General features: G+C 67.7%; 51 protein-coding genes (2 of these 51 running past the window's edge). 18 read left to right on the forward strand and 33 right to left on the reverse strand.

All coding sequences use genetic code 11. The annotated features are described in order from the left end of the window. The 10 genes from ASD55_RS01420 to ASD55_RS01465 all read right to left on the reverse strand — a co-directional run. On the reverse strand, positions 1-246 hold the 5' end (the start) of the coding sequence (locus tag ASD55_RS01420; RefSeq protein ID WP_056763190.1) for a catalase family peroxidase. Its footprint begins 864 nt before the window's first position; only the first 246 of its 1,110 coding nucleotides appear in the window; the start codon lies at positions 244-246; its stop codon lies off the left edge, out of view. Between the two features lie 149 nt (positions 247-395). After that, positions 396-947, reverse strand: a complete 552-nt coding sequence (locus tag ASD55_RS01425; RefSeq protein ID WP_056763192.1) for a lipocalin family protein — start codon at positions 945-947, stop codon at positions 396-398. Then, positions 944-1,999 (reverse strand): cyclopropane-fatty-acyl-phospholipid synthase family protein, encoded by a 1,056-nt coding sequence (locus ASD55_RS01430; protein ID WP_200946061.1) that lies wholly within the window; start codon positions 1,997-1,999, stop codon positions 944-946. Before ASD55_RS01430 ends, ASD55_RS01425 begins: the two co-directional genes overlap by 4 nt. Before the next feature lie 56 nt (positions 2,000-2,055). Then, positions 2,056-2,838, reverse strand: coding sequence for a DUF1295 domain-containing protein (locus ASD55_RS01435; protein ID WP_056763196.1), 783 nt, complete (start codon positions 2,836-2,838; stop codon positions 2,056-2,058). Next, positions 2,835-3,386: a DUF2878 domain-containing protein gene (locus ASD55_RS01440; RefSeq protein WP_056763198.1), complete on the reverse strand. Its 552-nt coding sequence runs from the start codon at positions 3,384-3,386 to the stop codon at positions 2,835-2,837. Before ASD55_RS01440 ends, ASD55_RS01435 begins: the two co-directional genes overlap by 4 nt. Next, the gene (locus tag ASD55_RS01445; RefSeq protein ID WP_056763200.1) at positions 3,383-4,660 is read right to left on the reverse strand and encodes a cyclopropane-fatty-acyl-phospholipid synthase family protein; all 1,278 of its coding nucleotides are present in this window, start codon (positions 4,658-4,660) and stop codon (positions 3,383-3,385) included. The genes ASD55_RS01440 and ASD55_RS01445 overlap by 4 nt, the downstream gene beginning before the upstream one ends. A 22-nt stretch (positions 4,661-4,682) precedes the next feature. Further along, on the reverse strand, positions 4,683-5,483 hold the full coding sequence (locus tag ASD55_RS01450; protein ID WP_157598736.1) for a DUF1365 domain-containing protein: 801 nt from the start codon (positions 5,481-5,483) through the stop codon (positions 4,683-4,685). Next, a complete protein-coding gene (locus ASD55_RS01455; protein WP_056763202.1) occupies positions 5,480-6,778 on the reverse strand; it encodes an FAD-dependent oxidoreductase in 1,299 nt (432 codons plus the stop codon). Before ASD55_RS01455 ends, ASD55_RS01450 begins: the two co-directional genes overlap by 4 nt. 3 nt (positions 6,779-6,781) lie before the next feature. Next, positions 6,782-7,720, reverse strand: a complete 939-nt coding sequence (locus ASD55_RS01460; protein WP_200946062.1) for a fatty acid desaturase — start codon at positions 7,718-7,720, stop codon at positions 6,782-6,784. A 239-nt stretch (positions 7,721-7,959) separates the two neighbouring features. Continuing rightward, positions 7,960-8,715: a M90 family metallopeptidase gene (locus tag ASD55_RS01465; RefSeq protein WP_056763204.1), complete on the reverse strand. Its 756-nt coding sequence runs from the start codon at positions 8,713-8,715 to the stop codon at positions 7,960-7,962. Positions 8,716-8,946: 231 nt separating this feature from the next. Here ASD55_RS01465 and ASD55_RS01470 point away from each other — a divergent pair, with 231 nt between their 5' ends. Beyond that, positions 8,947-9,435 (forward strand): TspO/MBR family protein, encoded by a 489-nt coding sequence (locus ASD55_RS01470; RefSeq protein ID WP_056763206.1) that lies wholly within the window; start codon positions 8,947-8,949, stop codon positions 9,433-9,435. 20 nt (positions 9,436-9,455) lie between these two features. On the opposite strand, the gene ASD55_RS01475 is transcribed toward ASD55_RS01470, so the two are convergent. Genes ASD55_RS01475 through ASD55_RS01485 form a run of 3 tightly spaced genes read right to left on the reverse strand, consistent with a single transcriptional unit; the run spans position 9,456 to position 12,119 of the window. Further along, the gene (locus ASD55_RS01475) at positions 9,456-10,865 is read right to left on the reverse strand and encodes a deoxyribodipyrimidine photo-lyase (protein ID WP_056763208.1); all 1,410 of its coding nucleotides are present in this window, start codon (positions 10,863-10,865) and stop codon (positions 9,456-9,458) included. Positions 10,866-10,893: 28 nt separating this feature from the next. Next, the gene (locus ASD55_RS01480; protein WP_056715095.1) at positions 10,894-11,556 is read right to left on the reverse strand and encodes a ChrR family anti-sigma-E factor; all 663 of its coding nucleotides are present in this window, start codon (positions 11,554-11,556) and stop codon (positions 10,894-10,896) included. Then, entirely contained in the window at positions 11,553-12,119 is a 567-nt protein-coding gene (locus ASD55_RS01485) for a sigma-70 family RNA polymerase sigma factor (RefSeq protein ID WP_007808632.1), read from the reverse strand. The genes ASD55_RS01480 and ASD55_RS01485 overlap by 4 nt, the downstream gene beginning before the upstream one ends. Before the next feature lie 597 nt (positions 12,120-12,716). On the opposite strand from ASD55_RS01485, the gene ASD55_RS18245 reads away from it, so the two are divergent. After that, complete coding sequence (locus tag ASD55_RS18245) at positions 12,717-13,136, forward strand: hypothetical protein (RefSeq protein ID WP_157598738.1); 420 nt, start codon at positions 12,717-12,719, stop codon at positions 13,134-13,136. 26 nt (positions 13,137-13,162) lie between these two features. Here ASD55_RS18245 and rpoD read toward each other — a convergent pair whose 3' ends face one another. Continuing rightward, positions 13,163-15,043 (reverse strand): RNA polymerase sigma factor RpoD, encoded by a 1,881-nt coding sequence (gene rpoD / locus ASD55_RS01490; RefSeq protein WP_056715098.1) that lies wholly within the window; start codon positions 15,041-15,043, stop codon positions 13,163-13,165. Positions 15,044-15,212: 169 nt separating this feature from the next. After that, the gene (dtd, locus tag ASD55_RS01495; RefSeq protein ID WP_056763210.1) at positions 15,213-15,653 is read right to left on the reverse strand and encodes a D-aminoacyl-tRNA deacylase; all 441 of its coding nucleotides are present in this window, start codon (positions 15,651-15,653) and stop codon (positions 15,213-15,215) included. A gap of 85 nt (positions 15,654-15,738) precedes the next feature. Between dtd and ASD55_RS01500 the strand changes: the two genes are divergently transcribed. Beyond that, entirely contained in the window at positions 15,739-16,632 is an 894-nt protein-coding gene (locus tag ASD55_RS01500; RefSeq protein WP_056763212.1) for a lipid A biosynthesis acyltransferase, read from the forward strand. A gap of 33 nt (positions 16,633-16,665) precedes the next feature. On the opposite strand, the gene ASD55_RS01505 is transcribed toward ASD55_RS01500, so the two are convergent. From ASD55_RS01505 to ASD55_RS18630, 5 genes are all read right to left on the reverse strand, one after another. Further along, positions 16,666-16,980, reverse strand: coding sequence for a tetratricopeptide repeat protein (locus tag ASD55_RS01505; protein ID WP_056715106.1), 315 nt, complete (start codon positions 16,978-16,980; stop codon positions 16,666-16,668). Further along, positions 16,977-18,719: a glycosyltransferase family 39 protein gene (locus ASD55_RS01510; RefSeq protein ID WP_056763213.1), complete on the reverse strand. Its 1,743-nt coding sequence runs from the start codon at positions 18,717-18,719 to the stop codon at positions 16,977-16,979. Before ASD55_RS01510 ends, ASD55_RS01505 begins: the two co-directional genes overlap by 4 nt. 76 nt (positions 18,720-18,795) lie before the next feature. Beyond that, positions 18,796-19,827, reverse strand: a complete 1,032-nt coding sequence (locus ASD55_RS01515; RefSeq protein WP_056763215.1) for a CDP-glycerol glycerophosphotransferase family protein — start codon at positions 19,825-19,827, stop codon at positions 18,796-18,798. Next, complete coding sequence (locus ASD55_RS01520; protein ID WP_056715114.1) at positions 19,827-20,642, reverse strand: glycosyltransferase family 2 protein; 816 nt, start codon at positions 20,640-20,642, stop codon at positions 19,827-19,829. The genes ASD55_RS01515 and ASD55_RS01520 overlap by 1 nt, the downstream gene beginning before the upstream one ends. A 56-nt stretch (positions 20,643-20,698) precedes the next feature. Further along, positions 20,699-20,899: a hypothetical protein gene (locus tag ASD55_RS18630; protein WP_162248767.1), complete on the reverse strand. Its 201-nt coding sequence runs from the start codon at positions 20,897-20,899 to the stop codon at positions 20,699-20,701. On the opposite strand from ASD55_RS18630, the gene ASD55_RS01525 reads away from it, so the two are divergent. The 3 genes from ASD55_RS01525 to ASD55_RS01535 are packed head-to-tail and all read left to right on the forward strand — an operon-like array spanning position 20,822 to position 23,543. Continuing rightward, a complete protein-coding gene (locus tag ASD55_RS01525) occupies positions 20,822-21,772 on the forward strand; it encodes a UDP-glucuronic acid decarboxylase family protein (RefSeq protein WP_056715117.1) in 951 nt (316 codons plus the stop codon). The genes ASD55_RS18630 and ASD55_RS01525 overlap by 78 nt on opposite strands. Beyond that, a complete protein-coding gene (locus tag ASD55_RS01530; protein ID WP_056763217.1) occupies positions 21,769-22,707 on the forward strand; it encodes a glycosyltransferase family A protein in 939 nt (312 codons plus the stop codon). The genes ASD55_RS01525 and ASD55_RS01530 overlap by 4 nt, the downstream gene beginning before the upstream one ends. Before the next feature lie 11 nt (positions 22,708-22,718). Beyond that, positions 22,719-23,543, forward strand: a complete 825-nt coding sequence (locus ASD55_RS01535) for a glycosyltransferase (protein ID WP_056764417.1) — start codon at positions 22,719-22,721, stop codon at positions 23,541-23,543. Between the two features lie 26 nt (positions 23,544-23,569). Here the strand turns inward: ASD55_RS01535 and ASD55_RS01540 are convergent, their stop codons facing one another. From ASD55_RS01540 to def, 6 genes are all read right to left on the reverse strand, one after another. Then, the gene (locus ASD55_RS01540; RefSeq protein ID WP_056715122.1) at positions 23,570-24,571 is read right to left on the reverse strand and encodes a glycosyltransferase family 4 protein; all 1,002 of its coding nucleotides are present in this window, start codon (positions 24,569-24,571) and stop codon (positions 23,570-23,572) included. 11 nt (positions 24,572-24,582) lie between these two features. Continuing rightward, positions 24,583-25,731, reverse strand: a complete 1,149-nt coding sequence (locus ASD55_RS01545; protein WP_235577696.1) for an O-antigen ligase family protein — start codon at positions 25,729-25,731, stop codon at positions 24,583-24,585. A gap of 257 nt (positions 25,732-25,988) precedes the next feature. Beyond that, positions 25,989-27,707: a glycosyltransferase family 39 protein gene (locus ASD55_RS01550; RefSeq protein WP_056763219.1), complete on the reverse strand. Its 1,719-nt coding sequence runs from the start codon at positions 27,705-27,707 to the stop codon at positions 25,989-25,991. Positions 27,708-27,784: 77 nt separating this feature from the next. Further along, positions 27,785-29,086, reverse strand: a complete 1,302-nt coding sequence (gene rsmB, locus ASD55_RS01555) for a 16S rRNA (cytosine(967)-C(5))-methyltransferase RsmB (RefSeq protein ID WP_056763221.1) — start codon at positions 29,084-29,086, stop codon at positions 27,785-27,787. Further along, positions 29,083-30,009 (reverse strand): methionyl-tRNA formyltransferase, encoded by a 927-nt coding sequence (gene fmt, locus ASD55_RS01560; RefSeq protein WP_157598819.1) that lies wholly within the window; start codon positions 30,007-30,009, stop codon positions 29,083-29,085. Before fmt ends, rsmB begins: the two co-directional genes overlap by 4 nt. A 26-nt stretch (positions 30,010-30,035) precedes the next feature. Then, the gene (def, locus tag ASD55_RS01565; RefSeq protein ID WP_056715155.1) at positions 30,036-30,545 is read right to left on the reverse strand and encodes a peptide deformylase; all 510 of its coding nucleotides are present in this window, start codon (positions 30,543-30,545) and stop codon (positions 30,036-30,038) included. 189 nt (positions 30,546-30,734) lie between these two features. Here def and ASD55_RS01570 point away from each other — a divergent pair, with 189 nt between their 5' ends. The 7 genes from ASD55_RS01570 to ASD55_RS01600 all read left to right on the forward strand — a co-directional run bounded on the left by ASD55_RS01570 (position 30,735) and on the right by ASD55_RS01600 (position 40,206). Next, complete coding sequence (locus ASD55_RS01570) at positions 30,735-31,856, forward strand: LysM domain-containing protein (RefSeq protein WP_056763224.1); 1,122 nt, start codon at positions 30,735-30,737, stop codon at positions 31,854-31,856. Between the two features lie 80 nt (positions 31,857-31,936). Further along, entirely contained in the window at positions 31,937-33,103 is a 1,167-nt protein-coding gene (gene dprA / locus ASD55_RS01575) for a DNA-processing protein DprA (protein WP_056763226.1), read from the forward strand. Between the two features lie 120 nt (positions 33,104-33,223). Then, positions 33,224-35,722 (forward strand): DNA topoisomerase I, encoded by a 2,499-nt coding sequence (locus tag ASD55_RS01580; protein WP_056763228.1) that lies wholly within the window; start codon positions 33,224-33,226, stop codon positions 35,720-35,722. Then, the gene (locus ASD55_RS01585; protein ID WP_056763229.1) at positions 35,723-36,295 is read left to right on the forward strand and encodes a Sua5/YciO/YrdC/YwlC family protein; all 573 of its coding nucleotides are present in this window, start codon (positions 35,723-35,725) and stop codon (positions 36,293-36,295) included. A 133-nt stretch (positions 36,296-36,428) separates the two neighbouring features. Continuing rightward, entirely contained in the window at positions 36,429-37,802 is a 1,374-nt protein-coding gene (locus ASD55_RS01590) for an AMP-binding protein (RefSeq protein ID WP_056763231.1), read from the forward strand. A 77-nt stretch (positions 37,803-37,879) separates the two neighbouring features. Beyond that, the gene (gene purD, locus ASD55_RS01595; protein ID WP_056715147.1) at positions 37,880-39,163 is read left to right on the forward strand and encodes a phosphoribosylamine--glycine ligase; all 1,284 of its coding nucleotides are present in this window, start codon (positions 37,880-37,882) and stop codon (positions 39,161-39,163) included. A 161-nt stretch (positions 39,164-39,324) separates the two neighbouring features. Next, positions 39,325-40,206, forward strand: a complete 882-nt coding sequence (locus tag ASD55_RS01600; protein ID WP_056715150.1) for a YbaY family lipoprotein — start codon at positions 39,325-39,327, stop codon at positions 40,204-40,206. A gap of 234 nt (positions 40,207-40,440) precedes the next feature. Here the strand turns inward: ASD55_RS01600 and ASD55_RS01605 are convergent, their stop codons facing one another. From ASD55_RS01605 to mnmG, 4 genes are all read right to left on the reverse strand, one after another. Next, positions 40,441-42,294: an autotransporter domain-containing protein gene (locus ASD55_RS01605; RefSeq protein WP_056763233.1), complete on the reverse strand. Its 1,854-nt coding sequence runs from the start codon at positions 42,292-42,294 to the stop codon at positions 40,441-40,443. 86 nt (positions 42,295-42,380) lie between these two features. Further along, entirely contained in the window at positions 42,381-44,711 is a 2,331-nt protein-coding gene (locus ASD55_RS01610) for a Tex family protein (protein WP_056763236.1), read from the reverse strand. Between the two features lie 153 nt (positions 44,712-44,864). Beyond that, positions 44,865-45,641 (reverse strand): RDD family protein, encoded by a 777-nt coding sequence (locus ASD55_RS01615; RefSeq protein ID WP_056716569.1) that lies wholly within the window; start codon positions 45,639-45,641, stop codon positions 44,865-44,867. 63 nt (positions 45,642-45,704) lie between these two features. After that, a complete protein-coding gene (mnmG, locus tag ASD55_RS01620; protein WP_056763239.1) occupies positions 45,705-47,582 on the reverse strand; it encodes a tRNA uridine-5-carboxymethylaminomethyl(34) synthesis enzyme MnmG in 1,878 nt (625 codons plus the stop codon). Positions 47,583-48,195: 613 nt separating this feature from the next. On the opposite strand from mnmG, the gene ASD55_RS01625 reads away from it, so the two are divergent. After that, positions 48,196-48,375 (forward strand): hypothetical protein, encoded by a 180-nt coding sequence (locus ASD55_RS01625; RefSeq protein WP_235577698.1) that lies wholly within the window; start codon positions 48,196-48,198, stop codon positions 48,373-48,375. Between the two features lie 92 nt (positions 48,376-48,467). On the opposite strand, the gene pepN is transcribed toward ASD55_RS01625, so the two are convergent. After that, positions 48,468-51,122 carry an aminopeptidase N gene (pepN, locus tag ASD55_RS01630; protein ID WP_056763241.1) on the reverse strand — a complete coding sequence of 885 codons (2,655 nt, stop codon included), beginning with the start codon at positions 51,120-51,122 and terminating at the stop codon, positions 48,468-48,470. 66 nt (positions 51,123-51,188) lie between these two features. Between pepN and ASD55_RS01635 the strand changes: the two genes are divergently transcribed. Beyond that, the gene (locus tag ASD55_RS01635) at positions 51,189-52,190 is read left to right on the forward strand and encodes an aldose epimerase (protein ID WP_056763242.1); all 1,002 of its coding nucleotides are present in this window, start codon (positions 51,189-51,191) and stop codon (positions 52,188-52,190) included. Continuing rightward, positions 52,184-53,137 (forward strand): pyridoxal-phosphate dependent enzyme, encoded by a 954-nt coding sequence (locus ASD55_RS01640; RefSeq protein WP_200946063.1) that lies wholly within the window; start codon positions 52,184-52,186, stop codon positions 53,135-53,137. The genes ASD55_RS01635 and ASD55_RS01640 overlap by 7 nt, the downstream gene beginning before the upstream one ends. Here ASD55_RS01640 and ASD55_RS01645 read toward each other — a convergent pair whose 3' ends face one another. Then, positions 53,138-54,019 (reverse strand): DMT family transporter, encoded by an 882-nt coding sequence (locus tag ASD55_RS01645; protein ID WP_056763246.1) that lies wholly within the window; start codon positions 54,017-54,019, stop codon positions 53,138-53,140. A gap of 79 nt (positions 54,020-54,098) precedes the next feature. On the opposite strand from ASD55_RS01645, the gene ASD55_RS01650 reads away from it, so the two are divergent. Then, on the forward strand, positions 54,099-54,689 hold the full coding sequence (locus ASD55_RS01650; RefSeq protein ID WP_056763248.1) for a DNA-3-methyladenine glycosylase I: 591 nt from the start codon (positions 54,099-54,101) through the stop codon (positions 54,687-54,689). 45 nt (positions 54,690-54,734) lie between these two features. On the opposite strand, the gene ASD55_RS01655 is transcribed toward ASD55_RS01650, so the two are convergent. Beyond that, complete coding sequence (locus tag ASD55_RS01655) at positions 54,735-55,355, reverse strand: NAD(P)H-dependent oxidoreductase (RefSeq protein ID WP_056763249.1); 621 nt, start codon at positions 55,353-55,355, stop codon at positions 54,735-54,737. Between the two features lie 159 nt (positions 55,356-55,514). On the opposite strand from ASD55_RS01655, the gene ASD55_RS01660 reads away from it, so the two are divergent. Next, positions 55,515-56,520, forward strand: the 5' portion of a protein-coding gene (locus tag ASD55_RS01660; protein WP_056763252.1) for a PLP-dependent aminotransferase family protein. The gene runs 416 nt beyond the window's last position; only the first 1,006 of its 1,422 coding nucleotides appear in the window; its start codon is at positions 55,515-55,517; its stop codon lies off the right edge, out of view.

The raw sequence follows: 56,520 nt of genomic DNA on the forward strand, positions 1-56,520 counted from the left end.
GTTGCCTTCGAAATAGCCGGCCACGCAGATGCCCTTGGCATGCGCGCGACGATAGCCCCGGTAGATCTGCCCGTTGCCGCTTTCGATGGCGTTGGTGAAACGTTGCGGAGTCAGCCGGTTCGGCGTCAGCCAACCGGCGATCCAGCCGAAGGCCAGCGCGACGCCGCCCACGATCAGGGCGATTGCCAGCACGGCTGGCCAGCGATGGCGGGTCATTGGAGCGTCGGCGGGATCGATGTCGGGCATGGCGGCTGCTGTCCTGGCGAGTGTGTCAGTCACTCCATTCGCTGCCGCAGGCGCATCGGTTACATCGCCCGCACGGATCCACTCCGGGTCCGCTTGCCGCGACCCCCGTCGAGCCGCCGTGCTGCATGGCCTGCGCAAGTCCGGCGCGGCTAACGGCCGGATCTGGCTGCCGGTTCCTGCTGCGGCACCTTGCGCACCTTGTCCATCGGATAGCCGAGCGCCCGCACCCTCGCCAGCAGGGCGTCGTAGTCGGCTTGGGCGATGGTCGGCGTGCGCGCCATCACCCACATGTAATCACGGGCGTCGCGGGCCACGATGACCTGGCTGTAGTCGTCCTTCAGCCAGGCCACGATGTACTGCGCCTTCAGCGGCCAGAACACCTGCACGCCCCACACCGCGTTGCCGGTGTCGGGCCTGACGAAGCCGGTGGAGTGGATCTCCTTGCGCTCGCCGTCGAAGCTGCCGTTGCGGAAGTGGAACGAGGTGGCGACGTTGCCGTCGGGCTTCAGCGCGTAGACCTCGACCGCGTCGTACGCGTTCTTCTCGAAGCGGGTGGGGATGGTGGCGATCACGTACCAGTCGCCCATGAAGCGGGGCAGGTCGACGCGGGCCACCGGCGTGATCGGCGGCAGTTCGCTGGCACCGGCGTTGAGGTTGAACAGCATGGTGCAGGCCAGCAGCAGGGTCGCCGGGAGTTTCATGGCGTCTCCGGGGCGAAGGATGGCCGGGCGTCGACCGCGGGGCGCACGAAGCGGTAATGCGCGACCAGCCACTGCTGCCCGTCGGCGTAGCCGAACAGCTCGGCGCACGACATCCAGAACATGCGCCAGCGCTGGAACCACAATGGCGCCGCCTTGTCGCCGTAGGCTTGCGCCAGCACCTTCATCACCTCGTCGTGGTGCGCATCCTGGTTGGCCAGCCAGTGGTTGGCGGTGCGCTGGTAGTGCGTGCCGTCGACATGCCAGCGCTGCTCGATGTGCAGCGCGGACTGGAACCACAGCAAGGTGTCGGACGCCGGCATCAGCCCGCCGGTGAAGAAGTGGCGGCCCATCCAGTTGTCGTCGCCCTCGGTCTCGAACGGATACATCGCGGTGCGGTGCGCGAAGATGTGCACGAACAGTTTGCCGCCGGGTTTCAGCCAGCCGGCGATGCGGTCCAGCAGCGTCTCGTAGTTGCGCATGTGCTCGAACATCTCGATCGACACGCAGCGATCGAACTGCGCCGGATCGAGTTGCAGCGCGTTGACGTCGCAGGTGATCACGCGCACGTTGGTCAGCCCGCGCCGGCGGCATTGCGCTTCGATGTGCCGGCGCTGCGGGGCGGAGTTGGATACGGCGGTGATCCGCGCACTCGGAAAGTGCTCGGCCATCCACAGGGTCAGCGAACCCCAGCCGCAGCCGAGTTCGAGTATCGACTGACCATCGGCGAGCTGGGCGCGCTCGCCGTACAGCCTGAGCATCGCCTCCTCGGCCTGGTCCAGCGACTCGTCGCCGCAAGGGTAGTAGCAGGCCGAATACTTCAGGCGCTTGCCCAGGCAGAGCTCGAAGAACGCCGGCGGCAATTCGTAGTGCTGCGCGTTGGCCGCGTCGGTATGGATCGCCACCGGACTGTGGCGCAGCATGTCGATGCGCTGCGCATACCGCGCGGCCTGTGCGTCGAGGCCGCCGGCCTGTTCCTCGCGCAGGCGTTGCGCGCACAGTCGCCGGATACCCTGGCGCAACAGCGTGTCGGGAATGCGGCCGCGTTCGGCCATGCCCAGCAGGCCTGGCGCCGGGCGTTCGCTGGCCAGCTCGGTGGAAGCGGGGGTGGTCATCGTGAGGTCCTCCTGGGAAACCATGGAATCAGCAGCGCCGTGGTGCGCTGGTAGTCGCGGTAGTCCGCTCCGCGCGTGCGCAGCGCCTGTGCCTCGGTGTACGGCACGCCGCTGATCCAGCGCAGGAACACGTACATGACTGCCGGCCCGGACCACGCCAGCCAGCCGATCGGCGAACCGACCGCCAGGCAGACGTAGGCGAACCAGTGCAGCCATTCGAAGAAGTAATTCGGATGGCGCGAATACCGCCACAGGCCGTCGCGGCAGGTCGTGCCGCGGTGGGCCGGATCGGCGCGGAAGCGCGCCAGCTGCGCGTCGGCGATCGACTCGCCGAGCACGCCCAGCAGCCAGAGGGCAACGGCCGCGGCCAGCCACGGCACGGACGCCTGCGGGTTGCGCGCCACCGCCACGAACGGTAGCGCGAACAGCACGATCAGGAAGGCCTGGAACTGGAAGAAGGCAAAGAACTTCCACTGCGCGCCCTGCCAGTGCGCGCGCAGGTTGCGGTAGCGGCCATCCTCCGCTTCGCCGCGCACGCGACGCCAGAGATGTGCAGACAAACGCAAACCCCACGCGCCACCGAGCAGCGCCAACACCACCCGCGTCCACGCTGCGCCGCTGCCGGTGGTCGCCAGCAGTACGGCGCTGCCGCCCACGCCTGCTGCCCACAGCACGTCGACGATGCCCGCGTTGCTGTGCCGGCGCTGCCGTTGCCAGCCCAGCGTCATCATCAGCGCGGCCAGCAGCCACACGATCAGCAGTTGCCACCACGGGTTCATGCGCAGGCTCCTCGCGTTGTCGATCGCGGTGGCGACGAGTCGCTGCCGATGCGCGCCAGCCACGCCAGCGCCGGTGTCGCCAGCGCCCAGCCGAGCGCCAGCGCCAGCACGGCGCGCCATGCCGGCTCGGCGAACATGACTACGTGCCAGCCGCGCGCCGCACCCAGATAGGCCAGCGGACCGCCGACCAATCCCAGTAGCGCCGCCAGCCACAGCCGCGTCTGCAGGTAGCGCAGGGACTGGCTGAAGGTCAGCGCGAAGGTCACCCACAGCGCAAGAATCCAGCCCGGCGCCAGCGCCGGGTTCGGCCAGCCGGCCGCGTAGCGGGCCAGCCCGCTACGGCTCAGCGTGCCGTCGAGCAGCAAACCGAACACCAGCCCGGCGGCGATCAGGGCGAGATCGACGCGCACATTGCGGGCGCAAGCCAGCTGCACCAGCGCGTAGACGAGCATGCCGAGCACGCCCGGCCACGCCAGCCCGTGGCCCGCGCCGATCACCGCGACAAACCACACGGCCTGGTAGCCGATCAGGCTGAGCCAGAAGCTCATGCCGGCCGGCCCGGCAGCCACGCGGCGCGGCGATGGCCCGGCTTGGCCATCAACAGGTGCGCCACGCCGATCGAGCGCTCGCGAAAGCCGCCTTCGCAGTACGCCAGGTAGAACTCCCACAGGCGCACGAAACGCTCGTCGAAGCCCTGCGCACGCACTTGCGCCAAATGGGCCATGAAGCGCTCGCGCCATGCCTTGAGCGTCTGCGCGTACGAACTGCCGAAGTCTTCCAGCTGGATCAGGCTCAGGTCGCTGGTGCGGGTCTTGGCCGCGATCAGCGCGCTGATCGACGGGATGAAGCTGCCGGGAAACACGTGGCGCTTGATGAAGTCGACCGACTTCAACGCCTGCGCGTAGCGATGGTCCTCGATGGTGATCGCCTGCACCAGCGCCAGGCCGTCCGGCTTCAGCAGGCGGCCGAGCTTGCCGAAATAGACGTCCAGATACGGTGCGCCGATCGCCTCGACCATCTCGATCGAGACCAGCTTGTCGTACTGGCCGTCGAGGTCGCGGTAGTCCTCCAGCAGCAGGGTGACGTGCTCCTGCATGCCCGCTTCGGCGACGCGCTGGCTGGCCAGCGCATGCTGCTCGCGCGAGATCGTGGTGGTGGTGACATGGCAGCCGTAGTGCTGCGCCGCATGCAGCGCGAAGCCGCCCCAGCCGGTGCCGATCTCGATCACCCGGTCGGTGGGCTGGAGATCGAGCTGGCGGCAGATGCGCTCCAGCTTGCGTGCGGAGGCGGTTTCCAGCGTGTCGGTTGGGTCGCTCCAGATCGCCGACGAATACATAAGGTCCGTCGAGAGGAACAGGCTGAAGAAGTCGTTGCCCAGGTCATAGTGCGCGGCGATGTTGCGGCGGCTGCCGTCGCGGGTGTTTCGACGCAACGCGTGCCACAGCCGCATCGCCATGCCGCCGAGACGGGCCACGCCGCTCTCCATGCCATCGAGCAGGTCGCGGTTGCGCACCAGCAACTGGATCAGGCCGACCAGGTTGTCGCAGCGCCATTGACCGTCCATGTACGACTCGCCGGCGCCCACGCTGCCGTGGCGCGCCACCGCGCGGTAGAAGCCGGCGTCCAGCACCTGCAGGTGGATCTGCAGCGTGGGTTGCGCACTGGCGGGTTCGCCCAGCTCGGCCGTGCCGCAGGCGTCGCTCAGCACCAGCCGGCCGTGGCGCAGGCCGCGCATCCGCTCGAGCAGTTGCCGGCGCAGGAAGCGATCGAGCCCGTCGAATGCGGCGTCGTCGCGGGTGCGGGTGCTGGCGATATCGTTCATGGCAAACCTCGGGGCGTTCGTTTCAGTCGGCAGGGCGCGCAGGCGGCGCCGGATGGTCGTGCACCGGATTGCGCTTCAGCCACAGCCGCAGCGCATGCCAGTGGATCGCGCCGACCACTTGGGCGGTCATCAGCGGATAACGCCACAGCACGCGCGCCAGCGAGGCGCCGGTGAGCGGCAGGCGCTGCAGGTTCAGCGTGGCGTCGAACGTGCGCCGGCCTTCGCGCATCACGTTCATGTGCACGCGCAGGTCTTCGCCGGGCACGGTGAATCGCCAGTCGTAGGTGCAGTCCATCGGCATGAAGGGCGACACGTGGAAGCGCTTGGCAAAGCTCCAGTGCAGCGCGCGGCCATGCACCTGCGCGTCCTCGACCGGCAGCACATAGGCGTGGCGCTGCTTCCACGGCGTGTTGGTGATTTCTGCCAGCACCGCCAGCAGGGTCTCGCCATCCTCGGCGTAGCAGTAGTAGAAGCTGACCGGGTTGAACACCATGCCGGCGTAGCGCAGGTGGGTGAGCAGGCGGATCGGTCCGGTCGGCCGCATGCCGGTGGCTTGCTCCACGCGCTGGCGCACTGCATCGGCCAGCGACAGGGTCGCCGGCGCCAGGTAGTCGCTGCGGCGGAACTGTGCCAGGTTGCGATGCGTGGTCGACCACAGCCAGCGGTCGGCGAATACCCGCTCGACCTCGTCCAGATCCAGATACAACTGGGCCATGCGATAGCTGAACGCGTGCGCGTGTGGCTCGTGCCGTCGGTGGCGTACCACGCCCTCGTACACGGCGCTGGCCAATCGCAGCTTCGAGCTGGCCGGCTTCGTCGTCACGCGACCAGCTCCGCCTGGTGCGATGGGTTCGCCGCCACCGACGCGGAGCCCAGCGGCCAGTGCACGCCCAGCGCCGCAGCGACCTCGACCGCGCTGCGCATGCCGTCCTCATGGAAGCCCCAGCCCCAGTACGCCCCGGCAAACCAGGTGCGGCGCCAGCCCTGGATTTCGGCCTTGCGTGCCTGCGCCTGCACCGAGGCCCTGGTGTAGACCGGATGGTGGTAGCGCATGCGCGCCAGGATTCTGGACGGGTCGATCGCCTCGCTGCGATTCAGGGTGACCACGAACGGCTCGGGCGAGGCGATGCCCTGTAGCAGGTTCATGCAGTAGCTGACCGTGCACGGCGCGGCGGAATCGCGCGGCAGCCACGCATTCCAGGCCGCCCATGCCTTGCGCCGGCGCGGCAGCACGCTGGCGTCGGTGTGCAGCACGGTGTCGTTGGCCTGGTAGGTCATCGCGCCCAGGATCGAATGCTCGCGCTCGTTAGCGTCGCCCAGCAGGCGCAGCGCCTGATCGCTGTGGCAGGCCAGCACCAGCTGGTCGAAATGCTCCACGCCCGCCGCGCTGCACACCTCGACGCCGCCGGCGTGGCGCAGGATCGAATGCACCGGGCAGCTCAGCCGTTCGCGCACCGGCCAGTGCGCGCGCAGCGCCGCCACGTAGGTCGACGAGCCGCCCTTCACCACCCGCCACTGCGGCCGGTCGCCGAGCTGCAGCATCTGGTGGTTGGCCATGAACTGCACCAGGTAGCGCGCGGGAAACTGCAGGATCTGCGTGGGCGGCGACGACCACAGCGCGGAGGCCATCGGGATCAGGTGCTCGTCGCGGAACGCGGCGCCGTAACCGTGCTGCAGCAGGTAATCGCCGAGGCTGGTGGTGTCCTCGCTCGTCAGCAACAGCGCGGGCGCTTCGCGATAAAAGCGGGTGAGGTCGCGCACCATGCCGAGGAAGCGCGGCGACAGCAGGTTGCGGCGCTGGCAGAACAGCGTGTCCAGCGTGGTGGCGTTGTACTCCAGCCCGCTGGCCTCGCTGTGCACCGAAAAGCTCATCGTGGTCGGCTGCGACGCCACGCCAAGCTGCGCGAACATCCGCGTCAGCAGCGGATAGTGCGCCGGGTTGTGCACGATGAAGCCGCTGTCGATGCGGTAAGTTTTTCCGGCCTGCTCCACCTCGTGCGTGTGGGTGTGGCCGCCGAAATAGTCGTTCGCCTCGAACAGCGTCACCTCATGCTGGCGCGACAGCAACCACGCCGACGCCAGCCCCGCGATGCCCGATCCGACCACGGCAATGCGCATCGCTCAGCTCCCCGCCCTGACCAGCACCCACGCCGGCACCGGTTTCAGTCCGCGCACCAGGCCCAGCATGGCCATCAGCTTCAGCCCGTACCACGTCACGTCCACTTCCCACCAGCGGAAACCCTGGCGACTGGAACCGGGAAAGAAGTGATGGTTGTTGTGCCAGCCTTCGCCGAACGTCAGCAGCGCCAGCCACAGGTTGTTGCGGCTGTCGTCCTTCGTGGCGTAACGGCGGCTGCCGAAGCGGTGCGCCAGCGAATTGATCGTCACCGTGGCGTGGAACAGCACGATGGTGGAGACGAAGAAACCCCACACCAGCATCTGCCCGCCGCTGGTGCCCAGCTGCGGCGCCACCTGTTGCAGCAATGCGCCCAGTCCGTACATCGCCACGGCCAGCAGCAGCGGCACCGCGATGTCGAAGCGGTCCAGCCAGCGCAGCTCCGGATACTTCGCCAGGTCCGGCACGCGCGTCAGGTCGGTGCGGAAATTGCGTGGGGTCAGGAACCAGCCGACGTGGCTCCACAGGAAACCGTGCACGCGCGGCGAATGCGGGTCGGCCGATGTATCCGTAACCCGGTGGTGCTGCCGGTGATGCGCCGCCCACCACAGCGGTCCGCGCTGCACGCAGGACGCGCCGATCAGCGCGAACACGAACTGCACCGCGCGCGAGGTCTGGAAGGTGCGGTGCGAGAAGTAGCGGTGATAGAACCCGGTCAGCGCGAACATCCGCACCGCGTAAAGCGCGCCCGCCACGCCCAACGCCACCGGCGACACGCCAACCCCGATCACCGCGAGACAGGCCAGGTGCATCGCCACGAACGGTGCGGCGCGCAGCCAGTCGATCCGGTCCTCGCGACCCTCGTCCACCTGCACGGTGGCGCTGGTATCAAACCAGCGACGCAGGGTGCGGCCCAGCCAGGAGCGGCCATGGCCGGCCGGCATGCCGGGCGGGCTGGCGGGTGCGCTGGAAGGGGCGGGTGAACGGAGCATGCGGCGTACCTGTGGGCGAGCGGCAAGTAGGGCTCGATGACAGATACGGGGGAAACGGCGGAGTGGATGCGTGGGATGGCTCGCAACGTGGCTCTTGCCGGGCATGGCCGTTGCGGGGGCCGCTCAGCCCGGTTGCGACGGGTTCGCGGCCGTTCGACGTCTGGCACGCGGATGGCGACGGGAACGTTCGTTCACAGCGGATGCTGGCGATAGAACAGCTCGAGTTGCCGATAAACCGCCGGCAGGTGTTCGCGCAAGGCGGCGGGCGCTTCGAAGAACTGCTCGCTGAGGACGGCGAAGAATTCGGCGTGGCTTTCCAGCCCGTACGGATCGATCGGCAGCTCAATGCCATGGCGCCGGGCTTCGGTCAGCTGCTCCCACGCGCTGGTGAAAGCCTGCGCCCATGCGCGGCGATCCATGCGCCGGTGCAGCGGCGGGAAGCCGTCGGCGTCGCCGTTCAACATGTCGAGCTTGTGCGCCATTTCGTGGACGACCACGTTGTGCCCGGATTGCCGCCCGATCGCCTGCACGTCATCCCACGACAGGATCACCGGCCCGCGGTTCCAGGCTTCGCCGGCCAGGATGTCGCGGCTGCGGTGCACCACGCCCGCGTCGTCCACTCGTTCGCGCTGCGGGCTGAAGGCGCGCGGGTAGACGATGATGCTGTGCCAGCCGTCGTACCAGTCGAGCCCGAGTTTCAGGATCGGCAGGCAGGCGTGGGTCGCCAGCAGGACGCGGTCGGCGTCGTCCAGATGCAGGCCCTCGACCGGCTCCAGCGACTTGCGTTCCAGGAACAGGGTGACCAGCACGCGCAGGTTGGCCTGGTCCGAGGCACCCAGCCGGCGCGCGGCGGCGCAGCGTCGCAGCGCGTCGCGCCAGAGTCCTTCGGCGATCGGTCGTCGCGCGACGAGGCGTCGTATGCGCCAGTTTCTGATTCTGTCGAACATGAGCACATCCCGAAGAGTCGTACGAACGCGAATCGGCGGCGTCGGCGGCGAGTCCTGTTCCGATGCCTGGCGGGCACGTGCTGGCGAAGCGTTGCCACGGCCTTTGGCCACGAACCCAGGAGATGGGGCGGACGCGGGCTCTTCACAATGCGCAGGCGGGAGCTTCCGCACAGTTGCCACAAACACGCTCCGCTACGGGAGCCCCGCACGCACGCATATCCGGAGCCAGGCATGACGCACGCGAAGCAGTTCCTCGGTCTGGTCGGCTGGCTGTTGCTGAGCTTCGTGGCCGCCGCCATCGGTGCGGTGGCTTCGGTACAGGCGGCCGATTTCTATCAGCAGCTGGCCCAGCCCTCGTGGGCCCCGCCGTCCTCGGTGTTCGGCCCGGTATGGTCGGTGCTGTATGCGCTGATGGGCATCGCTGCGTGGCTGGCCTGGCGCGAAGGCGGCTGGCACCGGCAGCGTGGCGTGCTCACGCTGTTCGTGATCCAGCTGGCGCTGAACGCGTTGTGGAGCTGGCTGTTTTTCGGCTGGCATCGCGGTGCGCTGGCCTTTGTCGACATCGTGATGCTGTGGCTGCTGATCGTGGCCACCGTGCTCGGCTTCTGGCGCGTGCGAGCGCTGGCCGGCGCCTTGCTGCTGCCGTACTTGGGCTGGGTGAGTTTCGCCTCGGCGCTGAACTTCGCGGTGTGGCATCTGAATCCGCAGATGCTGGGCTGATGCTGCGGCGGGTTTCGATGTCAGCGGGCCAATGCCGTGTAGGCATCCAGCGCCTGCTGGCGTGACTGGCCGAGGTCGACCATCGGCGCCGGGTAACCGCTACGCCTGAGCAGGGCCGCGTCCTTCCACGGTTCGTGCAGCAATGCCACGGGTGCGTCAGCCAGTTCCGGCAGCCAGCGGCGCAGGTAAGCGCCGTCGGGATCGAACTTCTTCGCCTGGGTGAGTGGATTGAACACGCGGAAATACGGCGCGGCATCCGCGCCGCAGCCGGCCACCCATTGCCAGCCCAAGGTGTTGTTGGCCAGGTCGGCGTCGACCAGGGTGTCGTGGAACCAGCGCGCGCCGTGCAGCCAGTGCTGGCGAAGGTTCTTGGTCAGGAAGCTGGCCACGATCATCCGCACGCGGTTGTGCATCCAGCCGGTGTGCCACAACTCGCGCATGCCGGCATCGACCAGCGGAATGCCGGTGCGGCCGCGTTGCCAGCGTTCGATCACGACTTCGTCGGCAGCGGCCCAGGCGAAATCGTCGAAGCGCGGGTTGAAGTTTTCCGTGGGCGTGTGCGGAAAGTGGAACAGCAGGTGATGGGCGAACTCGCGCCAGCCCAGTTCGCGCAGGAACGGTTCGAGGTCGGGTCGGCGTCTGGTGTCGATGGCGCGGGCGCGGCGGTCCAGCTCGAAGTGGATCTGCCGTGGCGAGATCTCGCCGAAATGCAGATGCGGCGACAGCCGCGAGGTGCCGTGCCGCGCGGGCAGGTCGCGGGCCTGGGCGTAGTCGCTGATGGCGTCGTCGGCGAAAATTTCCAGCAGGTCGCGCGCGCCGGTTTCGCCCGGCTGCCAGTGCGCGTGCAGGCCGCCGGCCCAATCGATGCGCGGCAGCAGTTCCAGTGCATCGAGCGGAACGCCGCCGGGCAGTTCGCGCCAGCCCGGAACGCGCGGCGCGGGCAACGGTTCGACCGATTGCAGTTCCGGCCGCAGCTTGCGCCAGTAAGGCGTGAACACCTTGTATGGCTGGCCTTGCCCGGTGGCGATCCGCCATGGCTCGCACCACAACGCCGCGTTGTGGCTGTGCACCGCGATGCCGTCCTGCCGCAGGGCGCTCTTGAGCTGCGTGTCGCGCTCGATCGCGGCCGGCTCGTACAGGCGGTTCCAGTACACCGCGCCGGCACCGCTGCGACGGATCAGTTCGCGCAGGACGGCCAACAGCTCGCCACGACGCAGGTGCAGGGCGGCGCCGGCATCGCGCAGATCCCGGTCCAGCGCGCGCAGCGCATGATGCAGCCACCAGCGGCTGGCGGAACCGGCCGGGCAGGCTTCGTCATCGGCATGGATGAACACCGGCAGCACGTGGGCGTGCTCGGCGCAGGCCGCGCTCCACGCGGGGTTGTCCGCCAGGCGCAGGTCGCGCCGGAACAGCACCAGCGCCGTGCTCATCGAGGCAGGCTCCGCGGCGGCACCGCGCTCAGAACCCGAACAGTGGCTGCAGCGTGCGCGCCATCCAGCTGGAAAACACCAGCGGGGCATCGGTGGCTGCCACGCAGATGCACGGCACGCCGGGTGAGGTCACCGGCTGGTGCAGGGTCTCGCCGTCCAGGTCGGCCACGTCGCCGGGGCCGAAGTGGCCGAGCAGGTCGTCGTAGGCGCCATCCAGGATCATCGTCAGTTCGCTGCCGCCGTGGCTGTGCAGCGGCAGTTTGCTGCCCGGCGCGATGCGCAGCAGCATCAGGTCGCCGCCGGCGATGCCGCTGGCGCGGATGCGCTGCACGCCCGGCGCCACGCGGCGCCAGCGCAACGCCCGCATGGACGGGCCGAACCACGGGTGCAGCGCGCTGGGCAGCCGGTCCGGGTTCCGCTCCTCGATGACCTCGGCGGGCGCCGTCGGCAGCGCCTCGGCCGGTTCGGCGTCGAGCAGGGCCAGCATCGCGGCGCGCGCATCGTCGGCCGGTACGTCGACGCGTTGCTGCTGCATCAGCACGCCACCGATCCGGTCGGCGTCGAGCAGGCGCTCGCGACAGGTGGTGCAGCGCTCCAGGTGGGCGGAGGCGACCACCGCCAGCGCGGCCGGCAAGGCGCCGGCGGAATAGCTGAGCAGGGTGGCGTCGTCGAGGTGGCGATTCGGCTTCATCGCGGGGCCCTCATGCTGCCCTGCAGTTTGGCAAACGAGCGCCGCAGCGAGGACTTGACCGAGCCCAGCGGCATGTCCAGCTCGCGGGCGATCTCGCTGTGACTTTTGCTTTCGAGGTAACACATGCGAACAAGCTTGGCCTGCACGGGTGGAAGGTGATCGATGGCCTGCTTCAGCAGATCCTGGTCGAAGGAGGATTCGGGTTGCGAGTCGAGCCGACCGGATTCGAGATGGTCGAGCCGGTCAAGACCTTCCTGGATCGGCAGCCAGTGCGGCTCCCTGCGCACGTGGTCGATGTAGAGGTTGCGTGCCACGCGATACAGCCAGGTGGCGAGGCTGGCGCGCGCCGGATCGAACATCGCGGCCTTGCGCCACAGCGTCAGCAGTGCCTCCTGCACCAGCTCGTCGGCGATCGACTCGGCCACGCCCAGGTTGCGCAGGTAGCGCTGCAGGCGCGGCGCGAAGTGATCGTAGATGCGCATGAAACTCGCACGGTCGCGCTGTACCGACACGGCCGCCATCTGTGCCGACCAGTACGATGCATCAGGCGCGCTGTGGTTCATGGGAGCGGACACGGATCGTTTGGCCCCGGCGGGCGTCATCCCGGTGACAGAGTGGTTCCGAACCATCATACGCAACTTCCCGCCCACGGCTGCGGCGCACCCCGACGCGAGGGTGTGCTCCATGCCGGTGCATACGGAGAAGCTGCGGATTCGGATTCATCGCAACCGGGGCGATGGTCGGAGATGCCGCATCACGAGTGGTGGGCCCACGAGGACTCGAACCTCGAACCAAGGGATTCGCGTGTTCCGGAGGTTTCCCTTCGGCGCGGACTATCTCTTCACCCTTCACACGTTGCATGGCTTCGTGCGGTTGGGGTGCGGGACGCTCTAGCCTGTCATCAAGGGCGCTGAAGCCCTCAGGTAGTCTCTGCACCTTCCGCCGGTGTACCGGCGGCTTGGCTCAGGGTTGCCACCGGCCGCGTCTGCGCCGCTGAGGTTTCCCTGAATTCATCCCGTTCCCGTCCATGCATTCCTGCACGGCGGCACCTTTCGATGAGTCCCCTGCTCTAACCATTGAGCTATAGGCCCGTATGCCTATGGTAGCAACGCCCGCAGGCAAAGCCACGCCTTGCGCGCGCTTTGGATTATGCTAATAGGATGAAATCCGAACTTGCCTGCATGGTGTGCGGTGCCATCCTGACAGGCAGGCAGCGCCGATTCTGTTCCCGGGTCTGCAAGAACCGGGATACCAATCATCGACACCAAAGCTACTCCAGCCAGCAGTTACGCGGCCTGTTACGCAAACGGCAACTGGTTGAGTCAGCAGGCGGATGCTGCGTGCGGTGTGGCTATCGCGCGAATCTTGCAGCGTTGACCTGGCACCATGGCAAACACGCACGCAAATCATTCAACCTCGACCTGCGCGCGCTCTCGAATCGGAGCATGGCTGAAGTCGAGCGCGAGCTGACCAAATGCATCTTGTTGTGCGCCAATTGCCATGCGGAAGAGCATCACCCCGAAATGGCCACGACAAATCGTGGTTCCAGAAAAGACAACGGCCGCATGCGCGACCGTTGAAAAGAAGCATCGCGGGCGAGCAGCTGTTACTCGACGTCGAGGAACGAGCGCAGCTGTTCGGAGCGGCTGGGATGACGCAGCTTGCGCAACGCCTTGGCTTCGATCTGGCGGATGCGCTCGCGGGTGACGTCGAACTGCTTGCCGACTTCTTCCAGCGTGTGGTCGGTGTTCATGTCGATGCCGAAGCGCATGCGCAGCACCTTCGCTTCCCGCGGGGTGAGGCCGGCGAGCACGTCGCGCACGGTTTCCATCAGGCCGGTTTCCGTCGCCGAGTCGATCGGCGAGCTGGCGTTGCCGTCCTCGATGAAGTCGCCCAGGTGGGAATCCTCGTCGTCGCCGATCGGGGTTTCCATCGAGATCGGTTCCTTGGCGATCTTCAGCACCTTGCGGATCTTGTCCTCGGGCATCTCCATTTCCTTGGCCAGTTCTTCCGGCGTGGCCTCGCGGCCGAACTGCTGCAGCATCTGGCGGGAAATGCGGTTCAACTTGTTGATCGTCTCGATCATGTGCACCGGGATGCGGATGGTGCGCGCCTGGTCGGCGATCGAGCGGGTGATCGCCTGGCGGATCCACCAGGTGGCGTAGGTCGAGAACTTGTAGCCGCGGCGGTATTCGAACTTGTCGACCGCCTTCATCAGGCCGATGTTGCCTTCCTGGATCAGGTCGAGGAACTGCAGGCCGCGGTTGGTGTACTTCTTGGCGATCGAGATCACCAGGCGCAGGTTGGCCTCGACCATTTCCTTCTTGGCGCGACGGGCCTTCGCCTCGCCACTGGCCATGGCGCGGTTGATGTCCTTGATGTCGATCAGCGGCAGGAACAGCTTGCGCTCGATAGCGGCGAGCTTCTCCTGCTCGGCGTCGATCGCTTCGCGATGGGTCTTGATGTTCGGCGACCACTTCTGGCGCTTGCGGCCCAGTTCGGCCGCCCACTCGAGGTTGCCCTCGTTGCTGGGGAAGGTCTTGATGAACTCGGCCTTGGGCATCTTCACCTGCTTGACGAAGATGTCCAGCAGCACGCGCTCGTGATGGCGGATGTCGCCCACCACTTCGCGCAGCTTGCGCACGAAGCCGTCGATCAGCGCGGACGGCAGCTTGAGCTTGAGGAATTCCTCGGCCATCTGGTCGCGCAACTTGACGATCTTCTTGTCGGTGATGCTGGCGGCTTTCGGGGCGGCCTTCTGGAACTTGCCGTAGTAGTCGCGCAGCAGCTCCATGCGGCGCTTGACCTCTTCCGGGTCGGGACCGCTGGGGCCGGCCTCTTCCTCGTCCTCGGCGGACTCGTCCTCGTCCTCGTCGCCTTCCTCGCCTTCCTCGACTTCGGGCGCGAGCAGGGCGGCGGCTTCCTTTTCCTTGCGGGCGAGGTCGGCGGCTTCTTCCAGGTCGAGGAAGCCGGCCAGGATTTCGCTGAGGCGGCGCTTGCCGTCCAGGTGCTGGTCGTATTCCTCCAGCAGCAGTTCGATGGTCAGCGGGAAGCTGGCCAGCGCGGTCTGCACCTGGCCCAGGCCTTCCTCGATGCGCTTGGCGATGGCGATCTCGCCTTCGCGGGTCAGCAGCTCGACCGTGCCCATCTCGCGCATGTACATACGCACCGGGTCGGTGGTGCGGCCCACTTCGGCATCCACGGCGGAGAGCAGGGCCACCGCTTCTTCGGCGGCCGAGTCGTCGTCGCCGGAGCCGCCACCGGGGGCGGCGCCATCGGAGATGGTGTCGGTGTCCGGCGCGGCGTCGTGCACTTCGATGCCGACGCCCTTGAGCACCGCCATGATGTCTTCGATCTGCTCCGGATCGACGATGTCGTCGGGCAGGTGGTCGTTGATCTCGGCGTAGGTCAGGTAGCCCTGCTCCAAGCCCTTGGCGATGAGCGCCTTGATTTCAGACTGTTGCTCGTGGGGAGCTTTGCTATTCATTCACCGACCGCCGCAAGGTTCAAGAACCGGACATTATAGCGATGTGCTGCTTTTTTGACCAGTTTTCAAGTAGGAAAGGGTTGCGATCAGGCACGCAAAAATCGCGCCAAATCACGGAATTGCCGTGCATCGGCCGGCATCGAGCCGGGCCTCGCACGCGTCGATCCGTTCAGCCGGTGTCGAGCCAGAAAGTTACCGGGCCGTCGTTCACCAGCTGCACCACCATATGGGCACCGAAGCGGCCGGTTTCCACCCCCGGGTGCGCCGACCGCGCGGCGGCCAGCAGGTGCTCGAACCAGCGCCGCCCATGCTCGGGTGGCGCGGCGCGGGTGAAGCTGGGGCGCATGCCGGAGCGGGTGTCGGCGACCAGGGTGAACTGGCTGACCAGCAGCAGGCCGCCGCCGGTGTCGCTGAGCGAGCGGTTCATCTTGCCGTTGTGGTCGGCGAACACGCGGTAGCCGAGCAGGCGTTCCAGCATGCGCCGGGATTGCGCTTCGCCGTCGTCCGGCTGCACCGCCACCAGCGCCAGCAGGCCGGGGCCGATGGCGCCGACCATTTCGTCGTCCACGCTGACGCTGGCTGAAAGGACTCGCTGGATCAGGGCAATCATGGCGGTGCGGTGGCGAGGGAGTGCCCAGCTTACGGTGCCGACCGTCGCGGTGAAAGATCGGCGGAGCGTCGCTTACACTGCGCGGATGCGTATCGACATGTTTCTCGTCTATCTCCTGCTGCGCCTGCTCGCGTTGCTGCCACTGCGTGCGCTGCATGGCGTCGGTGCCGGCTTCGGCCGCCTGCGGCTGCGACTCGGCGGCCGCACGGTGCGCAACACCGCGGTCAACCTGCGCATCGCGCGACCGCAGCTGGACGCGGCGGCACAATCGCGCCTGCTGCGTCAGGTCATGACGGAGAACGGCAAGTCGGGCAGCGAGATCGTCAAGGTATGGGGTGCCGGTGCCGAGCGTGCGCTGGCGCTGGTGCGCGAGGTGCGCGGCGAGGCGCTGCTGGATGCCGCACTGGCGGCGGGCAAGGGCGTGATCATCGCCGCGCCGCACCTGGGTTGCTGGGAACTGCTGAATTACTGGCTGTGCCGCAAGACGCCGATGGCGATTCTGTACCGGCCGCCGCGCTTCGCCGCGATCGAGGGGCTGCTGCGCAAGGTGCGCGGAGCGCTGGCGCCGGAGCAGGTCCGGGCCGATGGCGCCGGCGTGCGCACCTTGTACAAGCGACTGGCGGCGGGTGGCACGGTCGGCATCCTGCCGGACCAGAAGCCGCGCGCCGGCGAGGGCGAGTTCGCGCCGTTCTTCGGTCGCGATGCGCTGACCATGGTGCTGCTGCCGCGGCTGGCCGCCCGCACCGGCGCCAGCGTGCTCTACGCGTTTGCCGAACGGTTGCCGCACGGGGCGGGTTTCCGCATCCATCTGCTGCCGGCGCCCGCGGAGCTCACCGATGCGGACCCGGCGATCGCCTGCCGCGCGCTCAACCAGGGCGTGCAGGATTGCGTGGAGCTCGCGTTCGCGCAGTACCAGTGGCAGTACCGGCGCTATTCCGCGGTGGGGCTGGTCAATCCCTATGACGGGAAAAACGGCTAGGACGCCGCCACACGTGCCGGAGTTCCCCGGCGCTCAGCCGAGCCGGCGCAGGAACACGGTCATTTCCTTTTCGGCCTGCTTGTCGCCGCGCGCGGTGGCCGCGCCGATGCCGCTGCGCCACGCCGCGGCCGCCGCTTCGTTGTCACCGCTGGCCAGGCAGGCCTTGCCCAGCAGCTTCCACGCGGCCGAGTAGCCCGGGTCGAAATCCGTGGCGCGCTGCAGCTCCCCGATCGCCGCCGCGTGGTCGCCCTCGGCGAGCAGGGCGCTGCCCAGCGAGAAGCGCAGCAGTGCGCCGTCACGAGGACCGCCGCATTGCCGGCGCAGGTTGGCGATCTGTTCGGCGCTCATGGCCGTGGCGAGTAGCGGCGGTCGTCCGACGGGTAGACGCGGGTGGGCTGCGCCGGTTCGGGCGGCGTTTGCCCCGCGCGCAGGTCGGCGAGTGCAACGGCTGGCCAGACTTCCAGCCACGACGAGCGAAACGGCTGCACCAGCAGGGCATAGCGCAGTGCCGTGGCATCCGGCTGGTCCACGCGGCGCACCACCACGCCATCCGGGTGGGCGCGGGAGAAATCCTGGATCGCCTGGTCCTGCACCGTCTGATTGCCGAACAGTTCCTGGATCGGCCGGGTCAGCCGGCCTTCGAAATGGAACTGGCCCTCGTAGTTGCCGAGGAAGGCGATCGGCCGCCCGGCCTGCTCGGCGGCGCCCAGCATCTGCGAGATCGGCCGCAGGTCGAAACGGTTCCACAGGGTCAGGGTGAACAAGGTGTTGAGGGCCAGCACGCCGATCAGCCCGGCCACCGCCAGGCGGCGCAGTTCGCCACGGCCGCGCAGCAACACCAGGGCGCCCAGCAGCAGGAACACCACGCTGAAGTAACGGCTGTAGGGCGCCGCGGCATCCGGCCATTCGCCATGCAGGTGGTTGCCGGCGACCAGCAGCGGCAACGCGAACAGGAGCAGGGCGAACACCATGCTGCCCAGCGCCAGTGGCCAGGTGCCCAGCCAGCCGCTGGCCGCCACGACCGGGCGGCGCTCGCGCAGCACGGCGATCGCACCGGCCATCAGTAAGGCCATGCCACCCAGTTCCGGCAGCGGGTAGTAGACCTGCTTGCCGCTGATCAGCGAGAACACCACGAAGCCCGGCACCAGCCAGCACAGTGCGAAGCGCAGGCCCGACTCCAGCGGCTGACGCAGGCTGGCCACGGCCACCCACATGCGCGGCCAGCCGCTGAACGGGAACAGCATCACCGGCAGCCACAGCAGGTAGAACCAGAACGGTTCGGCGTGATTCTGCAGGTCCTTGCCCTGGGCCAGCTTGTCGACCACGCGACCGGCGGTCTGGGTGAAGAACAGCCGCTGCCGGTACGCCTCGCCGCCGGAGAATCCGGCCGGCAGCGCCCAGGCCAGCAACATGGCGCCGCCGAGCAGGAAGGACAGCAGGCCGCGACCGTACCAGCGCGCGCGATGCTCGCTGGCCCAGTCGCTCCACAGCGGGCCGAGCAGCCACGGGAACACCACGTGGAGCAGCATCACCGGGCCCTTGGTCAGCAGGCCGAGGCCCAGGCACAGGCCGAACAGCAGCCAGCGCGGCTCGGCGCGTTGCGACTTCGGGGTCAGGCACAGCAGCGCCGCCAGCGTCCATGTCGCCAGCAGCACGTCGTACATGATCTGCAGGCCGAACAGGAAGGCGTAGCCGAAGGCCAGCAGCATCCACGGCGTCGCCCTGGCCATCCACGGCCGGTGCGGGAAGAGTCGGCGTGCCAGCAGCGAGACCAGCACCAGCTGGGCGCCGCCGACCAGCACCTCGAGGATCCGCGGCCACACGTCGCTGACGCCGAACACGAACCAGCCGCCCTGGATCAGCCAGAACAGCAGCGGCGCCTTCTCGCTATAGGGCTGGCCGTTGATGTGCGGCACCAGCCAGTGACCCTGGTTCCACATTTCCCACGCCACCGCGAGGGTGCGGGTGGAATACAGCGGCATCGGCCCGTGCGAGAAGATCGCCGCCAACGCCACCACGGCCCACAGCGGCAGCCACGGCCAGACGGCGCGAAGATGTTCGGAACGGCTATACGGGCTCAGTGACACGGGCAGGCTCTTGGCGGGCAGGGGATGATTCTAGCCTGCGCGGCGCGGCGGCAAGTGGCGCAGGTGCACGCATCGGTCAGGCCGGGCCCCAATAACCGATGCGCCGGCGGATCTTCAGCTTGCGCCACAGGTTCAGCGGCTTGCGCCGGCGATTCTTCGCGCCGCGGGCGATGAAGGTGTCGATCGCGTCGAGCACCCGTTCGCTGGAATGGCCGTCGCGGTAGGGATGGATCGCGTCGGCGTAGTCGCGGATCGCCTGCATCAGCTCCGGCGGCCGCGCCAGCGCCCGCTCGATCGCGCTCTCGAACTGCGCCGGGTCGTCGATGTCGATCAGCTGCGGGCCGGGGCGGCGGTTCTTGAACGTCACCACCGGCTTGCCGGTGAGCAGGAATTCGTTGAGTGCGGAGGAGGTGTCCGAGCACATCATGTCGACCTGCGGGAACAGCTCCAGGATGTTGTCGTTCTCGGCGAACGTGAGGTACTCGTTCTGCAGCGCCTTGAACTTCGCCGTGGTCTCCGGGTTCATCTTCGGGTGGAAGGTGACGATCCAGCGCCAGCGGCCATCGCGCGACAGCCGCCGCACTTCCTCGTACAGCGTCTCGGCCGCGCTCCACGAGGGCGAGAAGGTGGAGTGGTAGAGGATCACCGGGGGCTGGCGCACCGGCGGCAGCGGGCCGTCGATCTGCTTCATGAACGGATCGATCTTGGGGAAACCGGTCTCGATCACGTTGAAGTGGCCGACCTTGTCGGCGATCGCCTGGAACTGGGCGGTGTCGCGGGGGCCGGTGGTGCAGTACAGGTCGAAGAAGCCGCGCACGTAGATGTGCCGGGGCTTGCCGGCGTCGAAACCGTGGAAGGTCTCCACCTTCACGCCGGGAAAGAAGTGCGGCACCGCGTTGGACGAGGTGATCACCGCGATCGGATGCCAGGCGCGCACCTCGGCCACGCTCAGCAGGCGCTCGCCTTCGACCAGGTCTTCCGCGCCGGGGCCGTCGAAGAACCAGGCGGTCTCGTCGCCGCGGGCGCGGATGGCTTCCTGCAACGGGCGCAGGATCGCCAGCGCGTAACGCTCGGAGCCGTACAGGAGGTAGTGCTTCTCGGGAGTCATCAGCGATCGATTTCGTGTTTGTGGAGCAGGGCCGCCGCGCTCGCCACCGACTCGGGATGGTTGACCATCTCGTAATAGCGCATGCGTTTGTACAGCGCGTAGCTGGCCGCGGTCTGGGCGATCAGGAAGCCGCGCCAGCCGTCCAGGAAGGCCAGCCGGAACAGGTAGTCCTTGAGGAAGGCCAGCAGGTAGACGAACGGTGCCTGCCACATCCGCACCGGCTTGCGCCTGTCCAGCCAGTCGCGGCATTTCAGCTCGGCGTAGCGCAGTACCTTCAGCTGCTTGTGCGCCAGGCTGGGATTGTTGGCGTGGTCGAAGGCGGCGCGCAGCGTCGGCGCGACACCGTCGAAGCGCAGCGATTCGTGCACCCGCGCATCACTCCAGCGCGCACGGCCGCGATGGTATAGCCGCGCCAGTTTCTCGCCCACGTTCGGCCGGTACCAGCGCATCGGCCGGCCCATGTAGATCGTGCGGCGGCGCAGGTACGCCGCCGGGGCGTCGCCCGCCATCAGCCCGGGCAGGCGCTGCTGCAGTTCCACCGCGAGTTCCGGGCTGAGCCATTCGTCGGCATCCAGCACCAGAATCCAGTCATGGCTGCACTGGTTGCTGGCGAAATTGCGCTGGGCACCGAAGCCGAGCCAGTCCTGCTGGATCACGCGGGCGCCATGCGCCCGGGCAATCGCCACGGTGTCGTCGTCGCTGCCCGAGTCCACTACCAGTTTTTCGGCCGCGAACGGCACGCTGTCCAGGCAGCGGGCGATGCTTCCGGCCTCGTTGTGGGTGATGACGGCGAGGGTCAGCGGGAGGGTCGGCATGGGCGGGATTCTAGCCCATGCCCCGATTCACCCGGGTGGAGGCGACGTAGCGGCGGTTAATTCGCCCATTCGGCCAGCCGGGTCGCAACTTCGCGGCGCCATCCATGACAAAATTCACTGGCGTCGATCGACCGTGCGTGCTCCGGCACGCCCCTGCCATCGAAAATTAACGGCCGTCCATGAAACGAATCCTTGTCACTGGTGGCGCTGGCTTCCTTGGCTCGCACCTGTGTGATCGACTGCTTCGCGACGGCCATGACGTGTTATGCGTGGACAACTTCTTCACCGGCAGCAAGCGCAACGTGGCGCACCTGCTCACACATCCGTATTTCGAACTGATGCGGCATGACGTGACCTTTCCCCTCTATGTGGAAGTGGAGCGCATCTTCAACCTGGCCTGCCCGGCCTCGCCGGTGCATTACCAGCATGATCCGGTGCAGACCACCAAGACCAGCGTGCATGGCGCGATCAACATGCTGGGCCTGGCCAAGCGGGTAAAGGCGCGCATCCTGCAGGCTTCCACCAGCGAGGTCTACGGCGACCCTGAGGTGCATCCGCAGATGGAAGGTTACTGGGGCAAGGTCAACCCGATCGGTATCCGCAGCTGCTACGACGAAGGCAAGCGCTGCGCCGAAACGCTGTTCTTCGACTACCACCGCCAGCACGAGCTGGACATCAAGGTGGTGCGCATCTTCAACACCTACGGCCCACGCATGCACCCGAACGATGGGCGGGTGGTGAGCAACTTCATCATGCAGGCGCTGCACGGGGAAGACATCACCATTTACGGCGACGGCAGCCAGACGCGCAGCTTCTGTTACGTCGACGACCTGATCGAGGTGATCGTGCGGATGATGGATTCCGGGCACGGCTTCACCGGCCCGGTGAACATCGGCAACCCGATCGAGTACACCATGCTCGAACTGGCCGAGAAGGTGATCGCCCTGGTCGGCGGACGCTCGAAACTGGTGAACAAGCCGTTGCCGTCGGATGATCCGCGCCAGCGCCAGCCGGACATCTCCGTGGCGCGCGACCGGCTCGGCTGGCAGCCGAGCGTGACGCTCGAAGACGGCCTCAAGGAAACCATTGCCTATTTCCGTCGGCTGCGCGAGGAGGGTGGGGCGGCATGACCAGCTTCGCGGTCGTCATCACCAGTTACAACTATCGGGATTTCGTCGGTACGGCGGTCGACAGTGCGCTGGCGCAGACCCGCGCGGCGGCGCAGGTCATCGTGGTCGATGACGGCTCCGGCGACGGTTCGGCGGATCACCTGCGCGAACGCTACGGCAACGATCCGCGGGTCACCCTGGTCTGTGGCGAGAATGGCGGCCAGCTGGTGGCCTTCCAGCGCGGCGTGGCACGCGCCACGGCCGACGTGATCTGTTTTCTCGATGCGGACGACCGCTGGGAAGCGGACTATCTGTCGCGCCTGGGTGAGCTGTACGACGGCCGCCGCGATGTCGATTTCGTGTTTTCCGACATGCAGCTGTTCGGCGACGAAAATCGCTGGATGGGCTATTCGGAGCGCTCGCATGACCTGGGCTATACCGCCATCAGCACCTACATGCTGATGCACTGGTACGGTGCGCCGACTTCGGCGTTGTCGATGCGCGCGCTGTGGGCGCGGCGCACGCTGGAACTGCCGGAGGAATTGAGCCATACGTGGCGGCTGTCCGCCGACAACTGCCTGGTGTTCGGCGCCAGCGTGCTGGGCGCACGCAAGTATTACCTGCGCACCGGCGCCGTGCATTACCGCATCCACGGCAACAATGGCTGGTGGGGAAAACAGACAGCGACCAGCATCTATCTCAACCGCTTCCGCTCGCGTTGCCTGATCGAGATCTATGCCAGGAACATCGGCCTGGACACGCGCTCCGTCGACAATGCCAAACACGAGTTCCGCACCAAGCCCGAGCCATCCTGGCGTGAGGCCAAGCGTTACGCCAGGATGGTGCGCATGCGTCGCGGCAGCTGGCTGGGCAACCTGAATCGCGCGTTGTCCATCCTCGGCCCGGTCTGGTGGCGCGGCATCCGTGGCGGTCATCGCCTGACCGGCGACGAATGAGCGGGGTTGCCGTGCGCATCAGTGTCGCCGTGATCACCTACAACTGGCCGAGCGCACTGGCGCTGGTGCTGCAGGCGCTGGCGGCGCAGAGCGAGCTGCCGTACGAAGTGATCGTCACCGACGACGGCTCGCAACCGGCCACTCGCGAGCTGCTCGAAAACATCGCGCCCGGCTATCCGGTGCGGCTGGTCCACCTGTGGCAGCCCGACGATGGTGCGCGCATGAGCCGCGCGCGCAACCGGGCGATCGCCGCCGCCCGGGGCGACTACCTGATCCTGCTCGATGGCGACATGGTGGCCGAGCGGCACTTCGTCGCCGACCACCACGCGTTCGCCCGCCGCGGCTGCTTCGTGCAGGGGTCGCGGGTGCTGACCGACGCCGGACTGACCCGGCGGATGCTGGAAGAGGCCGTGCCGATGCCCGGGTTCCTCAGCCGGGGCATCGAGCGTCGGCGACACACGCTGCGGCTGCCGGCGCTGGCGCAGTGGTATGCCCGGCCGGGCACCAAGCAGCGCGGCATCAAGAGCTGCAACATGGCGTTCTGGCGCGACGACCTGCTGCGCCTGAATGGCTTCAACGAGGCGATGACCGGCTGGGGGCGCGAAGACACCGAACTGGCGATACGCGCCTTCCACGCCGGGCTGCTGCGGCGCGAACTGCGTTTCAGTGCGCTGGCGACCCATCTCTACCATCCCACCCGCAAGCATGTGGTGGGCAATCCGAACGACCTCATCGTCGACGACACCCGGGCACGCGGGCTGGTCCGCTGCGAGCAGGGTGTGGATGGCCATCTGGCCGAATTCGCCCAGCCACCGGCGGATCTGCGCCCCGGCTGACGGCACGCCGGGAACAAGACGGCTGGTCAGGCCAGCTGGGCCAGCGCGACATCCACCCGCTGCGCGAATGTCGCATCGTTGGTCTCGAACCATTCCCGCGCCTGCCGGCCCAGGCTGGCCAGTTCGGAGAACGGCATGCTGGTGAGTCGTTCGATCGCCTCTTCCAGCGCCGATTCGTCGAATTGATGGATGGATGCGAGGTTGAACGAGCCTTTCCCGATGGCTTTCACCAGCACGCCGCGGTCCGCTTGCACCAACTCGTTCATCGGGGCGGCATCGGAGGTGATCACCACGGCGCCGCAGCTCATCGCCTCGGCGATGTAATGGCCCCAGCCTTCGGTTTCCGACAGGCACAGATGGAACAGGTGGGCATTCTGCAGCTGGCGTATCTCGCCCTCGTCGCACACGTGGCCCAGCCGGTGCTCGATGTTGGCTGGCATCGGCCCGGCCGCCTGCACGGCTGTTCGCGGTGACTGCAGCACCAGCAGCTTCGGCCATTCCGGATGGCGTCGCCACAAGGCCAGCAGGCGCTCCGTGCCCTTCATCCGGCTGGCACCGGCCAGGTGCAGGAAGCTGGCCTTGCGCGGAACGGCGGCATCGAGGCAGTCGGTGCTGTCGAAGCCAATGTGCAGGGTGCGGCAACCGAGTGACTTGAACAGGTCGACGCCGTAGCGCGTCTTGCACAGGATCGCGTCGTAGCGCGGCAGGTATCGCCGGCTGCGGGGTGACAGCCATTCCGGATTGGGCACCAGCAGATTCAGCCGGGCCAGCGCGCACCAGTCCGGCCGGACGTGCTCCAGGGCGATGTTGATGTCGTACGGCGTCCTGCGCCAGTCGGCGTGGCGCAGGCGTTGCCACCACATCCGCACACGCTGCATGAAGGCCTGCCGGCGACCGTCATGCCGGCGCGGGCCGAGCCGGGTCACCTGAACCTCGTGGCCCAGTCCGGTCAGCGTGCGGCACAACAGGCGGAGGTCGTGGGTGAGGCCGCGCTGGTTGTCCCAGGCAAGCAGGTTGATTCGGGCCATGTGGATCGACTTCAGGGAAGGGCGGGATGGCGCAGCTGTCGACCGATGCCGACCGTCAGCCCCAGCACGAGGAACAGGAAAAGTGATTGCGGCATCGCCCGATAAAACACATTGTCAGTGAACGCACAGAGACTGTAGAGGCCGATCACCATCAAGCCGGCGACCGCTGCACAGGCCACCGGCTCCTGCGGATGGTTCAGATGGCGGGCGAAGAAGACCGCCGGCACGATCAGCAACAGCAACAGCACCAGCAGCGCCGGCACGCCTCCGGCGACCATCGATTCGAGATATTCGCTGTGCGGGTGCACGTACCCGGCGATCGTGGCGCTGGCCTTGCCGGCGGCCACCTGCGCGCGCGCATACACGCCGAACTGGTCCAGCCCGATACCGGCCAGCGGATGCTCGGTGAATGCCTGCCATGCGGTGCGCCACATCTCCAGGCGCTCGCCGATGGCGCCGGTGCTGCCGGCGGCGCTGTCGCCGTACTTGCTGATCTGGGCGGGCACATCAGCCAGCCGGTCGATCATTTCCCGGTGCAGGGTGGCGGTCACCGCCAGCATGCCGACCAGGGTGGCGGCCAACGGAATGAGCACGCGCTTCCAGTGCCTCGTGCGGATCGCATGCCACGACATCAGGCCGAGGAACACCGGCGCGAACGACAGCAGCGGCCCACGACTCTGGGTAAGCACCGCGCCATAAAGACCCACCACCACCGCCGCGCCGTGCAGCCAGCGGTCAGCGCGACGCGTGTCCGGCCGTATTGCCTGCAGCATCGACAACAGCGCCATGATCAGCAGGTACATCGCGAACTCGACCGACGCCCAGTCGCCACCGTTCAGGCCGTAGGGACGATCGACACCCATGCCGTAACGTTGAACTATGCTGGCTGCGCCCAACAGCAGCGTGGTCAGGCTGAAGCCGATCGCGATCACGCGCTGTTGTAACGGCAGGGTGAAGACGGCGGCAACCCCCAGGAACAACAGTGTCTGTGCCGGCAGGTCGAGGGTCTTGCCGTCGAGCCCATGGCCGAGGAAGTTGCCGATGTCATAAAGCAGGCGCAGCAGGCACACGGCGATCACCGGCCATACTCTTCGGAAAATGCTGCGGGTCTCCGCGCGCGTGATCAGCAGGAGCAGGCCGGCGGCAAACAGCAAAGCCATCGGCAACGTCTTCAAACGCCCGGATATGGCAAAACACAAAGGCATGACCGCGAGCAGCAGTGAAGCCGCCGGGATCTTCCATGAAGCTTCTCGTTCGTGCACGGGCCAACCTTCTGAACCTGAAACTCCCCCTCAGCACATGCTAACCGGTGCTTGTCGCCGGCAAGCCCTCTGGACGCGCTGGTGTAACGCTCGGGTTCATTCGCAGTATGCATGGTAGTGGACGAATTGCGTCCCGGGGCGTTTTCGCAGCGTGATCACAGCCATTCATCGGCTTCCGGTTCGGCGATGCCTGTCGGCGCGCAGCCGGGTTTCACCGCGTCAGCCTGGAACATCCACCATTCGCGGCGGTTGGCGTGACCGACATGGATGGCGCGCTGGCGATCCACGCAGTCACCCATCGCCTCGTCGAGGCTGAAAATCCAGCGCCGCGACGCATCCTGCTGCAGCCAGGCCACGGCATCGGCGTACTGCTGCGGCCGGGGTTTCAGGAAGCCGAACTCGGCCACCGGGCCCTGGGCCATCAGCAGGTTCTGTTCCTTCCAGGCGAGCAAGCCGATCTCGGCCTGCGGACCGGCGATGGAGCGTGCCTGCAGCATCACGTTGCGGGCAGAGCGATCGCCGTTGAGCATCGGATAACCCCACAGGCCGTAGATCCCCCACAGGACGCCGGCAAACAGCAGCCAGCCCAGCGGCGCGTGGCGTACCCGGGTGAACGCCACGATGACCAGGCCGGCCAGGCCGATCGTCAGCAGCAGCCACCAGATCCGCGGGTCGAGGCTTTGCTCGATCTTCATCGCCCAGGCCGGGTGGCGATGGAGCGCCAGCGCGGCCGCCGCCGCGAGCACCGCGGACAACAGCAAGGTCAGTGCGAACACCGCGATGCGCACGCCGCGTCGCCGCAGCAGGCCGGGCAGCAGTGGCGCCAGTGCCAGCGCCATCATCGGCAGAGCCGGCAGGATATAGACGTCGCGCTTGCCCGGACTGAACGAGAAGAACAGCACGATCAGCACGATCCAGCCCAGCGGCAACAGCAAGCGCGAATCGCGACGCTTCAGTCGCCGCCACCAGGCCGGCAGTGCCCACGGCAACAGCAACGACAGGGGCAACCAGTCGAGCGCGATGATGCCGAGGAAATAGAACGGCGAATGGATGTGTCCGGTGGGCGTGGCGTAGCGATGCACGGTCTGCCCGAACAGGATGTTCTGCACGTATTCGGCGTGCTGCGGATCGCCATCGGCACGGGCCACCAGCAACATCGGCAGCAGCCAGCCCAGGATCGGCACGAAGAACAGCGCCAGCCCGCCAACCCAGCGCCAGCGGCCCGCGGGCAGCGCCAGTGAGCGCCAGTGGCCGCGCCGGGCGACCAGATAGGGAGCCAGCATCAGCAAGGCCAGCACGCCGACGCCCTTGGTCGCCACGCCCACGCCGGCGAAGAAGCAGCCCGTGGCGAACCAGCGCCAGGACGGCCCCAGCAACAGGTGGCGCAGCAGGCCGTAGTTGGCCAGAGTCATCCAGCCCAGCAGCAGCGGGTCGATCTGCGCGTTGCGCATCTGGTAGGTGAAGTGGATGGTGACCAGCAGCGTGGCCGTGGCCAGCAGGGCGCTGCGGTGGTTCCACAGCCGCCTGGCCAGGTCGTAGACCAGCACCAGTGCACCCAGCGCCGCCAGCAGCGACGGCAGCAGGAAGGCCACGCGCCAGCGGGTGAGAAAGTAGGCGAGTGCCTGCAGCCACATGAACACCGGCGGCTTGTCCGGATACAGCTCGTGGCCCCGGTGCGGGAACAGCCACTGGCCGTGCTCGACCATCCAGCGGGCGACCAGGGCGAAACGCGGCTCGTCGGACGGCCACGGATCACGCAGGCCCAGCCCCAGGCCGAGCAGCAGCAGGGCGAATACGCCGAACAGCAGGATTTCGATGCGCGCATCGCGCAACCACAGCGGGCGCGCGCGCGACAGGGGCACGGGGGACTTCATGACGTCGGGGATCCGTCAGCAGTGCGAGGGCGCGGCAAGCATAGCGCGCCGATATCGGGGCAGCGTGAACCACGACCTCAGTGCTGTTTCTGCAACACCGCGTAATACATGCCGTCGAGGTCGCCGTCGCCGGGCAGGATCTGCCAGCCGGTCGCCGCTGGCTGTCCGGCGGGCAAGCTGAAGGGCACGACCTCGGCGTCAGCCTGGGCCGCCAGCAACTCGCCCACGATCGCCTCGTTCTCCGCTCGCAACACCGAGCAGGTGATGTAGACCAGCCGCCCGCCCGGCGCCAGCAATGGCCACAGCGCGGACAGGATGCGGCGTTGCTGCGCGTGCATCGTGGCGATGTCGCTTTCGCGCCGATGCAGGCGCACATCGGGGCGACGACGCAGCACGCCGGTGGCCGAACAGGGCGCGTCGATCAGGATGCGGTCGAACGGCTGGCCTTTCCACCAGCCCCTGGGTGCCCCCGCGTCACCGATCACCACCTTCGCATTGAGGCGCAGCCGCATCAGGTTCTGGCGGATGCGCTCGGCCCGCGGGGCGTCGAATTCCAGCGCGGTCAGGTCGATGTCGGCGCGTTCGAGCAGATGGCAGGCCTTGCCGCCGGGCGCGGCGCAGGCATCGAGCACGCGCAGGCCATCGCGCAGGTCGGCGAGGTCGGCGGCGACCTGGGCGGCACCGTCCTGCACGGCGAAATGGCCGTCCTCGAAGCCGGGCATGCGGGTGACGTCGCCGCTGTGCGGCAGCACCAGTGCGTCGGCCAGCCAGGGATGCGCTGCCGCTTCGTAGCCGGCCGCGCGCAACTGTTCGATCAGGGCATCGCGTTCGCTGCGCTGGCGGTTGACCCGCAGCATCAACGGCGGTTCGCCGTTGTCCGCGGCCATCACCGCTTCGGCCTGTGCGGGCCAGTCGCGCTGCAATGCGTCGGCCAGCCATTGCGGATGGGCGTGGCGGGTCTGTGCCTTCGCGTCGAGCCTGGCCAGCAGGCTGCTGCGTTCGCGCTGCCAGCGGCGCAGCACGGCGTTGACCAGGCCGGCCAGTTGCGGCCGCTTCAGCGCCCGCACGGCTTCGACCGTGGCGGCCACCGCGGCGTAGTCCTGCAGTTCCAGGATTTCCAGCTGGATCAGGCCGAGCACCAGCAGCGCATGCACGGCCGGATCCTTGTGCCGCAGCGATTTTTCCAGCAGGCCGTCGACAGCGGCGTCGAAACGCAGCCACCAGCGCGCGCCTTCGCTGAGCAGGGCCATCAGCAGGGCGCGATCGCGCGGATCGGCGAGCTTCGGCGCGTCGCGTTGCATGACCTCGCGCAGCGAGGCGCCACGCAGGGCGATTTCAGCCAGTCCCCTGGCGGCCAGTGCGCGGGTGTCGACCTTCATGGCAGGCGCCGCAGTTCGGGCCGGGCATTCAGATAATCGACCGCCCCGATGCGCTTGCCGCCGGCGCGTTGCACGGCGGTGATGCGCAACACGCCGGTGCCGCAGGCCAGGTCGATGCCCTGCCGCCCCGCGCCCAGCACCTCGCCGGGTGGCGTCTGATGATCCTGGGCGATCGCCTGCGCTGCCCACACCCGCAGGGTCTCGCCGGCGATCTCGCCTTCCGCCACCGGCCACGGATCGAACGCGCGCACCTGCTGCTCAAGGGCGATCGCGGGCCGGCTGAAGTCGAGCTTCGCCTCGGCCTTGTCCAGCTTGTGTGCGTAGGTCACGCCTGCTTCGGGCTGTGGCGTGGCCAGCAGGGTTTCGCCGGCCAGGGTGCGGCGCAGGCCTTCGGCCAGCGCGTCGGCGCCGAGCCGCGAAAGCCGGTCATGCAGCGAGCCGCCGGTGTCGTCGCGACCGATCGGCGTGCGTCGCTGCAACATCACCGGGCCGGTATCCAGGCCAGCTTCCATCTGCATCAGGTCGACGCCGCTCTCGGCATCGCCGGCCAGGATCGCGCGCTGGATCGGCGCCGCGCCGCGCCAGCGCGGCAACAGGCTGGCATGCACATTCCAGCAGCCGAGCCGCGGGATCGCCAGCACCTTGCGCGGCAGGATCAGGCCGTAGGCGACCACCACCAGCAGGTCAGGTCGCCAGGCCGCCAGCGCCTGCTGCACCTCGGCGGACTTCAGCGACTCGGGTTGTTCGACCGGGATGCCGGCGGCCAGCGCGGCCTGCTTGACCGGACTGGGCGTCAGTTTGCGGCCCCGTCCCGCGGGACGGTCAGGCTGCGTATAGACGGCCACCACCTCGGCGCCGCTGTCGCGGCAGGCTTCAAGGCAGGGCACGGAAAAGTCGGGCGTACCAGCGAAAACGATTCGCAGACCCCGGCGGTCAGGCTCGGCGCCGCTCAAGCACCGACCGCCTGCTTGCGGTGCTTCTCCAGCCGCTTCAGCAGCAGGCTGCGTTTCAGCGGTGACAGGTAGTCGACGAACACCTTGCCTTCCAGGTGATCCAGCTCGTGCTGGATGCACACGGCCAGCGGGCCTTCGGCCTCGATGACGATGTCCTTGCCGTCGACGTCCTGGGCCTGCACCTTGACCGCCAGTGCGCGGGTCACGTCGGCGTACAGGCCGGGGAAGGACAGGCAACCTTCCTGATAGACCTGCGAGCCGTCCTTCTCGAGGATGCGGGCGTTGATCAGTACCAGCGGCTGGTTGCGCTCGTCGCTCATGTCAGCCACCAGCACGCGCTGGTGCACGTTGACCTGGGTGGCGGCGAGGCCGACGCCGTTGGCGGCGTACATGGTTTCCAGCATGTCGGCGACGAACTGCTTCAGCTTCGCGTCGAACACGGTCACCGGCTCGGCGCGGGTGCGCAGGCGCGGGTCGGGGAATTCAAGAATGGACAATACGGACATGATTTTTACCTCGGCGCCGAAAATGCGGGCGATTTGGTAAAAAGCCACCCTCGGAGCCATCTAGAATGTGTCTCATTGTACGTCGGCAAGCATCCGAGTGCAGACGATTTTTGCCAACTCGCACCTGTTGCGCGGGTTAACCATTCGGTTACACTCGACCGAGCATCTGGGGAAGGGGGATTCCCACCAATGATCAAGAAAATTATCGTGTTGCTGACGGGCATGCTGGTCACCGTGGCGGTCTATGCCGCGGGGGCGCAACTTCGCGCCGACCACCCCGACAGCTACACCGTTCGCCGCGGCGACACCTTGTGGGCAATCTCCGCCAAGTTCCTCGCCAAGCCGTGGCTGTGGCCGGAGATCTGGCAGGCCAACCCCCAGGTGCGCAACCCCCACCTGATCTATCCCGGCGACGTGCTCAACCTGTCCTTCATCAATGGCCCCCGCGTGGGCCTGCAGCCCAGCGTCCATCGCGAAGGTGACGCGATTCCCGCCATTCCCCTGTCCGAACTGAAAATGTTCCTCAAGGAAATGCGGGTGATGGACTCGAACGCGGTGAGCTCCGCGCCTTACGTGGTGGGCCTCGAAGAGTCCCGTCTGCGTGGTGCCGTCGGCCAGAACCTGTACGTGCGTGGCCTGCAGGGCGAGCCGGGCCAGCGCTGGGCCATCGTGCGTCCGACCCACGTGTTCCGCGGCTTCAAACAGGATGACGCCTCCAGCGCCGACCTGGTCGCCCACGACATGGACAGCAACGCGGCGATGGTCAAGGCGCCGTGGAGCGAGGATTCGCGCAACGACGGCCATTACGGCAAGGGCGACGACCTCGGTGTCGAAGTCAGCGTGATCGGCACCGCCGAGACGCTGCGCACCGGCGATCCGGCCACCCTGCTGCTGCTCAACGCGACCCAGGAAGTGCGCAGCGGCGATCGCATCATGCCGATCGACGACAAGCCGTACGACGCCTACTACTACCCGCATGCGCCCAAGTCGGTGCCCGCCGATGCCAAGGTGATCGGCTTTGCCGACGCGATGGCCGCCGCCGGTCCCCGCCAGGTCATCATGCTGTCGGTGGGTGCCCGCGACGGGATCGACAACGGCAGCACGTTCACGATCTTCCAGCCGGGCGAGACGATCCACGACGACGTGGCCAGCAACAGCATGAACCGTGGCTTCGGCGAGACGGTCAAGCTGCCCGACGAGTACGTCGGCCACGTGATGGTGTTCCGCACCTTCGACCGGGTCAGCTACGGCCTGGTGATGGACGGCCTGCGTCCGGTGAGCATCGGCAGCCGGCTGACCGCGCCGCAATAAGCCGCAGCGGCATCTTCCTACACGACGGCGCGGTTTCCACCGCGCCGTTTTCTTTGCCGGGTGCTCCGTAAACTCGACGCATGACCAGGGACGATCTGCAGGAACAACGCGCGTGGCTGATCGCCCTGCGCACGCCGGGGCTGGGGCCGGGCGGGCTGCGGGCCCGGCTGGATGCGGCCGGCGGAGACATGCACGCCGCGCTGGCGCAATTGCAGCGCCAGGCGACATCCCTGGGTGAGCCCGCGCAGGCCTGGCTGGCCCGGCCCGATGCCGCGCTGCTGGATGCGGACATGGCCTGGCTGGCCGAGCCAGCCCGTCGCCTGCTGCGCTGCACGGACGCGGACTTTCCGCCGCTGCTGGAAGACATCCCGCAGCCACCGGCCGCGCTGTTTGTGGTGGGCGACAGCGACCTGCTGCTGTATCCGCAGGTGGCGATCGTGGGAGCCCGCAGCGCCAGCGCCAAGGGGCTGGCCCATGCCCGGGCGTTTGCCACGGCGCTGGCCGACGCCGGCTTCGCGATCACCAGCGGCATGGCCGACGGTGTCGACGGCGCCGCCCATGCCGCGGCCCTCGATGCCGGGGCGAAGACAGTGGCGGTGATCGGCACCGGGCCCGATCGCGTCTATCCCCGCAAGCACCATGCGCTGGCCCGGCGGATCGCGGCCCAGGGCGCGATCGTCAGCGAGTTTCCTCCCGGCACGGCGGCGCGCCCCGATCATTTCCCCCGTCGCAACCGGATCATCTCCGCGCTGGCGCTGGGCACCTTGGTGATCGAGGCGGGGCTGAAGTCCGGTTCGCTGATCACCGCCCGGCTGGCGGCCGAGCAGGGCCGCGAGGTATTTGCGCTGCCCGGTTCCATCCATGATCCGCTGGCCCGCGGATGCCACCAGTTGATCCGCGACGGCGCCCGGCTGGTCGAGACGGTGACGGAAATTGTCGAGACATTGGCGCCTGCAGCGCGCATGCTTGGCGGCCAGCTGGCTGCCCGGCTGGACTCGGCGGGGTCGGATGATGCTGATCCGCGAGCCGTCGGAACCCCGGGAATCGATCGTTCCGGTCCTTGCGGCGATCCGGATTATCGGCGGCTTTTGACTGAACTTGGTCATGCGCCGGCGACGTTGGACGAACTTGTGCAGCGTACCGGGCAGTCTGCCGGCGCGCTTTCGTCGATGCTGCTGATGCTGGAACTGGAGCGGCGCGTCGAGAGCCTGGCAGGCAATCGCTACCAGCGCCTGCCGGACGGCTGAGCCTCGCCGACGTGGCTCGGCCCCGCGTGCGGGCTTGACAGCCGCCGGCGGCGCGTGGTTTCAACTATATATATGTCCGGCACGGAAGCGCCGGTGGTTCACTCTCGGATATCCCGCTTCATGGCAAAAAACCTGCTCATCGTCGAATCACCGGCCAAGGCCAAGACGATCAACAAATACCTCGGCAAGGATTTCCAGGTCCTCGCCTCCTACGGTCACGTGCGCGACCTCAAGCCGAAGGAGGGCGCGGTCGATACCGAGCACGGCTTCGCGATGACGTACGAGGTGATCGAGCGCAACCAGAAGCACGTCGACGCGATCGCCAAGGCCGCCAAGCTGGCTGACGACATCTACCTCGCGACCGACTTGGATCGCGAAGGCGAGGCGATCAGCTGGCACATCAGCGAGATCCTTGACGAGCGCGGCCTGACCAAGGGCAAGCAGTTGCACCGCGTGGTGTTCTCCGAGATCACGCCGAAGGCGATCAAGGCTGCGGTGGCCGCGCCGCGCCAGCTGTCGCACGACCTGGTCGACGCCCAGCAGGCGCGCCGCGCGCTGGACTACCTGGTCGGTTTCAACCTGTCGCCGGTGCTGTGGCGCAAGGTGCAGCGCGGGCTGTCCGCCGGCCGGGTGCAGTCGCCCGCGCTGCGCATGATCGTCGAGCGCGAGGAGGAGATCGAGGCGTTCAAGGCGCGCGAATACTGGACCGTCGAGGCCCAGCTGAAGCATGTCGACGGCGACTTCAGCGCGCGGCTGTCGCGCCTCAACGGCAAGAAGTTCGAGCAGTTCGACCTCACCAGCGAAACCGCTGCCCATGCGGCCCGCGAGGCGCTGAAGGCGGCTGCCCGTGGTCGCCTCGTCGTCAGCGAGGTCAGCTCGAAGGAGCGCAAGCGTCGCCCGGCGGCTCCGTTCACCACCTCCACCCTGCAGCAGGAGGCCGCACGCAAGCTCGGCTTCACCACCAGCCGCACGATGAAGGTGGCGCAGGGCTTGTACGAGGGTGTGGCGCTGGGCAGCGAAGGCAACGTCGGCCTGATCACCTACATGCGTACCGACTCGACCATGCTCGGTGACGACGCGATGGCCGAATTGCGCCAGCTGATCGCCCGCGACTTCGGCGGCCACGCACTGCCGGATGCGCCGCAGGTCTACAAGACCAAGTCGAAGAACGCGCAGGAAGCCCATGAGGCGATCCGCCCGACCTCGGCGATGTACACGCCGAAGTCGGTGGCTGCTTTCCTCAATGACGATCAGCGCAAGCTGTACGAGCTGATCTGGAAGCGCACCGTCGCCTGCCAGATGATCCACGCCACGCTGAACACCGTGTCCGTGGAGTTCGCGCTGGCGGACATGGCCGGCGGCGATGCCTCGTTTCGTTCGACCGGCACCACGGTGGTCGATCCCGGCTTCCTCGCCGTCTACGAGGAAGGCCGCGACCAGAAGAACGCCGATGACGACGACGAAGGCCGTCGCCTGCCTCGGCTGGAGAAAGGCGAGGCCGTGCCGCTGCACGAGATCGTCGCCGACCAGCACTTCACCGAGCCACCGCCGCGCTACTCCGAAGCGAGCCTGGTCAAGGCGCTGGAAGAGCACGGCATCGGCCGTCCGTCGACCTATGCCAGCATCATCCAGGTGCTGCAGAACCGCGAATACGTGTACCTGGACAGTCGCCGCTTCAAGCCCAGCGACGTGGGTCGCGCGGTCAGCAAGTTCCTCACCCAGCATTTCACCCAGTACGTCGACTACGACTTCACCGCCAAGCTCGAGGACGAGCTCGATGCGGTCAGCCGGGGCGAGGAAGCCTGGGTGCCGCTGATGGAGCGCTTCTGGAAGCCGTTCAAGCAGCAGGTGGACGAGAAGGCCGAGTCGGTCGACCGCAGCGAGGCCACCGGCGCGCGCGAGCTGGGCACCGATCCGAAGACCGGCAAGCCGGTCTTCGTGCGACTGGGCCGGTTCGGGCCGTATGCCGCCATCGGCGACAAGGACAGCGAGGAGAAGCTGCAATTCGCCTCGCTGCGTCCCGGCCAGAGCATGCACACCATCGAACTGGCCGAGGCGCTGGAGCTGTTCAAGCTGCCGCGCAAGCTGGGCCAGGCGGAGAACGGCGACGAGGTCAGCGTGGCGATCGGCCGCTTCGGGCCGTTCGTGAAGCAGGGCAGCACTTATGCCTCGCTGAAGCCTGAAGACGATCCGTACACCATCGAGCTGCCCCGCGCGCTGCAGATCGTGCAGGAAAAACTGGAGATGCTGGCGAACCGGCTGATCCTCGATTTCGGAAACGGCGTGCAGGTGCTGAACGGCCGCTACGGCGCCTATATCACCGACGGCGAGAAGAACGCGCGCATTCCCAAGGAGCAGGAGCCGAAGGAACTGACCGAAGCCCAGTGCCTCGAACTGCTGGCTGCGGCGCCGGTGCGCAAGGGCCGTTTCGGCAAGAAGACCGCGAGCAAGAAGGCGGCCGCGAAAAAGGCGGCTCCGGCCAAGAAAACGGCGGCCAAGAAAACGGCGGTGAAGAAGACCGCGACCAGGAAAGCCGCGACCAAGAAGACCGCGGCGAAGAAAACCGCCACGAAAAAGACGGTCGCGAAGAAAACTGCCAGCGACAGCGCCGAGGCCTGAGTGCTGCAGCGTTTAACCCTCGCCGACCTGGACGCCGCCGCCGCGCTGCTGCACGGTGGCGGCGTGCTGGCGTATCCGACCGAGGCGGTCTTCGGCCTCGGCTGCGATCCGCATGACCGGGTTGCGTTCGAGCGATTGTTTGCGCTGAAGCAGCGCCCGCCGACCCAGGGCGTGCTGCTGATTGCGGCGGACTTCGGCCAGGTGGAGCGCTACATCGACCGGGCGTCTGTGCCGCAGGCGATGCTGCAGCAAGTGCTGGCCAGCTGGCCGGGGCCCTACACCTGGATCTTCCCGCGCTCAGCCGAAGTGCCCGACTGGGTTGCCGGCAACCACGCCGGCATCGCGTTGCGGGTGACCGCCCACGAACCGGCAGCGGCGCTGTGCCGGGCCTATGGCGGCGCACTGGTGTCGACCAGCGCCAACCCCCACGGCCAGCCGCCGGCGCGCGCGGCCGAGCAGGTGGCGGACTATTTTGGCGACGCACTGGACGGCGTGCTGGAAGCCCCGCTGGGCGGCCAGCGCAGCCCCACGGTGATTCGCGACGTGCTGTCGGGCGCTATCATTCGCGGCTGAGCGTGCGGGGGAGCGCATGCCGGCAGGTCGGGGTCGAGCCGTCGCGGATCTGCGCGACCGCGTTCACGTCGCTGTTCACATGGCCGCGCGATGCTCGCGGACGCAACGTATCGAAGATCAGGGAGACAGCAGTTTGGTTATCGTCCACGACCCGCGCCAGCGCGAGCTCTCGCCGTTGCTGCCCCTGCTGGTGGCCGCCGACCCGGCACGGGTGGTTGCCTGGCGGCATGGCCAGGCGATCAGCGCCGCGCATTTCCTGGCCGACGTCCGGGCCGTGGCGGCGTTCCTGCCCGACGCGACGGCCGCGGTGAACCTGTGCGAGGACCGGTACGCCTTCCTGGTGGCGTTCTGCGCGGTGATGTTGCGCGGCCAGACCAACCTGCTGCCTTCCTCGCGCGCGCCGCAGGCGGTGGACGAGGTGATGCGGGCCCATCCGGGTTGCCATGCCCTGGGCGAGCAGCGGCTCGATCCGCCGCCGCCGAACTATCGGCAACTGCCGTCGTTCGACGCGCTGCCGCCCGCGCAGGTCGAGGCCGGCTGGCCCACGATTCCCGCCGATCAGGTGGTGGCGATCGGCTATACCTCCGGCTCCACGGGGATGCCCGGGGCGAACCGGAAGACCTGGGGCAGTTTCCACGCCAGCAATGCGGGCAACCTGGCGCGGTTGCATGCCACGGTCGGTGACCGCTTCGAGGTGGTCGCCACGGTGCCGCCGCAGCACATGTACGGGATGGAGATGTCGGTGCTGCTGCCCCTGCTGGGCGACGTGGGCGTGCACACCGGCCGCCCGTTTTTTCCCGGCGACGTCGCGGCGGCGCTGGCCACGGTGCCGGAACCACGGGTGCTGGTGACCACGCCGGTGCATCTGCGTGCGCTGATCGAATCGGGCATTGCCCTGCCGCCGATCGCGGCGATGGTGTCGGCCACCGCGCCCTTGCCGGTCGAGCTGGCGCGGGCGGCCGAGCAGCGCTTCGACGCGCCGCTGCTGGAGGTGTTTGGCTCCACCGAGACCTGCGTGTTCGCCAGTCGCCGCCCCACCGTGGACGAGGACTGGTCGCTGTATGACGACGTGACCCTGCACCCGCAGCCCGATGGCACTGCAATCGAGGCGCCGCAGCTCGGCGCGCCGGTCACCCTGGCCGACATCGTCAGCCTGTCCGGCGGCGGTCGTCGCTTCCGCTTGTGCGGTCGGCATGCGGACATGCTGGAAATCGCCGGCAAGCGCGCCTCGCTGGCCGATCTCACCCGCCGCCTGCTGGCGATCCCCGGCGTGCGCGACGGCGTGGTGTTCCAGCATGGCGACGGCGACGCGCTCGGCGTGCACCGGATCGCCGCTCTGGTGGTCGCGCCCGGACTGGACGAACAGGTCATCCTCGATGCCCTGCGCCGGGCCATCGACCCGCTGTTCCTGCCGCGTCCGCTGAAGCTGGTCGAGGCACTGCCGCGCAACGAGACCGGCAAACTGCCGCGAGCCGCCCTGCTGGATCTTCTGCAAGCCCGCGACTGAGCGCAGCTGCCTCACGGCGCTCCCGCCGCAGCCGTTACAATGCGCAGCTGCGTCGTGTGGCGCACGGGAGTGCAGGCATGAAGGTTCTGGTGATCGGCAGTGGCGGGCGCGAACACGCGCTGGCGTGGAAGCTGGGGCAGTCGGTGCAGGTCGACGAGGTGATCGTCGCCCCTGGCAATGCCGGCACGGCGCGCGAGCCCGGCGTGCGCAACGCCGATGTGGCTATAAACGACATCGATGGCCTGCTTGCGCTGGCGAAGCGCGAAAAGATCGGCTTGACCGTGGTCGGTCCCGAGGTGCCGCTGGTCGCCGGCGTGGTCGACAGGTTCCGCGCGGCCGGCCTGCGCATCTTCGGCCCGCGCGCGATCGCCGCGCAGCTGGAAGGCTCCAAGGCGTTTGCCAAGGATTTCCTGCAGCGGCACAACATTCCCACCGCGCACTACGCGGTTTTCACCGAACTCAATCCCGCGCTCGCCTACGTGCGCAAGCAGGGCGCGCCGATCGTGATCAAGGCGGACGGCCTGGCCGCCGGCAAGGGCGTGGTGGTGGCACTGACCCTGGCCGATGCGGAACTGGCGCTGCACGACATGCTTGGCGCGCACAGCTTCGGCGATGCCTCGGCGCGCGTGGTGATCGAGGAATTCCTTGACGGCGAGGAGGCCAGCTACATCGTGATGAGCGACGGCAGCCACGCGCTGCCGATGGCCTCCAGCCAGGACCACAAGCGCCGCGACGAAGGCGACCTCGGCCCCAACACCGGCGGCATGGGTGCGTACTCGCCCGCGCCGGTGGTTACGCCGGAAGTCGAGCAGCGCATCCTGAAGGAAGTGATCGAGCCGACCCTGCGTGGCATGGCGGCCGAGGGTGCACCGTTCATCGGCTTCCTTTACGCCGGCCTGATGATCGACAAGTCCGGCGCGCCGAAGGTGATCGAGTTCAACGTGCGTTTCGGCGATCCGGAAACCCAGCCGATCATGCTGCGTTTGAAGTCCGACCTGGTGGATCTGATCGATGCAGCGCTGGATGGCCGTCTGGCGAACACCACGGCGCGCTGGGATGCGCGCCCGGCAATCGGCGTGGTGATGGCCGCCGGTGGTTATCCGGGGCGAGTGCGTCTGGGTGATGCGATCAGCGGGCTGGATTCACCGGAAAGCGGCGACGTGAAAGTGTTTCATGCCGGCACGCGGCTCGATGATGCCGGGCGCGTGGTCAGCGCTGGCGGGCGCGTGTTGACCGTGTGCGCGCTGGGCGCGGACATCGGCGCGGCGCGCGAAAGCGCCTACGCCGCGGTCAGCCGGATTCGCTATGACGGCGCGTTCTGCCGCCGCGACATCGCCCACCGGGCGCTGCATCGCGGCTGATCCAGCAGCCAGTACGCAGGCGAATGGTAGGCCATTGGATGGCTTGACTTTTCCGGGCCGGGCTTTTTGGGCTATGCTTGGAACTTCCCCCGCGTAAAAGTCGTGGCGCCGAGCGCCTGAACGGACACGTGCCTGATTTCACGCTTGAAGAGGTTTCCCCGATGCGCAAGACGGTTTTGTCGCTGATGTCGGTTGCTGCACTGGCCCTGGCTGGCTGCAACAACGCTTCCAATTCGTCCCCGCAGGCGGACTCCTCCGGTCCCGCTTCGGCGAACACCGCGGGCGCCGTGGCGAAAACGCCGAGCCAGGTGAGCGGAACGATTTCGCTGCGTGCCGGCTCGTCGACGCCGTCGGACAAGGCCAGCCTGGTGCTGAACCTGGTCGACGTGTCCTCCACCGCCGTGGGTTCGGCGCCGCTGGCCAGCAAGACCTCGCCGGCCGGCACGTTCCCGCAGTCGTTCACGCTCAGCTTCAACCCGGCTGATGTGAAGCCGAACGACCTGTACGTGATCCAGGCCACCATCACCGACGGCGATCGCCAGTACACCATGCCGATCCAGGCGCCGGTGCTGGCCAAGGGCAGCAACAACGACGCGGTGGCGATCCAGTTGCAGTCGGAGCAGACCCCATCCGAGAAGCTGCTGGCCGAATTCGGCGAGGTCAAGGCGCAGATCGGCGGCATGAAGATCAGCCATGGCACCAAGCTGGAGGCCAATGACTCGCGCGGCTGGCAGCTGTTCCGCCAGGCCGGCGAAGTGAAGTACATCCGCGAGGAAGTCGACTACGGCGACAAGGGCTACACCAGCACCGATTACGCCTACAAGAACGGCAAGCCGTGGGTGATCGTGCAGGAAACCAAGGCGAACCGCGACGGCAAGCCCAGCGCGATCGACCGCGCCGGCTGGAGCGAGGACGGCACCCTGGTGCTCCAGCAGCATCAGGTCGGCGCCGACGTGCAGCCGCTGGATGCCGCGGCCGCCGCCACCATGAAGAAGGACGCGGTGTCGATCCTCGGCATCGCCACCGGCGGCAAGAACAAGTAAGCCGTCCAGACGTCCAAAAGAAAAAGCCGCCGGGAGACCGGCGGCTTTTTTTGTGCCTTACGAGAACTCAGAGCCTGTGAAGAAAACCACTTCCTGTGGCTTTCTTCTATCGCACGTCCGGTACATGCCCGGACGTGCTCACGTGAATCAGTCACTTGCGTGACCGATCCACGTCCGGCCATCCACGTCCGACCATCCATGGCCGGGCTTCGAGGTTGAAAAAATCACAACCTCTCAGAACTTGATCCGGAAGCCCATGTTGAAGGCGTTGTAGCGCTGGCTGGTATCGCTGAAGCGGGCGTTGTAGCCGATCCAGCTGGTCACCTTCGGGGTGAGCTGGGCGGACAGCCCCAGGTCGACCGTGCCCCAGGCCTTGTCCGGGACGAAGCCGACCATCGAGAACGAGCCGTTCATGGTGTTCAGGCCGGTGCTGATCGCGCGCACGGAGTCGGCCTTGCTGTCGCGCGTCCAGGCCAGTTCGGCGTAGGGCGACATGACCAGGTTGGCCACCTGCCACTGACCCTGCAGCCGCCAGCCGATGCTGCCAAGCAGTGCGCGCCGGCGCTGCTTGCCGAACCACATGGCGGTGGCGTCGCTGCCGATTTCGGCATAGCCGTCGACCTTCGCGTCCTGCCATTCGAAGCTGGCGAACGGGCCGGTGCGGATGTCGTCGAAACTGAACCACCAGCCGCCGTTGATGTTGGCACCGACATGCGAGCCGTCGGTGTTGCCGACTTCGCTGATGCGCGCCGCGCCGACCTGGAAGTTGCGTTCGATGTGCTTGAAGTCGGATTGGCCGTAATGGACGATGCCGCCCACGTAGCCGCCGCCGGCCTGCCACGTCACGTAGCCCAGGCCCGAGTAGTCGACCAGGTGGTAGCCACCGCCGCCATTCATGTGCGCGGTGTCGCGGGCGATGCCCAGCGCCACGCCGGCGGACAGGTTCTCGTTGACGCGCATGTCGTAGCCCAGCGTGAAGTGCGCGTTGTCGCTGTTCACCGACGGCGAGCTGGGGCTGGCGTCGAAACGCTGCTGGGCGTAGTCGATATTGACGAAGGCGCGGGTGCCTTCGCCCAGGCTGTCCTGCAGGATCTGGTTGTGCAGGGCACGGCCATAGGCGGTGATCGCGGACAACGGTGCTTCACCGAGCAGGGATATCTGCTGCGGCGCGGCCAGTTCGGACGACACCACCTGGCCGAGCATCCGGTGCGCAGCGGTCGTGGGGTGGACGCCGTCGGCGAACAGATAGTTCTGGTCCGCGCCGGCGGCGACCAGGGTCGTGCCATCGCAGTCGTGGGAGCTGGACGTGGTGCAAGCCGGCGTGGTGACGTTTACGAAACCATACTTGCCCGGATCGGCCAGCACCTGGTCGAACAGCGCGTAGGCATTCACCGCCAGCGTGTGGTCGCCCAGGCCCGCATTGAGGATCTGGTTGTAGGACTGCGACACGTCGGTAAGCACGCCGCTGATGCCCGGCACCAGGGCCTCGTTGGCCCGGGCCGACGGGGTGGCGCCGATGTTGGGCAGGTTGAACACCACCAGGTGCTGGGCGCCGGCCTGTTTCAGCTGGTTGATCAGCGCCACCTCCTGGGTGGCCGCGGCGTTGATGTTCGTCGTGGCCTGCTGCAGGGTTTCGCCGTAACCGGGGATGACCACGCCCACGCCGTACTGGGTGGAGTGATAGAAGATGTCGTTCGCGCCGCCCCAGATCATGTACAGGCTGTGCGGATCGGCCTTGGCGCCGTTGGCCAGGTAACCGTTGACCTGCTGGGTGATGGTCTGGATCTGCGGCGCCGGATCGCTGTTGGTGGTGATGCCCGCGCCGCCGTAGGCGTAGTCGCTGCCGCCCAAGCGGGATGGCTGCAGGTCGAGGCCCAGCTGGTCGGCCACGTTCTGCACGGTGACCTGGCCGGGATTGGTGGTGAACTTGTCGTACGCGCCGGCGGTGTTGGGCAGGTTGCCCGCATCACTGAGGCTGTCGCCGAACACCACGACATGGTTGAACGTGGAGCGATCGGTGGCCTGCGCGGCGTTGGCCAGCAGCATGGCGGCGGCGATCGCGCCGGCCAGATGACGTGTGCGAAGCATGCGTGGACTCCTGGAGTAGCGGCCCCGGAAGGGCCGCGTAGATATTTCACTAAAGTAACGGAAAGCCTGCGGCTGCACCATCGACGTCAGTTCTTGCGAGCCTTCGCAAAAGCATCCGCGAAGGCGCCGCTGGCGGGTGGCGGCGTGGGCTTGGGCAGGCCGCCACGGCTTGGCGGACGGCCATCGCGTGGTCCGCGGCCTTCCGTTGCGCCGGCGCCGCGTTCGCGCGTTTGTCCGGGTTCGTCGTCCAGCCGCATGCTGAGGCCGATGCGCTGGCGCGGCAGGTCGACTTCCATCACTTTCACCTTGACGATGTCGCCGGCCTTCACCGCGTCGCGCGGATCTTTCACGAAGGTATGCGACAGCGCCGAGACATGGACCAGGCCGTCCTGGTGCACGCCGATGTCGACGAAGGCACCGAACGCGGCCACGTTGGTGACGCGGCCTTCGAGGATCATGCCCGGCCGGAGATCCTTCACGTCCTCGACGCCTTCGGCGAAGCTCGGCGCCACGAATTCCGGGCGCGGATCGCGGCCGGGCTTCTCCAGTTCCTTGAGGATGTCGCGCACGGTCGGCACGCCGAATTTCTCGTCGGTGAACTGTTCGACCTTCAGCCCGCGCAGGAAGCCGGTGTCGCCGATGATGTTGCGCACCTCGCGGCCGCACTGGGCGATGATCCGCTCGACCACCGGATAGGCTTCCGGATGCACCGAGCTGGCGTCCAGCGGATTGTCGCCGTTCGGCACGCGCAGGAAACCCGCGCATTGCTCGAATGCCTTGTCGCCCAGCCGCGGGACTTTCAGCAGCGCCTTGCGGTTGGCGAACGGACCATTGGCGTCGCGGTGCTTGACCACGTTCTCGGCGATGCTGGCGCTGAGGCCGGCGACGCGGGACAGCAGGGCGGCCGAGGCGGTGTTGACGTCCACGCCGACGGCATTGACGCAATCCTCGACGCGGGCATCCAGCGCGCGGGCCAGCTTGATCTGGTTCACGTCGTGCTGGTACTGGCCCACGCCGATCGCCTTCGGCTCGATCTTCACCAGCTCGGCCAGCGGGTCCTGCAGGCGGCGGGCGATCGACACCGCGCCGCGCAGGGTGACGTCGAGGTCGGGAAATTCCCTGGCGGCAGTTTCGGACGCCGAATACACCGAGGCGCCCGCCTCGCTCACCACGATCTTGGCGATCGTGTGCGAGGCGTCGGCCTTGGCCAGGCCCTTGATCAGTTCGCCGGCCAGCTTGTCGGTCTCGCGCGAGCCGGTGCCGTTGCCGATCGAGATCAGGTCGACGTGATGCTGCTTGCACAGCCGCGCCAGCGAGGCCAGCGATTCGTTCCACTGCCGCTTCGGCTCCAGCGGGTAGATGGTATCGGTGGCGAGGACCTTGCCGGTGGCGTCGACCACGGCGACCTTGCAGCCGGTGCGGATGCCGGGGTCCAGCCCCATCACCGTCTTCGCGCCCGCCGGGGCGGCCAGCATCAGGTCCTTCAGGTTGTCGCCGAACACCCGGATCGCCTCGTCCTCGGCACCTTCACGCACGCGCCCGAACAGGTCGAGGGTGAGGTGCAGGTGCAGCTTCACGCGCCAGGTCAGGCGCACGGTTTCGCGCAGCCAGGCATCGGCGGCGCGGCCGCGGTTGTGGATGTTCGCGTGCGCCGCCACCCGGCCCTCGGCTTCGGCGTGGCCCTGCTCGCTGTCGGCGGCGGGTGCCAGCTCGATCTCGATCACGCCTTCGTTGCGGGCGCGCATCAGTGCCAGCAGGCGGTGCGAGGGAATCTTGCCGATCGGTTCGACGTGGTCGAAGTAGTCGCGGAACTTCGCGCCCTCGTTCTGCTTGCCCTCGACCACGGTCGCGCGGATCTGCCCCTGCGTCCACAGCCAGTCGCGCAGCTCGCCGACCAGGTGAGCGTCTTCGGCGATCGACTCCATCAGGATCGCGCGGGCGCCATCCAGCGCCGCGCGCACGTCGGTGACGCCTTTCTCCGCGTCGACGAAGGGCTCGGCGAACGCTTCCGGGGTCAGCGTGGGATCGTCACGGAGGCCCAGCGCCAGCGGTTCCAGCCCTGCCTCGCGGGCAATCTGAGCCTTGGTGCGGCGCTTGGGCTTGAATGGCAGGTACAGGTCTTCCAGCCGCGCCTTGGTGTCGGCGGCGAGCAGGTCGGCCTTCAATGCGTCATCGAGCTTGCCCTGTTCCTCGACGCTGGCGAGGATCGCCGCGCGACGTTCTTCCAGCTCGCGCAGGTAGCGCAGGCGTTCTTCCAACAGGCGCAGCTGGGTGTCGTCGAGGCCGCCGGTGACCTCCTTGCGATAGCGCGCGATGAACGGCACGGTGGCGCCGCCGTCGAGCAGTTCGACCGCGGCGCGGACCTGGGCGGTGCTGGCGGCGATATCGGTGGCGATGCGTTGTTCGATGCTTTGCATGAGCGACTTTCGATTCCTTGCAACGGCGCGCGGCGCCGGATAAACGGGACTGACCCTCGATGATAACAAGTGATCCCGAGGGCGCTGTCCCGCCAAACAAAACGGCGCCGCGGATCGACCGCGGCGCCGCTGCTGTCCTGATTCAGGCCAGGATCACGCGTTGAACGAATTGTTCTTCTTGCCGGCGGGCGCGCCGTTGAACTCGCTGGCGCGGCCGTTCAGCACCAGGGTGCCGCAGATCATGTCGTGCAGGCCCTGCTTGCGCTGGGTCCAGCCGGCCATCAGGAAGCCGACGCCGAGAATGATCGCGCTGAGGAATTTGGCGAAATAGCGGCCCAGTGCCTTCAGGAAGCTGATCCGGTTGCCGTCCAGGTCGGTGACCCGGATGCCCAGCGCCAGCTTGCCCACCGTGCCCTGCCAGGCCGAACTTTCGCAAACCACGAAGTAGAGGATGCCCATCACTAGGATCAGCAGCATCGCCGGCCACATCGTGCCGTAGTAATGCGCGTTGGCCGCCATCATCGCGTCAGGGTTGCCAGCACCATCGAGGATCGCCTGCTGCAGCGCGGCCTTCGCCGCGGTGCCACCGAACGCCTTCTCGATCAGCATCTGCGGGATGTACAGGATGATCGCGTCGAGGATGTAGGCGGCGAAGCGCTTCCAGAAGCCGGCATAGTCTTCCAGCGCGGCGGCCGTGGTCTGCGGCAGCAGCGGTGCAGCAGGTGCGGCGTATGGGTTGCTGCCTGCGGCGGCCGCAGGTACCGCGTTCACCGCGTCGGGAAACAGCACCGACAGCGGCTGCCAGTCGGCGAGGCCTTCGTACCAGGCCAGGTCGGCCGGGCTGACCTGGCCGCTGCGCAACCACTGGCGCACGTCTTCTTCCTTGTAGGGGCCATGTCGTTCACCGTCGCGGCCGATCCAGATCTCCATTGCGCACTCCCCATGCTGGTCAAAGTGGGCATGATGCCATGACCGGCCGCGATTGCCGCAAGCTCAGGCCGCGTTGCGGCGCTTCAGGTGCACCAGCAGCAGCGAAATCGCGGCGGGCGTCACGCCGCTGACGCGGGCGGCCTGGCCGACGGTGGCCGGCAGCGAACGCTTGAGCTTCAGCAGCACTTCGGCGGACAGCCCGCGCACCTTGTCGTAGTCGAACCCGGCCGGGATCGGCAGGTGCTCCTGGCGACGCTGGCGCTCGATCTCCTCGCGCTGGCGCTCGAGGTAGCCGGCGTACTTCACCTGCACCTCGACCTGTGCCACGACATCCTCGGCGGTCAGCGTCGGGCCCAGTTCGGCGACCTCGGCAAGCCTGGCGTAGTCGAGTTCGGGGCGGCGCAGCAGGTCGGTGGCGCTGGTCTCGCGGGTGACCGCGATGCCGAGCTGCCGCTGCACGGCCGCGCCCAGCGCATTCGTCGGCGAGATCCACAGCGAGCCGAGTCGCTGCAGTTCGCGCTCCACCGCGTCGCGCTTGACGCGCAAGGCATCGAAGCGCGCCTGCGCCACCACACCCAGCTCGAAACCCCGTTCGGTGAGGCGCAGGTCGGCGTTGTCCTCGCGCAGGTGCAGCCGGTATTCGGCGCGCGAGGTGAACATGCGGTAGGGCTCGATCGTGCCGTTGCTGGTGAGGTCGTCGATCAGTACGCCGATGTACGCCTCGTCGCGGCGCGGATACCACGGCGCCTTGCCCTGCACCGACAGTGCCGCGTTGAGGCCGGCGATCAGGCCTTGCGCGGCGGCCTCTTCATAGCCGGTGGTGCCGTTGATCTGGCCGGCGAAGTACAGGCCGGGGATCGCCTTGGTCTCCAGCCACGGATTCAAGCCGCGCGGATCGAAGTAGTCGTACTCGATCGCGTAGCCGGGGCGGGTGATGTGGGCGTGTTCGAAGCCCTTGATCGACTGCACCAGGGCCAGCTGCACGTCGTACGGCAGCGAGGTGGAGATGCCGTTCGGGTAGATCTCGAACGTGTCCAGCCCTTCCGGCTCGATGAAGATCTGGTGGGAGGACTTCTCGGCGAAGCGCACCACCTTGTCTTCGATCGACGGGCAATAGCGCGGGCCCACGCCCTCGATCTGGCCGGTGTACAGCGGCGAGCGGTCCAGCGCGCCGCGGATGATCTCGTGCGTGTGCTCGGAGGTATGCGTGATCCAGCAGCTGACCTGGCGCGGGTGTTCGTCACGCGAGCCGAGGTAGGAGAACACGGGTGCCGGCGTGTCGCCGGGCTGCTCGTCGAGGCCGCTGAAATCGATGCTGCGCAGATCGATCCGCGGCGGCGTGCCGGTCTTCAGGCGGTCGGCGGCCACCGGCAGTTCGCGCAGCTTTTGCGCCAGCGTGCTGGCCGGCGGATCGCCCGCGCGACCACCCGCGTACTGCGCCTGGCCGATGTGGATCTTGCCGGCGAGGAAGGTGCCCGCAGTGAGCACCACGCTGCGGGCGTTGAACGTGAGGCCCATCTGGGTGACCACCCCGCAGACGCGTTCCCCTTCGATGATCAGGTCGTCCACCGCCTGCTGGAACAATTCGAGATTGGGCTGGGTTTCCACGATGTAGCGGATCGCCGCCTTGTACAGGGCGCGGTCGGCCTGGCAGCGCGTGGCGCGCACCGCCGGGCCTTTCGACGCGTTCAAGGTCCGCCACTGGATGCCGGCGCGGTCGGCCGCATGCGCCATGGCACCGCCCAGCGCGTCGATCTCCTTGACCAGGTGGCCCTTGCCGATGCCACCGATGGCCGGGTTGCAGCTCATCTGGCCGATCGTCTCGATGTTGTGGCTGAGCAGCAGGGTGCGCGCGCCGGTGCGGGCGGCGGCCAGCGCGGCTTCGGTGCCGGCATGGCCGCCGCCGATCACGATGACGTCGTAACGGGTCGGGTGGTGCATCAAACTGACCTGAGCGTGCAGAAAGTGACGAAACGGGGCGACATGGTAACGCCATCAAGGGTTTGTGAGCCGAAACCGATGGATGGCACGCTTCCTGCTTAGACTGCGTCAGCACTTTCCAGGGCAGACGCTGCGCGACTACGCGCGCCGAGATCGAACTGACAGGGGTTCGATCGCGTACCGGGAAAGGAAGCAAGACGGCACCCTTCGGGGTGCCGTCGTCTTTTGTGCAGTCCGAACGGCCGTGCGCACTGCCGGATCGCCCAAATGACGAGGCCCCGCGGTGGTAGCCGCGGGGCCTCGTGCTTTTAGATCTGGCGCTCGGCGGTCTCAGGAACAGGGGGAATCCAGGATGACCGTATTGCCGAACGCCAGAAACCGGAAATTCGCTGAAACGAAAGCAGCGTCTGCCGTCTCGTGGTGCGGGTCGATAGTCACCGAAAATGCGTGAACAAAGGGTGACTGAAAAGGAATTTTGTGCCGGACCGCGGCAGCTGATGACGTGCTGCGTCAGTCGTGTGATCCATGCCCGGAAAAACTGTGACGAACATCACACATGGCATGGCGGTTGCATTCCTTTCGCTACCAACCACGAAGGGGATATGTCATGGACATGAGCTTCGATTTCCAACCCGTCTATCCGCATCATGACCTGCTGGTCGAACTGGGCCAGGTCGAAATGGACATCGACGAGCTGTACGACCGCAATGACAGCGAGCGTGACGCGCTGCAGCCCGACCTGGAATCGCGCATGCAGAGCCTGCTGGATGCGCTCGATCATCTGGCCGTCTGAATGAAGAACCCCGCCCACGTGCGTGGTGACACCACCACGCACCGCAGGGCGAGATACCGGGGCAGCCCCACTGCGCGGCACCCCGTCGACGGTCAGTGATTCAACACGCTGCCGATGATTTCGGCGAGATTGCGGGACAGCCCGCGATGCGCCGCCAGCTTCACGATCACCGTCCGCGCCGCCTCGCGCCGCCGCGGTTCCAGCCGCTGCCAGCCGTTGAACGCCGTGGCCAGTCGCGCCGCGACTTGCGGGTTCAGCGCATCCAGCGACACCAGGCGCTCGGCCAGCAGGCGATAGCCGGCACCATCGATGCGATGGAAGCCGCTGGGGTTGTTGCGCACGAACGCACCCAGTAGCGACTGCACCCGGTTCGGATTCTTCAGCGTGAACGCGTCGTCGCGCTCCAGCAGTTGCACGCGCTCCAGCGCGGGCTCGCCCGGCAATTGCGCCTGCACCGCAAACCACTTGTCCAGCGCCAGCGCATCGCCGGCATGACGTGCGCGGTATTCGAGCAGGGCTGCGGACGCCTGCGGCGCGCCACTGCGCACCAGCACGGACAGCGCGGCGAGGCGATCGGTCATCCCCGGCGCGTCGCGGAACTGCGCGGCCGCCAGCTCGGCCGCGCCGTCACGGTCCAGCAAGGCCAGCAACTCCAGCACGCGGCGCTTGAGCCGGCGACGCGCCTGGCTGACGGCATCCAGCGCGATGCTGGTGTGCGCGGCCAGCGCGGCGTAGCGCTGGCGCAGGGCGTCGGCGCCCAGGCGCGCGGCCAGCCGCTGCTGCAGTTCCTGGCGCAACTGGTGAATGCGCTGCGGATCGATCGCCGACTCGCGCTCGGCCAGTTCCACCTCGCCCGGCGGAGTCAGCAGGTCGGCCAGCAAGGCGTCGTCGATCGTGGCGTTGCCGAACAGCGAGGCCAGCGCATCGCACCAGGCCAGCAAGGCGTCGGACGCGTTGCCGTCGCGCAGGTTCTCGTAGGCACGCGCCGCCAGTTGCTGGCCGGCTTCCCAGCGGTTGAAGCCGTCGATGTCGTGGGCCAGCAGCAGGGCCAGCTCATCCGGTGCGTAGTCGCACTCCAGCACCACCGGCGCGGAAAAGCCCCGCAGCAGCGACGGCACCGGCGCGGTGATCACGTTGGTGAACACGAAGTCCCGTTCGGCCTGGTCCAGCACCACCACCATCTCGTTCGATGGTCCGGACGTCTGGCCGTCCAGATGCAGGGGCAGCATGTCGCCGTGGCGGGTGAACAGCGCCAGCTTCACCGGGATCGGCAGCGGCGGCCGTGCCTCCGCGCCGTTGCCGCTGGGCGCACGCTGGCCCAGGCTCAGCGTGTAGGTATGCGCGGCTGCGTCGTACTGGCCGTGAGCCTTCAGTCGCGGCGTGCCGGCCTGGCCGTACCAGGCCAGGTACGGGGTGAGGTCGGTGTCGTTGGCTTCGCCCAGCGCGGCGAGGAAGTCCTCGATCGTGGCGGCGCGGCCGTCGTTGCGCTCGAAATACCGGTCCATGCCGCGACGGAAGCCGTCCTGACCCAGCGCACCAGCCAGCATGCGCACCAGCTCCGAGCCCTTCTCGTAGACGGTGGCAGTGTAGAAATTGTTGATCTCGCTGTACTGCGCCGGGCGCACCGGATGCGCCAGCGGGCCGGCGTCTTCGGGGAACTGGGCGCGGCGCAGCAGCGACACGTCCTCGATCCGCTTCAGCGGCGCCGAGTTCATGTCGGCCGAGAAGCTCTGCTCGCGGAACACGGTGAGCCCTTCCTTCAGGCTCAGCTGGAACCAGTCGCGGCAGGTGACGCGGTTGCCGCTCCAGTTGTGGAAGTACTCGTGGGCGACCACCGCCTCGACGTGGCGGTATTCGTCGTCGGTGGTCGAATCCGGATCGGCCAGCAGGCACTTCGCGTTGAAGATGTTGAGGCCCTTGTTCTCCATCGCGCCCATGTTGAAATCGTGGGTGGCGACCACGTGGAACACGTCCAGGTCGTAGTTGCGGCCGTAGGCCTGCTCGTCCCAGCGCATCGAACGTTCCAGCGCATCCATCGCATAGTGGCAGCGGTCGATCGCGTCGGCCTCGGCCCAGATCTTCAGCTGCACCGCGCGGCCGTCGGCGGTGACGTAGTCGCGCTCGATCATGTCCAGCCGGCCCGCGACCAGGGCGAACAGGTAGCTCGGCTTGGGATGCGGATCGACGAAGCGCGCCCAGTGCCGGCCGCCCTCGAGTTCGCCGGCGCCATCCGGATTGCCGCCGGCCAGCAGCACCGGGAAGCGCGCGCGATCGGCACGCAGGGTGACCGTGTAGCTGGACAGCACGTCGGGCCGGTCGGGGAAGAAGGTGATGTGGCGGAAACCCTCGGCCTCGCATTGGGTCAGCAGGAAGCCGGCCTCGCGCGAGCCGGACAGGTACAGGCCTTCCAGTGCGGTGTTCGCCGCCGGGCGCAGCCGCACGCGGGTCTCCAGCACGCTGCCGTCGCGGGCGCCGTCGACTTCCAGCACGTTGTCGGCGTAGCGGTAGGCGGTGGCGGGCAACGGCACGCCATCCAGGCTGATCGACAGCAGCTGCAGGTCCTCGCCATCCAGGCGCAGCGGCGCGTCCTGGGCGGGGTCGCGGCGCAGGCGCAGGCGCGAACACAGTTCGCTGGCGTCGATGCCGAGGTCGAAATCCAGTTCGACCGTCTCCACGCGCCAGGCTGGCGCACGGTAGTCGCAAAGACGGATCAAGGCCGGGGCGGCTTGCTCGGGGAGTGCATGCATGGGATAGAGATGGGGCGTGGGGATCGAAAAGGATACCATGCACCTGTTAAACCACAGGAAAATCCCATGGGTGCGACGCGCTACACCGCCCGGCTCAGCCGCCTTGGCGATCAGGACATCGTGGTGCTGACGGACGTCGACGGCGGCCGCTGCATCCGCATCGCGCGACGTGGTGCGGCCTTGCTCAGCTTCGAGGCCGATGTCGACGGCACAACCCGCGACCTCGCCGCCGGCTATGAAGACGCCAGCGAGATCGTGCACCGGCCGGGTTCGCGCTTCGCGATCATGGTGCCGTTCGCCGGCCGCATCGCCGATGCGCGCTATGACTTCGACGGCCAGCCGCAGGATCTCGATCCGGGCGTCACTGGCGCCGATCGGGCCAGCCGCCACGGCTTCGTGCGCGACGCGGTGTTCGAGGTCGCCGATCTGGGTGCGGACGACGATGCCGCCCGGGTCACCTTGCGCACCAGCGCGATCCGCCCGCAGCCGGGCTATCCGCATGCGATCGACCTGGCGGTGACGTTCACCCTCGACTACGCCGGACTCGGCCTGGAGGCCGTCATGCGCAACGTCGGCGACAGCGCGGCGCCGTGCTTCTTCGGCTGGCACCCGTACTTCCGCGTAACCGATGGCGAGGTCGACGACTGGCAGTTGCAGATTCCCGCGCAGACCCTGATCCGCACCGGCGCCGACCTGATCGCGCTGGCCGGCGCCGAGGCGTATGTACCGCTGGACGATGCGCCGGCGCTGGATTTCCGCCGGCCGCGGCTGATCGGCGACAGCATCCTCGACCAGGGCTATACCGACCTGGCGGCCGACGCCGATGGCCGCATCCGCACCCGCCTGGCCGATCCGGCCAGCGGCTTCGCTGTCACGGTGTGGCAGGAGCGCGGCGTGATGCACGCGTTCACCGCCGACACGGTGAGCCGCGATGCGCGCCGCGCGATCGCGCTGGAGCCGATGGAATGCATGGCCGACGCCTTCAACCGTCCCGAATGCGCCGCGGCGATCCGGCTGGAGCCGGGCGCCGAGCGCATTTTCCGCTGTGGCGTGGAGATCGAATCGTGAAAGATGCCCTGCCGTGTTTCGACGACATCCGCGATGCCGCCGCGCGCATCGCCCCGCACGCGCGACCCACCCCGGTCCTGCGCAGCGCCCGGCTCGATGCGCTGGCCAACGCCGAGCTGCACTTCAAGGGCGAGCACCTGCAGCGTGGCGGCGCGTTCAAGTTCCGCGGCGCCTGCAATGCCGTGTGGTCGCTCGACGACGCCACGGCGGCGCGCGGCGTGGTCACCCATTCCTCCGGCAACCACGGCAACGCGCTGGCGCTGGCCGCGGCCACCCGCGGCATCGCCGCCCACGTGGTGGTGCCCGAGGGCGCGGTGCGCGCCAAGCTGGAGGCGATCGAGCGCGCCGGCGCGATCCTGCATCGCTGCGCGCCGACCCAGGCGGCCCGCGAGGCGAAGTGCGCCGAAGTGCAGCGCGACACCGGCGCCGAACTGGTGCATCCGTATGCCGACACGCGGGTGATGGCCGGGCAGGGCACGCTCGCCCTCGAACTGCTGCAGCAGGCCGGCGCGCTGGACGCGCTGATCACCCCGGTCGGTGGTGGCGGCCTGGCCAGTGGCGTGGCGATCGCCGCCCACGGTCTCGACCCGGCGCTGGCGCTGTTCGGCGCCGAGCCGCTGGGCGCCGACGACGCGGCGCGTTCGCTGGCCCGGGGCACGCGGGTCACCAGCGTGGTGCCCGACACCGTCTGCGACGGCCTGCGCGCCCTGATCGGCGAGCGCAACCTCGACGCGCTGCGCGCTCATCATGTCGAGGTGATCACCGTCAGCGACGCGGAGACCATCGCGGCCATGCAGTTGCTGTGGACCGAGCTGAAGCAGGTGGTGGAAGTGTCCAGCGCCACCGTGCTGGCGGCGATCCTGCAGCAGCCGCAACGCTTCGCCGGCAAGCGCGTCGGCGTGGTGCTGACCGGCGGCAACGTGGATCTCGCCGCGTTGCCGTGGTGATCAGGCGCGGCGTTTCGCACCCACGCCGCTGACCGCCACCAGCCCGGCCAGCACGAACACGATGCCCAGCAGCTCCATCATCGACGGCTGCTCGTGCAGGATCAGCCAGGCCAGCAGCACGCTGACGATCGGCACGCCCAGGCTGGAAATGCTGGCCACCGTGGTCGGCAGCCGCTGCAGCACGATCGACCACAGCCACCAGGCCAGGCTGGAAGCCAGCAGCACGCTGTAGGCCAGTCCCGCGACGAAGGCCGCGTTCCACTCGATCGCCCGCTCCGGCACCGCCAGCGCGATCGCGCCCAGCACCACGCCGCCCAGCAGCATCTGCCACGCGGTGAGGTTGAGCACCGACGGCGCGTGCCGCTGGAACATCCGCTTGCTGAGCACCGTGCCGGCCGCCCAGGCCGCGCCGCCGGCGATCGCCAGCGTGGTGCTCAGCGCGCTGCCCAGGTCATGCCACGGTTCGATGATGCAGAGCAGCCCGATCGCCGCCAGCCCCACGCCGATCCAGTGGCGTCGCGTGGGCCGGTCGCCCAGCACCAGCCAGGCCAGCAACACCGCCCAGAACGGCATGGTGTAGGCGAGCAGGGCCACATGGCCGGCGCCGCCGCCGATCAGCGCCCATTGCTCCAGCCCCTGGAACGCGGTGGTCTGGCACAGGCCGATCAGCAGGGTGGGCAACAGCGGCGGTGGCCGCAGCGATTGCCGCGACAGCAGCAGCGCGCCGAACAGCACGGCGGCGCCGAGCAGGTAACGCAGCGCCGCGAAATGGAACGGGCCGGCATACGCCAGCACCTGTTTCATCACGACCCAGCTGTACGCCCAGATCAGGATGGTGACGAACAGCGCGGACAGTGCGCCGCGTGAGGGCGAGGGCGACATGGGAAACCGGGGGCGGATGGGGCGACAAGTCTAGCGGGCTGGGTTAGCTTGTGCGGCACCTCGTGAGCACAAGCCCGCCATGACCAGGACCACCGAACCGCACCGTTGCCAATGGGCCGCCGCCGGCGACGCCCTGATGCGCGACTACCACGACACCGAATGGGGCACGCCGCTGCACGACGACCGCGGCCTGTTCGAGTTCCTCTGCCTGGAAGGCGCCCAGGCCGGCCTGTCGTGGCGCACCGTGCTCAACAAGCGCGACAACTACCGCAAGGCCTTCCACGATTTCGAGATCGCCCGGGTGGCCGCAATGACCGATCGCGAGCTGGAAAAATGCCTGCTTGATCCCGGCATCATCCGCAACCGCCTCAAGGTCTCCTCGGTCCGCGACAACGCCGTCGCCGCGCAGAAGGTGATCGGAGAATTCGGCAGTCTGGACGTCTGGCTGTGGTCCTTCGTCGACGGCAAGCCGCTGCGCAATCGCTGGCACGAGCAGGCCGAGGTGCCGGCCAGCACCGAACTGTCCGACCGCATGAGCAAGACGCTGAAGAAGCGCGGCTTCCGCTTCGTGGGCACCACCATCTGCTACTCGCTGCTGCAGGCCACCGGGATGATCAACGATCACCTGGTGGGCTGCTTCCGGCACAAGGCCTGCGCCGAGGGACGTTGAGCGACCGATCGCTGTCGATCGCGCTGGCGCCGCCACGGCGCAGCTTCATGTGCAGGACGGGACCGCGGTCGAGAAGTGATCCTGCATGGTCTGCTCCGCCCTGGCGCGGGCTTCGGCGACGGCGTGGGGGCCAAACGCCGTCCCTTGAACGGAGAAGAAGGTCAGCTCGTGCAGCCCGATCATGCCCAGGATGGCTTGCAGATACGGCACGAGAAAATCCGGCTGGCGCGCGCCAGGGCCGGAGAATCTTCCACCCGAGGACACCGCGACGAAGACTGGACGGTCCTTCAGCAGGGCGACCTTTCCGTCCCTGCCGACATCGAACGTCCGACGCACCCGGACCACGTGGTCGAGCCACAGTTTCAGCGCGGCGGGAACGGTGAAGTTGTGCATCGGCGTGCCGATCACCACGATGTCGGAAGTTTCCAGCTCACGGATCAGCTCGTCGGAGCGGGCGGCCGTGCCTGCGTCGGAGATGTCCGCCGTCGCCTGCTGGGAAACGGCGTAGTCCTCGTCGATGGGCGACAGCGCGCTGCCGCTGATGTCCCGGCGGATCACCGTGGACGCCGGCACGATCCGCCGCAGTGATCCGATGATCCGTTGCGAGAGCCGATGGCTTTCGGAGTCTTGCCCGCGCGGGCTGCAGGTGACGTGCAGGATTTTCATGAGCCGCTTCCGTGATGTCGCGATGGAGCCTTCATGCTAGGCATGGCATGGCCTGCCTCCAAGGTCCATGAATGGAGATTTTGATCAGGCCATGATTGCCGCCGTCGCGACGCGCGGTGGTACATTCGTTCGCGAACCACCTGCGGAATGGACCGAGCCATGCGCGTCGCGAAAAGCCGCACCATCTCGCCGCTGGACCCGGCGGCGGCCGAACCGTTCTACCGGCAGATCTACGACCGGCTTCGGGGCGCCATCGCCAGCGGGCTGCTGAAGCCGGGTGACCGGATACCATCGGCGCGCGCGCTGGCCACGGAACTGGGGCTGGCCCGAGGCACGATCGAGACGGCGTATGCGCTGCTGGCTGCCGAAGGCTATATCCAGGCCCGCGGCCAGGCGGGCACCGTGGTGACGCCGGACCTCCGGCTGCAGGCGCCCGTGGCGGGCACGGTGCGCCGATCCGACAGCCGTGTTGCCACGACCAGTTTCCGCCCCGATTCGATCCTGCCGTTCCAGATGGGCCTGCCCGCCCTCGATGCGTTTCCCCGGAAGATCTGGGCGCGCCTGGGCGCGCGCTGCGTGCGCGCCATGCAGCCTCCGGACATGGTGCATCCCCCGGTATGCGGCCTGCCGAACCTGCGCGGCGAGATCGCCACCTATCTCCAGGTGTCGCGGGGGATCGACTGCTCGCCGTCGCAGGTCTTCGTGACGTCGGGCTACCGCCACAGCATGGAGCTGATCGCCCATGCCCTGCTGAAGGCGGGCGATCGCGTCTGGCTCGAGAACCCCGGTTACCCGCCCACGCGGGAGTTGTTGCGGCTCATGCGGATGACGTCCGTCCCGGTGGCGGTGGACGGGGAGGGCATGATCGTCGCCGATGGATTGAAGAGCGCGCCGCGGGCACGCGCCGCCGTGGTCACGCCGGGGCATCAGAGTCCGCTGTGCGTGTCGCTGTCGCTGCCTCGACGACTGGCGCTGCTGGACTGGGCGGCACGAACCGGCTCCTGGATCGTCGAGGACGACTACGACGGCGAATACCGCTACGTCAGCCGTCCCCTGCCGGCGTTGAAGAGCCTGGATCGCGATGGCCGGGTGCTTTATGCGGGCACCTTCAGCAAGGTGCTGTTTCCGGGCATCCGGCTGGCCTATCTGGTCGTGCCGGAAACGC

The sequence above is a fragment of the Rhodanobacter sp. Root561 genome, from assembly GCF_001427365.1.
Classification (GTDB): domain Bacteria; phylum Pseudomonadota; class Gammaproteobacteria; order Xanthomonadales; family Rhodanobacteraceae; genus Rhodanobacter.

Bases quoted from the DNA above. Each gene is read 5' to 3' on its own strand.
- ASD55_RS01425 (WP_056763192.1), bottom strand. From the start codon at position 947: ATGAAACTCCCGGCGACCCTGCTGCTGGCCTGCACCATGCTGTTCAAC.
- rpoD (WP_056715098.1), bottom strand. From the start codon at position 15,043: ATGAATAGCAAAGCTCCCCACGAGCAACAGTCTGAAATCAAGGCGCTC.
- ASD55_RS01520 (WP_056715114.1), bottom strand. From the start codon at position 20,642: ATGCCGACCCTCCCGCTGACCCTCGCCGTCATCACCCACAACGAGGCC.
- ASD55_RS01530 (WP_056763217.1), top strand. From the start codon at position 21,769: ATGACCAGCTTCGCGGTCGTCATCACCAGTTACAACTATCGGGATTTC.
- ASD55_RS01475 (WP_056763208.1), bottom strand. From the start codon at position 10,865: ATGAGCACGGCGCTGGTGCTGTTCCGGCGCGACCTGCGCCTGGCGGAC.
- ASD55_RS01570 (WP_056763224.1), top strand. From the start codon at position 30,735: ATGATCAAGAAAATTATCGTGTTGCTGACGGGCATGCTGGTCACCGTG.
- ASD55_RS01430 (WP_200946061.1), bottom strand. From the start codon at position 1,999: ATGGCCGAACGCGGCCGCATTCCCGACACGCTGTTGCGCCAGGGTATC.
- purD (WP_056715147.1), top strand. From the start codon at position 37,880: ATGAAGGTTCTGGTGATCGGCAGTGGCGGGCGCGAACACGCGCTGGCG.
- ASD55_RS01550 (WP_056763219.1), bottom strand. From the start codon at position 27,707: ATGAAGTCCCCCGTGCCCCTGTCGCGCGCGCGCCCGCTGTGGTTGCGC.
- ASD55_RS01540 (WP_056715122.1), bottom strand. From the start codon at position 24,571: ATGGCCCGAATCAACCTGCTTGCCTGGGACAACCAGCGCGGCCTCACC.
- ASD55_RS01525 (WP_056715117.1), top strand. From the start codon at position 20,822: ATGAAACGAATCCTTGTCACTGGTGGCGCTGGCTTCCTTGGCTCGCAC.
- ASD55_RS01580 (WP_056763228.1), top strand. From the start codon at position 33,224: ATGGCAAAAAACCTGCTCATCGTCGAATCACCGGCCAAGGCCAAGACG.
- ASD55_RS01460 (WP_200946062.1), bottom strand. From the start codon at position 7,720: ATGCCGGCCGGCCATGGCCGCTCCTGGCTGGGCCGCACCCTGCGTCGC.
- ASD55_RS01500 (WP_056763212.1), top strand. From the start codon at position 15,739: ATGCGTATCGACATGTTTCTCGTCTATCTCCTGCTGCGCCTGCTCGCG.
- ASD55_RS01505 (WP_056715106.1), bottom strand. From the start codon at position 16,980: ATGAGCGCCGAACAGATCGCCAACCTGCGCCGGCAATGCGGCGGTCCT.
- ASD55_RS01615 (WP_056716569.1), bottom strand. From the start codon at position 45,641: ATGGAGATCTGGATCGGCCGCGACGGTGAACGACATGGCCCCTACAAG.
- ASD55_RS01455 (WP_056763202.1), bottom strand. From the start codon at position 6,778: ATGCGCATTGCCGTGGTCGGATCGGGCATCGCGGGGCTGGCGTCGGCG.
- ASD55_RS18630 (WP_162248767.1), bottom strand. From the start codon at position 20,899: ATGGCCGTCGCGAAGCAGTCGATCACACAGGTGCGAGCCAAGGAAGCC.
- ASD55_RS01480 (WP_056715095.1), bottom strand. From the start codon at position 11,556: ATGAAGCCGAATCGCCACCTCGACGACGCCACCCTGCTCAGCTATTCC.
- ASD55_RS01470 (WP_056763206.1), top strand. From the start codon at position 8,947: ATGACGCACGCGAAGCAGTTCCTCGGTCTGGTCGGCTGGCTGTTGCTG.
- ASD55_RS01435 (WP_056763196.1), bottom strand. From the start codon at position 2,838: ATGAACCCGTGGTGGCAACTGCTGATCGTGTGGCTGCTGGCCGCGCTG.
- ASD55_RS01650 (WP_056763248.1), top strand. From the start codon at position 54,099: ATGACCAGGACCACCGAACCGCACCGTTGCCAATGGGCCGCCGCCGGC.
- ASD55_RS01645 (WP_056763246.1), bottom strand. From the start codon at position 54,019: ATGTCGCCCTCGCCCTCACGCGGCGCACTGTCCGCGCTGTTCGTCACC.
- ASD55_RS01465 (WP_056763204.1), bottom strand. From the start codon at position 8,715: ATGTTCGACAGAATCAGAAACTGGCGCATACGACGCCTCGTCGCGCGA.
- pepN (WP_056763241.1), bottom strand. From the start codon at position 51,122: ATGCATGCACTCCCCGAGCAAGCCGCCCCGGCCTTGATCCGTCTTTGC.
- dtd (WP_056763210.1), bottom strand. From the start codon at position 15,653: ATGATTGCCCTGATCCAGCGAGTCCTTTCAGCCAGCGTCAGCGTGGAC.
- ASD55_RS01655 (WP_056763249.1), bottom strand. From the start codon at position 55,355: ATGAAAATCCTGCACGTCACCTGCAGCCCGCGCGGGCAAGACTCCGAA.
- rsmB (WP_056763221.1), bottom strand. From the start codon at position 29,086: ATGAAGGTCGACACCCGCGCACTGGCCGCCAGGGGACTGGCTGAAATC.
- mnmG (WP_056763239.1), bottom strand. From the start codon at position 47,582: ATGCACCACCCGACCCGTTACGACGTCATCGTGATCGGCGGCGGCCAT.
- ASD55_RS01545 (WP_235577696.1), bottom strand. From the start codon at position 25,731: ATGGCTTTGCTGTTTGCCGCCGGCCTGCTCCTGCTGATCACGCGCGCG.
- def (WP_056715155.1), bottom strand. From the start codon at position 30,545: ATGTCCGTATTGTCCATTCTTGAATTCCCCGACCCGCGCCTGCGCACC.
- ASD55_RS18245 (WP_157598738.1), top strand. From the start codon at position 12,717: ATGAAATCCGAACTTGCCTGCATGGTGTGCGGTGCCATCCTGACAGGC.
- ASD55_RS01610 (WP_056763236.1), bottom strand. From the start codon at position 44,711: ATGCAAAGCATCGAACAACGCATCGCCACCGATATCGCCGCCAGCACC.
- ASD55_RS01515 (WP_056763215.1), bottom strand. From the start codon at position 19,827: ATGACTCCCGAGAAGCACTACCTCCTGTACGGCTCCGAGCGTTACGCG.
- ASD55_RS01605 (WP_056763233.1), bottom strand. From the start codon at position 42,294: ATGCTTCGCACACGTCATCTGGCCGGCGCGATCGCCGCCGCCATGCTG.
- ASD55_RS01440 (WP_056763198.1), bottom strand. From the start codon at position 3,386: ATGAGCTTCTGGCTCAGCCTGATCGGCTACCAGGCCGTGTGGTTTGTC.
- ASD55_RS01600 (WP_056715150.1), top strand. From the start codon at position 39,325: ATGCGCAAGACGGTTTTGTCGCTGATGTCGGTTGCTGCACTGGCCCTG.
- dprA (WP_056763226.1), top strand. From the start codon at position 31,937: ATGACCAGGGACGATCTGCAGGAACAACGCGCGTGGCTGATCGCCCTG.
- ASD55_RS01635 (WP_056763242.1), top strand. From the start codon at position 51,189: ATGGGTGCGACGCGCTACACCGCCCGGCTCAGCCGCCTTGGCGATCAG.
- ASD55_RS01625 (WP_235577698.1), top strand. From the start codon at position 48,196: ATGAGCTTCGATTTCCAACCCGTCTATCCGCATCATGACCTGCTGGTC.
- ASD55_RS01445 (WP_056763200.1), bottom strand. From the start codon at position 4,660: ATGAACGATATCGCCAGCACCCGCACCCGCGACGACGCCGCATTCGAC.
- ASD55_RS01485 (WP_007808632.1), bottom strand. From the start codon at position 12,119: ATGAACCACAGCGCGCCTGATGCATCGTACTGGTCGGCACAGATGGCG.